The following is a 46493-nucleotide window of genomic DNA, read 5'->3' on the forward strand; positions in this document are numbered from 1 at the left end:
GGCCGTGGCGACCACGGAAGACCGGGTGGCCGAGTCCATCGCACCTTTCGGCGAGAAAGTATCGATCGCGGCGGTGAACGGGCCGTCCTCGATCGTGGTCTCCGGCACCGAGGCGGCCATCACGGAATTGGCGGCGACATTCGCCGCGGCGCAGATCAAGATGTCGCGGTTGCAGGTCAGCCACGCCTTCCATTCCGCGTTGATGGACCCGATGCTGCCGGACCTCGAAGCCGTCACCGTCGGGCTCACCTACCGCACCGCGCTGCTGCCGGTCGTATCGAACGTCTTCGGTGTCGTCGCGGGCGAGGCGCATGCCGAACCGATCTACTGGGTCGGCCACGTGCGCGATACGGTTCGTTTCGCCGAGGGCGTGCATACCCTGGTGGACTCGGGTGTTCGCCGATTCCTGGAAGTGGGCCCCGACGCCGTGCTGACGGCGATGACCGGTCAGTGCCTGCCGGCCGACATCGAAGCCAAGTCGCTGGTGGCCGCGTCGGGCCGGCGCGGCGTCGACGAGGTGACGCAGGTGCTGACTTTCCTCGCGCAGGCCGACAACGCGGGCATCGACGTCGACTGGTCGCCGCTGTTCGCCGACCGGTCTCCGGCTCGAGTGTCCTTGCCCACCTATGCTTTTCAGCACCAGCGTTACTGGCTGCAACCGAATCGCTCAGTGGTGTCCGGCAATTCGGAGCATCCGATTCTGACGGATGCGGTCCCGGTGGCGAGCAAGGACGAATGGCTCTTCACCGGAAAGCTGTCCGACGCGGCGCACCAGTGGGTCGCCGATCACCAGGTCTTCGGGACCGCGGTCGTCCCGGCGACGACGTATCTGGAATTGGCCTCGGCCATCGGGGTCCGGCTGGGCCTCGGACTCGTCGAGGAGATCTCCCTGGATATTCCGCTGGCGCTCGGCGCGGACCCGGTCGATCTGCAGATCGCAGTCGGCGAGGCCGAGCCGGAAGGGCGCAGACATTTCACGATCTTCTCCCGGACCGAGCGCACCGATCAGGTTGACGCATGGGTGCCGCATGCCCGTGGCGTGCTCGCCGACGCAGCGGGTGCACCCCCGATTTGGGATGAATCCGACTGGCCGCCTGCGGATTCCGAGCAGATCGACGAGCAGGAGCTGTATCGGCGGATCGCCGATCTCGGTCTCGAATACGGCCCGGCCTTCCTCGGCGTGCGTGCGATGTGGCGGCGCGGCGACGAGGTATTCGCGGAGGTGTCGCTGGACGAGACCGCAGCCGGGCAGGTGGCCGGGTTCGGCATTCATCCGGCGTTGTTCGACGCGTGCCTGCATCCCGCGCTCGACTTCGTGATGGACGACATTCCCGAGGGCAGGTTGCCGTTGCCGGTGTCGTTCACCGGTGTGCGGATGGCGCGGACGGGTTCGGGACCGGTCCGCGTGCGCGCCGAGCGTTCCGGCGGCTATCGGATTCGGCTGGACGTGGTCGATGTAACGGGCGAACCGGTGCTGAGCGCGGATTCCCTTGTGGTGCACCCGGTCGAACGCCGCACCGTGGCACGGGTGCGCGCCGGAGGCGCACTGCCCGTGCTCCATGGCGTCGAGTGGGTGTCCGTGCCGCCGGTGTCGTCGACACCGGTGTCGTCGATGGTGGTACTCGGTGACCAGACCGTGGCGGGTATCGACGATCACGTCGGGGGCGTAGGCGAACTCGCCGCCGCCGATGTTGTCGCGGACGCGGCTGTCTGGCTGGTCGACGCCGCCGAATCCGGCGGTGCGGATGTCGCGCAGGCGGGTCGCCGATCGGTGAAAGCGACCATCGAGTTGTTGCGCTCGTGGCTGTCGGACGCGCGGCTCGCCGAGACCAGGCTGATTGTGGTGACGCGCAACGCGATTGGCCTGCCGGATGAGTCACCCGATCCGGTGGCCGCCGCCGTGGCCGGTTTCGTGCGCAGCGCCCAGGCGGAACACCCTGGCCGGATAGTGCTGCTCGACCGCGATGGCGAGATCGACGCCGAGGTGGTGTCGGCCGTGCTGGCGACGGGGGAACCGCAGGTGGCGGTGCGATCCGGTCGCTTGTCGATGCCGCGGTTGCGGCGCGAGCCCGCATCGGATGCGGCGGCGATGTCCTTCGGCGCGGGGACAGTCCTGGTGACCGGTGGTACCAGCGGGTTGGGCGCGCTCGTGGCGCGGCACCTGGTCGCCGAACACGGCGTGCGCCGGCTGCTCCTGGTCTCGCGGCGAGGTCGTGCTGCCGAGGGGGTGGCGGAACTCGTCGCGGAGATCTCCGCGCTGGGTGCCGAGGTCGATGTGGCGGCCTGCGATGTCTCCGATCGCGCCGCTCTCGAGACAGTGTTGGCCGCGATCCCCGCGGCGTTCCCGCTCTCCGGCGTCGTCCATTCGGCAGGTGTTGTAGACGACGGAACCATCGAGACATTGACCGGAGAGCAGGTGGACCGCGTCTTCGAACCGAAGGTGGACGGGGCGTGGCTGTTGCACGACCTGACCCGCGCCGCGGAATTGTCCGCGTTCGTGGTGTTTTCCTCGGTCGCTGGGGTCGCGGGTTCCCCCGGGCAGGGTAACTACGCGGCGGCGAATGCCTTCGCGGACGCGGTGGTCCGGTTGCGGCGTCAGGCGGGCCTGCCAGGTGTGGCGGTGGCCTGGGGGCCGTGGCACGCGGGTAGCGGTATGACCGGCGAACTCGGTGCGGCCGGACTGGCGCGATTGCGGCGGTTGGGTTTTCGCCCCATCGCCGATGCCGAGGGCCTCGCGCTGTTCGACGCGGCACTCACGGCCGGCTCGGGCGTAGTGGTCGGCGCACAGTTCGATTCGGCCGGATTGGCGGCGCAGGCCGAGGCCGGTGCACTGCCGAAGATCTTGAGTCCCTTGGTCACCGCGGCAGCGCCCGCCCGCAGGCAGACCGGCACGCCGGTGGGCAGGCTGGCCTCGGCGTCGGCCGCCGAACGTGCCGAGGTGGCCCTGGCGATAGTCCGGGAACAGGCGGCGGCCGTGCTCGGTCACGCCTCCGATGCCGCGATCGATGTGGCGCTTCCGTTCACCGAGCTCGGCTTCGACTCACTGGCCGGGGTGGAGTTCCGCAATCGGCTCACCAAGGCCACGGGTCTGGCGCTGCCCTCCACCCTGGTCTTCGATTACCCCTCCGCACATGCCGTTGCGACGTTCATCGTGTCCAAATTGGATGATGCGCCCAGTACCGAACGCCGGCCGAAGCGCAGCGCCCGCCGAGCGCGGGCGGACGAGCCGATCGCCATCGTCGGGATGAGCTGCCGCTACCCAGGTGGTGTCGCATCGCCGGATCAGCTGTGGGAACTGGTGGCCTCGGGGACGGACGCGATCACGCCCTTCCCGTCCGACCGTGGCTGGGACCTCGAGCGCCTGTTCGACTCGGACCCGGACAAGCCGGGTACCACCTATGTCCGCGAAGGCGGATTCCTCACCGACGTAAGTGCTTTCGATGCGGGCTTCTTCGGCATCAGCCCGCGTGAGGCCACGGCCATGGACCCACAGCAGCGGCTGTCCCTGGAGGCGGCCTGGGAGGCCTTGGAAGACGCGGGGATCGACCCGGTGGCATTGCACGGCGGCGACACCGGAGTGTTCGTCGGCGCCACCCCGTCCGGCTATGTCGAGCGGGTGGTCGGCGAGCACGAGGGTTTCCGGATGACCGGCAACTCGGACAGCGTGATCTCGGGCCGGATCGCCTACGTGTTCGGTCTGCAGGGACCGGCCATGACGGTCGATACGGCGTGCTCGTCGTCACTGGTGGCGCTGCACCTGGCCTGTCAGGCCCTGCGCAACGGCGAAACGTCGATGGCACTGGCCGTCGGCGTCACCATCTCGGGCAGTCCGGAGCTCTACGTCGACTTCGCACGTCAGCGTGGTCTTTCCCCCGATGGGCGATGCAAGTCGTTCTCCGCCGACGCCGACGGTGTCGGTTGGTCCGAGGGGGTGGGTGTCCTGGTCGTCGAGCGTCTTTCCGACGCACGGCGAGCGGGCCACAACGTTCTCGCCGTGATCCGGGGTTCCGCGGTGAATCAGGACGGCGCCTCGAATGGTCTGACCGCACCGAATGGTCCGTCCCAGGAGCGGGTGATCGCGTCGGCCCTGGCGGCCGCCGGGTTGGAGCCCGCCGATATCGATGCCGTGGAGGCGCACGGGACCGGTACCCCGCTGGGTGACCCGATCGAGGCGCAGGCATTGATCGCGGCCTATGGCCAGGATCGAGCCGAGCCGCTGCGGATCGGCTCGCTGAAATCGAATATCGGCCACGCGGTCGCCGCATCGGGTGTCGGTGGCGTGATCAAAATCGTGCAGGCGTTGCGGCACGAGATGTTGCCGAAGACATTGCATTTGGATACGCCCTCGCCGCATGTGGACTGGTCCGCGGGCGCGGTGCGGCTGCTGGTCGAGGCGGAGCCGTGGCGCGCGGGGGAGCGGGTGCGCCGCGCGGGCGTCTCGTCCTTCGGCATCAGCGGCACCAACGCGCATGTGATCGTCGAGGAAGCCCCCGCGCTCACCCGGCATGAGGACGTATCTTCCGGGGAGCCGGTATCCCCGGACGCCGAGGTGGCGGCATGGCCGGTTTCGGCGAAATCCGAGGCCGGTTTGCGGGCCCAGGCGGAACGGCTGCGGACGTGGCTGCTCGACCATCCGGATGCCGATGCACTGAGTGTGGCGCGGTCGTTGATCGATACGCGGGCGCAGTTGGAATGGCGCGGCGTCGCCGTCGGCCGGGACCGCGAGCAACTGCTCGCCGGATTGGCGGACCTCTCGTCCGGTTCAGCGTCGGCGGTAGCCAGCGGACCCGTCGGGGGTCGGACGGCATTCGTGTTCACCGGCCAGGGGGCACAGCGGATCGGTATGGGTGCGCAGCTGTACCAGGCGTTCCCGATATTCGCCTCGGCCTTGGACGAAGTGTGCGCCGAGTTCGACCGTCTCGTGGGCGGGTCGTTGCGGGAAGTGATGTTCGCTGATCCCGAAGGCGTGCTGGATCGGACGGAGTGGACGCAGCCCGCGCTATTCGCGTTCGAGGTGGCGTTGTTCCGGTTGGTGGAGTCGTTCGGTGTGTCACCGGATGTGTTGATCGGACATTCGATCGGCGAGTTGGTCGCGGCTTATGTCGCCGGGGTGTGGTCGCTCGAGGATGCGTGCGCGTTGGTGGCGGCGCGTGGTCGGTTGATGGGTGCGTTACCCCGGGGCGGGGCGATGCTCGCGGTCGCGGTGTCCGAAGCGGAGGCGGTGCGGGTACTCGCGGACTACGGCGATCGGGTGTCGCTGGCGGCGATCAACGGCCCCGACTCGGTGGTGGTCTCCGGTGCCGCGCACGCCGTCGATGACGTCGAGCGGGTGTTCTCGAGCGCCGGTCGCACAACGACGCGACTGCGTGTGAGTCACGCGTTCCATTCGGCACTGATGGAACCCATGCTGGCCGAATTCCGTTCCGTGGCGGCGGGAGTGACCTACCGGCCGCCGTTGCTGCCGATCGTGTCGAATGTGACCGGCGCGATGGGCGAGGCATTCACCGACCCCAGCTACTGGGTCGGCCAGGTGCGCGCCGCGGTCCGGTTCGCGCCCGGCATCCGGTTGCTCGCCGACACCGGCGTACAGCGCTTCCTCGAGTTCGGCCCCGACGCCGTGCTGACAGCCATGATCCGTCAGTGTCTGGACGACGATGCCGATACTTCGGCCGCCCGACTGGTGTGCGCGGCGAGTCGCCGCAGCGCCGACGAAGTGGTCCGGTTGGTGACCTTCCTGGCCCAGGTGTACACCGCGGGCAGCGGTGTCGACTGGCGGTCACTGTTCGGTGAGCGTACGACGCGACGAATCGCCTTGCCCACCTATGCGTTCCAACATCAGCGCTATTGGCTGGCCGCTGCCCCCGACGCCGGGGACGTCCGCGGCTCCGGTCTGGACAGTGCGGCGCACCCGCTGTTGAGTGCGGCGGTATGGCTGCCGGACTCCGAAGGGGTGGCGCTGACCGGACGGCTGTCGTTGTCCAGCCACCCCTGGCTGGCCGATCACGTGATCGGTGGGACAGTGCTGCTGCCGGGCACCGGATTCATCGAACTGGCACTGCACGTCGCAGCGATGGTGGGCAGTCCGCGCTTGGCCGAACTGGTCGTCACGGCACCGCTGATCGTGCCGCCGAACGGAGCGGTGGAATTGCGGGTCATGGCGGCCGGACCGGATACCACCGGCGCGCGGGTCGTGTCGGTGTACTCGCGTCCGCAACGAGACGGCGCGCCGGAATCGGCGGAATGGGTTCGTCATGCGACCGGAACCCTGGTCGCGCAACCGGATTCGGCTCCATCCGATTCGGTGATGGCGAACTGGCCACCGGCTGGAGCGCAGCCGGTGGATATCGGCGACTTCTATCCCGATCTGGTCGAGCGCGGCTACGGGCACGGACCGTTGTTCCAAGGGCTCACCGCGCTCTGGCGCGGTGACGGTGAGGTCTTCGCCGAGGTGAACCTGCCGGAGCAGTCATCGGCCGGCCGGTTCGGAGTGCATCCGGCGCTGCTGGACGCGGCACTGCACGCCATTCGGTTCACCGGATTGACCGCAGCGGGCGCCGATGGCGAAATCGTCGTGCCGTATTCGTGGGAGAACGTGGATCTGCGTGCGGTCGGAGCCGGGTCGGTCCGGGTCCGGCTGCGCGCGGCCGATCCGGATTCCAGTGAGTCGGACAATCAGCGAATCGCGGTGACCCTCACCGATTCCCGTGGTGTGCCGGTGCTCGAGGTCGCGGCACTGACCATGCGCCCGATTCCGATCGCCGCGCTCGACGCCGCGGGCGCCGCTGCGGCAGGTCGCGGCGGGTACCAGCTTGGATGGGTCACGGCACCCGCCGCGCCGGTCGGTACCGACGAGCAATGGGCATTCACCGACGACGGCGAAACTGTGGCCGTCGCAGGCAGTTCGGTCGCCGTGATCCGGCTGCAGGAAGCGATCGAGGATGCCGACCTGCCCGAATCCGTGCACAGTCGGCTCGCCGAGGTAACGACGCGCGTCGGCACCCTGCTGATGCGATACGAGCGCGTCGTCGTGGTCACCCACAACGCGGTCGCCGTGCACGCGGACGAGCCGGTGGATCTCGGCGCCGCCGCCGTTTGGGGTCTGCTGCGCAGCGGCCAGCACGAGAGCCCCGGGCGCATCGCGATCGTGGACGTGGACCGCTGGGCGGATTACCGCATCGGCGTCGCCGCGGCGCTGGCCGACACCGATGAATCACAAGTGGCGTTGCGCCAGGGCATTTCGTATGTGCCGCGATTGAGTCGCGGCCGCACCGACACTGCGTCGGCGATCGTCTCGACGCCTCGGCCCGACGGCACGGTGTTGATCACCGGCGGCACCGGCGGATTGGCCGCCGTGGCCGCTCGGCACCTGATCGCCGAATATGGTGTGCGCAGGCTTGTGCTGGCGGGTAGGCGCGGTCCCGCCGCGCCGGGCGCGGCCGATCTGGTGGCCGAGCTGACCGCGCTGGGCGCGCAGGTGGACGTGGTCGCCTGCGATGTCGCCGACCGAACGGCGCTGGACGAATTGTTGTCGGCCATCGCGCCGGAACATCCGTTGACCGGCGTCGTCCACGCGGCGGGCGTACTGGCCGACGGTTTGCTCGCCGATTTGACCCCGCAGCGGCTGGCAACGGTGCTGCGACCCAAGGTCGATGCGGCCTGGCATCTGCATGAGGCCACCAAGGATCTGGATCTGTCGATGTTCGTGCTCTACTCCTCGTTCGCGGGGACGATCGGCAGCCCGGGCCAGGCCAACTATGCGGCGGCGAACGCGTTCCTCGACGCGCTGGCGCGGCGGCGGCACCGCGACGGCCTGCCCGCGACGGCCGTCGCGTGGGGACCATGGCGCGGCACCGACGGTATGACCGGCACCCTCTCGGCCGCCGATTTCGCCAGAATGCGCCGAGAGGGCCTGGTTCCGGTCGATAATCGGTACGGCATGGCACTGCTCGACACGGCCATGGCCGCCGGTGTCCCGGCGATCGTCGGGGTTCGTTTCGACATGTCGGCCCTCGCGACGCAGGCCGCCGCGGGTGCGTTGCCCAAAACGCTCAGCTCGCTCGTCACCGCGGCGCCTCGTCGCGCCGAGAGCGGGGAGTCGCTGGCACAGCGGCTGGCCGGGGCCCCGGAATCCGAGCGTGCCGGGGTGGTGCTCGCCGTCGTCCTGGAGCACGTCGCCGCCAGTCTCGGACACGGGTCGGGGGACATGATCGATCCGACAGCTCCGTTCACCGAGCTGGGTTTCGATTCTCTTGCGGGAGTGGAGTTCCGCAACCGGTTGACCAAGGCCACCGGGTTGGCTTTACCGTCCACGCTGGTCTTCGATCACCCGACCGCACGCGGCCTGGCCGAGTACCTCGGTTCTCGGATGACCGAAATCCTGGACACCGCTGTCGAGGCATCCGCCACAGCGGTTCGGGCCGGGGCTGCGGCTCCCCGGACATCCGGGACGCGCGGTGGGCTCACCGACCTCGTACTGGCCGCGCACCGGCGCGGGCGGGTCGGTGCGGCATTGCCGATGTTGCGAGAGAGCGCCATGCTCGTCGAAACCTTCGCCACCGCAGTCGAATTGCCCGTCCGGCCCACGCCGATACCGCTGAGCAGGGGCGCATCCGGCCCGGCGATCATCTGTGTGCCGTCGTTCGTAGTCGGTACCGGGCCGCACCAATTCGGCGGACTGGCACGCGAATTGGGCGCCGACCATACCGTCTCGGCGCTGCGTCTACCGGGCACCCGCCCGGGGGAGCTGATGCCCGCGTCCTGGAACGCATTGCTGGACAGCCTGGCCGCGACTGTCGCGGACGTCGGTGATGCGCGGCCGATCGTACTCGTCGGCTATTCGGCGGGTGGTGCGATCGCGCACGCACTGGCGCATCGGCTGGAAAGCGACGGCCGCGCGATCGCGGCGGTGATATTGCTGGACACCTATTCGCCCGCCGATCCAGAACAAAGTCGCGAAGTGCTGGTCAGCGCGATCGGCGCGGTGCTCGAACTCGACAGTGCGATCACCGAGATCAGCGATCACGGCCTGATCGCGATGGCGAAGTATGCGCAGATATTCGACGAACGGCAACCGTTGCCGATCGCCGCGCCGACGTTCGATCTGCGGGCCGCGACCCAACTGCCCGGGTTGAATCTCGCCGAACCGGTCGCCGCGTGGCTGCATACCTCTCAGAGGGTCGAGATCGACGCGGATCATTTCTCGATTATCGGCTCGGCCTCGACTGCGGCGGCGGCCGAGATACGGCGCTGGCTCGCCGAGCGAACGAGTGCTGAATCGCCATCCCTGGCATCGAATACGGCGAGATAGAGGAATCCCATGTTCGAACCTTCCCAAGAGATCGCCATTGTCGGTATGGCCTGCCGGATGCCGGGCGCTGCCGATCTCGAGCAGTTCTGGCGGTTACTGCGCGACCGCCGTGACGCCGTCGGGTCCGCTCCGGCGGACCGGCCCGGTATCGAGGAGACGGCCGGTTTCCTCTCTACCGCAACCGAATTCGATGCCGACTTCTTCGGGGTCTCGCCCAATGAGGCGCGTTCGATCGATCCGCAGCAGTTGCTGGCGTTGGAGTTGAGCTGGGAGGCGCTCGAGGACGCCGGCATGGCCGCCACGGCGCGCGATGCCCGGCGGTGTGGTGTGTTCGTCGGCAGCACCGGAACCGATTTCGCCGAAATCCTGGCCTCCCAGGGTGGGCAGGGTGTCAGCCGCCACTCGCTCTGGGGTGTCGGACGGGGCATCATCGCAAACCGCATCTCGAACTACTTCGGTTTCAGCGGCCCGAGCATCCTGGTCGACAGCGCCCAGGCATCGTCGCTGGTCGCAGTTCACCTGGCCTGTGAGAGCCTGCGCAGCGGCGAGAGCGAGGTGGCTCTGGCCGGCGGCCTGAACCTGATTCTGTCGCCGACCAGCGGTGAGCGTATCGAGCAGTTCGGCGCGCAGTCGGCGCTGGGCGCCTGCTACACCTTCGATGCGCGGGCCGACGGGTTCGTGCGCGGTGAGGGCGGCGGCATGGTGGTGTTGAAACCACTGGCGCAGGCGGTGGCCGACGGCGACCGGATTCATGCCGTGATCCGGGGCAGTGCGGTCAACACCGGCAACGAACGCCGAGTGCTGACCGCCCCGAGCCGAGATGCCCAGGCTGCGGCGATCCGCTCCGCGCTGACCGCGGCAGGGGTCGAGGCCGCGTCGGTGCAGTACGTCGAATTGCACGGCACCGGAACCCCCGCCGGTGATTCGGTGGAGGCCGCCGCGCTCGGCGAAACCTACGGCGGGAGCCGGGCGCAGGATGTGCCGCTGGCCGTCGGATCGGTCAAGACGAATATCGGGCATCTGGAAGGTGCCTCGGGTATCGCGGGCCTGATCAAGACCGTGCTCTCGTTGACCCACCGGGAACTGGTGGCCAGCTTGAACTTCGAGACACCGAATCCGCTAATTCCGCTCGCGGACTTGGGATTACGGGTGGTGACGGGCACCGAGAGCTGGCCGGTGGCCGAGGTGCGCAGGGCCGGTGTGTCGTCCTTCGGTATGGGCGGCACGAATGCCCACGTGATCGTGGAGGAGGCGCCCGCCGTCAAATCCGCCGGGGACCACGCATCCGTGGTGGACGGCGCTGGCGTGGTGGACGGCGCTGCTGTGGTGGAAGGCGTGGGCGGTGTGGTGCCGTTGGTGATGTCGGCTCGTAGTGAGGGGGGTGTGCGTGCGCAGGCGGCTCGGTTGCGGGAGTGGCTGGTGCGGTATCCGGAGCTGGATGTGGTTGATGTGGCGCATTCGCTGCTGACCACGCGAGCCCAGATGCGGTGGCGCGGAAGCGTTGTGGGGCGGCATCGAGCGGAGCTGCTGGCCGGTTTGGCAGCCCTGGCCGACCCGACCGCGCCAGCTATGGCGATCGAGCCGATAACCGGGCGGGCCGAGCAGAGGCGGGTCGCGTTCGTTTTCCCAGGCAATGGCAGCCAGTGGGAGGGCATGGCGCTGGATCTGCTGGATTCTGACGGGGCGTTTGCGGAGTCGATCGCGGAATGTGAAGCGGCGCTCGCGCCGTATGTGGACTGGTCGCTGACGGCGGTGCTGCGCCGCGAAGCAGACGCACCCGCGCTGGATCGCGTGAATGTGGTGCAGCCGGTGCTGTTCGCGGTGATGGTCTCACTGGCCCGCATGTGGTGTGCGGCCGGCGTGACGCCGGACGTGGTGATCGGCCATTCCCATGGCGAGATCGCCGCCGCCTATGTTGCGGGTGGACTTTCGCTGTCCGATGCGGCGCGCGTGGTGGCTCTGCGGTCCCGGGCACTGGCCGATGAGCTGGCCGGACACGGCGGTATGGCCTCGATCGGACTCGGCGCGGATGCGGTTGGCGCACGTCTTTCGGCGTATGGGGATCGGCTGTCGTTGGCGGCGGTAAACGGACCGGCGCAAAGTGTGATTTCCGGTGACGTTTCGGCAGTGGCGGAATTCCTCGCCGACTGCGCCCGCGATGGCGTGTGGGCCCGCCGGGTTCCGATCGATTACGCGTCGCACTCGAAGGCGATCGAGCGGATCCGGGATCGGCTGCTCGCCGAACTGGAGCCGATCCGTCCGCAATCCGGATCGGTGCCGTTCTTTTCCACGGTATTCGCCGACCGATTGGATACCGCGGAACTGAACGCCGAATACTGGTATCGGTCGGAGCGGGAACCGATCCGATTCGCCGATGCGGTTACCGCGTTGATCGCGGACGGTATCACCGGATTCGTCGAGGCCAGCCCGCATCCGGTGCTCACGTTGGGGATAGCCCTGACCGCCGAGGCGGCCGGTGCGGCCGAGGGCGTGGCTGTTGTCGGATCCTTGCGACGCGGCGAGGGGGGCCCGCAACGGTTCATGGCCTCGCTTGCGCGGGCTTACTGCGCCGGTTTGCCGGTGGATCCGGGTGCGCTGGTTCCCGGTGGGGTGCGGGTCGACCTGCCGCCGTATGCGTTCCAGCGCCGTAACTTCTTGGCCGGTGGGCCGGTAACCGGTGTAATCGATGCGGTCGTGGCAACCGACGACCGAATCCCGGAGGAACCGTTTTCCACAGGCAGGGAACAGGGCGCAGCCTGGGAAGACAGTCCACTGGCACGCACATTGCTGGCTGCCCCCGAATATCAGCGCGACACAATAGTTCTCGATATCGTTCGCGAGCATGCTGCTGCCGTACTAGGCCACGAGTCGGCTCAGTCGATTCAGCCCGACCTGCCGTTCACCGAGCTCGGCTTCGACTCCATGAGTGGGGTGGAGCTGCAGAGCCGACTGCAACGGGCCACCGGTGTTCCGCTGCCCGCGTCGCTCGTCTTCGACCACCCGACCGCGACCGCGGTTGCGAGATTGCTACAGGCCCGGGTCACCGGCATCGAGCGGGACAAGCACCGGGTATCACGGCGGACGGCTACCGACGAACCCATTGCCATCGTTGGCATCGGTGCCCGATTCCCCGGTGGTGTGCGATCCGCCGAGGACCTGTGGGACCTGATGACTGCGGGCCGAGATGTGATCGGCGAATTCCCCACCGACCGGGGTTGGGACCTGGACCGGCTATTCGACCCCGACCCCGACAAACCGGGCACGGTCTACACGCGACACGGTGGGTTCCTCAGCGACGCAGGCGATTTCGACCCCGGCTTCTTCGGCATCAGCCCACGCGAAGCATTGGCGATGGATCCGCAGCAGCGGCTGCTGCTCGAAACAGCATGGGAAGCCTTGGAGGACGCGGGTATCGACCCGATGTCGTTGCGGGGCAGCGACACCAGCGTCTTCGCCGGTGCCTGCGCATCGGGTTACTCGCGACGGGTGACCGGTGATCTCGAGGGATACCGGCTGACCGGCACTTCGCACAGTGTCATTTCGGGGCGCGTTGCGTATGTGTTCGGTCTGGAAGGTCCGGCGGTGACGGTGGATACGGCGTGCTCGTCGTCGTTGGTGGCGTTGCATCTGGCGTGCCAGGCGCTGCGCCAGGGCGATAGCTCGCTGGTGCTGGCCGGTGGTGTGACCGTCGCGGCCAGCCCGTATCTGTTCGTGGACTTCTCCCGCCAGCGCGGCCTGTCACCGGACGGTCGTTGTAAGGCGTTCTCGGCTGACGCCGACGGTGTGGGGTGGTCCGAGGGTTCGGGTATTGTTGTGCTCGAGCGACTTTCGGATGCGCGGCGGCTCGGCCACAACGTGCTGGCCGTGATTCGCGGTAGTGCGGTGAACCAGGACGGTGCGAGCAACGGGCTGACCGCTCCGAACGGTCCGTCCCAGGAGCGGGTGATCGCGCAGGCCCTGGCCAATGCGGGGATCTCGGCGGTCGATGTGGACGTGGTCGAGGCGCACGGGACCGGCACCACGCTGGGGGATCCGATCGAAGCGCAGGCGCTGATCGCTGCCTACGGACAGGATCGAGGCGATCGGGAGCCGGTGCGGATCGGTTCGCTGAAGTCGAATATCGGCCATACCGTGGCCGCTGCCGGTGTGGCCGGTGTGATCAAGCTGGTGCAGGCGATGCGGCACGAGTGGTTGCCGCGCACGCTGCACGCCGAAACGCCTTCGCCGCACGTGGATTGGGCTGCGGGCGCGGTGCGTCTGCTGACCGAAGCCGAACCGTGGCCCGCGGGCGATCGAGTGCGTCGGGCGGGTGTGTCGTCGTTCGGGATCAGCGGCACCAACGCGCATCTGATCGTCGAAGAAGCACCTGCCGCCCCGGTGGCTGCTGCCGAGGACGATATCGAAATTCCGCTGCCGCTCATCCCATTGTTGGTCTCGGGTAAGGGCGAGGCAGGTCTGCGCGCACAGGCCGCCCGGCTGCAGGCATGGCTGTCGCAGCGGTCGCAGATCGACATCGCGGATGCGGCCTATTCGCTGGCGACGTCGCGGGCGCAGCTGGATTCACGCAGTGTGGTACTCGGTCGCGATCGGGACGAGGTGCTCGAGCGGTTGGCCGATCTCGCCGAGTCGGGAACCGGCACCGGTGTGATCGCAGGTGTCGTCGGTTCCGGGCAAACGGCATTCCTGTTCACCGGTCAGGGTGCACAGCGGATCGGTATGGGCGCTGGTCTGTACGAGGCGTTCCCGGTATTCGCCGACGCACTGGACTCGGTGTGCGCACAGTTCGATCCGGTGTTGGAGCGCTCGCTCGCGGACATCATGTTCGGCGGTACCGATGCCACGGTGCTGGATCGCACCGAGTTCACCCAGCCCGCGCTGTTCGCCTTCGAGGTGGCGCTGTATCGCTTGCTGGAATCCTTCGGCGTCACCGCGGATGTGTTGATCGGCCATTCGATCGGAGAAGTCGCGGCCGCGTATCTCGCTGGCCTGTGGTCGCTCGAGGATGCCTGCCGGTTGGTGGCGGCGCGCGGCCGTCTCATGGGGGCGCTGCCCGAGGGCGGCGCGATGCTTGCCATCGCAGCGTCGGAAACCGAGGTGCTCGATGTCGTCGCTCGGTATCCCGACCGAGTGTCCGTCGCTGCGGTGAATGCGCCTGAGGCCCTGGTGATTTCGGGTGACGAGGAGGCGGTCGCCGAGATCGAGACCCTATTCGTCGGGCGTGGCCGCAAGACCTCACGGCTGCGGGTCAGCCACGCCTTCCACTCGCATCGGATGGAGCCGATGCTGGCCGAATTCGAGTCTGTCGCAAAGGAGTTGACGTATCACCGGCTGCGGCTGCCGGTGGTATCGAATGTCTCCGGTCTACTCGCCGGGGACGAGGTGCTCGAACCTGCCTACTGGGTTCGGCACGTGCGGGCCGCGGTGCGATTCGCGCCCGGTATCGAGACATTGATCGCCTCGGGTGTGCGTCGATTCCTGGAAGTAGGCCCGGACGCGGTGTTGACGGCGCTGACCCGGCATTCCCTCGAGGAGGGCACGGAGTCGGTGGTGGCCGCGGCCGCGCGCCGGGATCACGAAGAGCCCCAACAGTTCTTGACGATGCTGGCGCGCGCTCACACATCCGGCGTTCGTGTGGATTGGACGCCACTGTTCCGGCACCGGGCGATACGACGAGTTCCCCTGCCCACGTACGCCTTCCAACACCAGCGGTACTGGCTGGCCGACGTTGCGGGTACCAGAGATGTCCGGATGTCGGGTCTGGACGGTACCGAGCATCCGCTATTGGGTGCGGCGGTGTGGTTGCCGGATTCCGATGGGGTGGTGTTGACGGGTCGAGTGTCCTTGTCGAGTCATCCGTGGTTGGCCGATCACGTGATCGGTGGGTCGGTGCTGGTGCCGGGTACGGCATTCGTGGAGTTGGCGTTGCATGTCGGGGCGCTGGTCGACAGTCGACGGCTGGCTGAGCTGGTCGTGACCACTCCCTTGATTGTGCCGCCGACGGGCGCTGTCGAGCTGCGAGTGATGGTGGCCGGTCCCGATGATGTGGGTGCACGACCGGTCTCGGTGTATTCGCGTCCACAACAGGATGGCGAGTCGGATCGGGCGCAGTGGGTTCGCCATGCCACGGGAACTCTTGTGGCACATGCGCCATCGTCTCCGAACTGGCACACGCAGAGTTGGCCGCCGGTCGGGGCGCTGCCCATTACGCTCGAGGACGCCTACGCGGAGCTGGCCGAGCGCGGTTATCACTATGGACCGGCTTTCCGTGGGCTGACCGCGCTGTGGCGGCAAGACGGCGCGGTCTTCGCCGAGTTGGAGCTGCCCGAGCAGGCGCGGTCCGCGGATCACAGCTCGGGGCATGCCTCGGCAGACCGATTCGGAGTGCACCCGGCGTTGTTGGATGCGGTCCTGCACGCGATGCTGCTCGGCGGGCTGGCCGATTCCGCCGCGGCGGGTGAGATTCTGGTGCCGTATTCTTGGGAGAACATCGACATCCATGCCGTTGGAGCCACCTCGGTGCGGGTCCGGTTGGCACCGGCCGAGCCCGAGCCGGGCAATCGGCGGATCATGTTGTCGCTTACCGATTCCCATGGTGGCCCCGTTGTCGAGGTCGCCGCCGTGACCCTGCGACCGATCGCCATCGGAGCCATCGGCGCGCGGTCCGCGGAGCAGGCGGGCTTGTATCGGGTTCGTTGGGAGTCGACACGGCTGGATTCGGCGGACTCGTCCACACCGGCTATGGCTGCGCTTTCGGGCGCGACCGTGACGGGCATCGATGCGACTTTTGGCTCGGTTTCCGATGTTGCTGCGGCCGAATATGCTCCGAATACCGTTGTATGGCGGGCACCCACCCACTCCACCGATGATCCTGCGGCGGTTGAGCCGAGCATCGTGCGGGCCGGGGTGCACGCCACATTGGCAATGCTGAGATCGTGGCTTGCCGAAGAACGAGTGTCCGATGTTCGGCTGGTAGTGGTCACCAGGGGTGGGGCTGGGCTGGTCGGCGAGACCGCGCAATTGGCCGCTGCTTCGGTTTGGGGACTGGTGCGCAGTGCGCAGTCGGAGCATCCCGAGCGGTTCGTGCTGGTCGACGAGGATCCTGCTGAGCCACTGTCAGCTGAGGCGATCGCGGCGGTGTTGCGGTCGGGTGAGCCGCAGGTCGCGGTGCGCGCCGGGGAAATGCTGGTTCCCCGGCTGACGCGGGCATCCGCGTCGGCGGAAACCGTGCCGGTGGCATTGGCAGACGTGACGGTGTTGATCACCGGTGGCACGGGTGGGCTCGGTGCGTTGTTCGCCCGCCACCTCATCGCCGAACATGGCGTGCGCCGTTTGGTATTGACGTCGCGGCGGGGACTCGAAGCGCCCGGTTCCGCCGCTTTGGTCGCCGAATTGGCGCAGGCTGGCGCCGACGTCCAGGTCGTCGCGTGCGATGTCACCGACCGTGACGCGGTTCGAAACCTACTGGACAGCATTGATCCCGATGGTGGGCTCGCTGTCGTACATACCGCGGGCGTTCTGGATGACGGCACGGTGGAGTCGTTGACCGCCGAGCAGGTGGATCGCGTGCTGGCACCGAAAGTGGACGGTGCGTGGCATCTGCACGAGCTGACTCGTGACCGGGATGTGTCGGCGTTCGTGGTGTTTTCATCGATCGCGGGCGTGGTCGGCTCGGCTGGGCAGAGCAACTACGCCGCGGCGAACGGTTTTCTGGATGGGCTGGTGCAGCAGCGGCGGGCAACGGGACTGGCCGCGACATCGCTGGCGTGGGGGCCGTGGAATCAGGGCAGCGGGATGACCGGCGAACTGGACCGCAGCGCTGTGGCGCGCTGGGAGCGGATGGGACTCGGTCAACTCGACGATGCCGAGGGTGTGCGTCTGTTCGACGAGGCCCTCGCTCGCTCCGACGCGCACCACGCCCCGATCCGGTTCGACGCGAGCGTGATGCGTCGTGGCTCCGATGCCGCCGCGGTTCCCGCGGTGCTGCGTGGATTCGTGCGACGTGCGCCGCGCCCGGCACAGTCGGCGGCGAGCTCGTTGGGCGCCCGGCTGGTAGGCGTGCCCGAGGCCCGACGCGGTGAGCTGGTGCTCGCGGTCGTGCGGGAGCACGCGGCCGCGGTATTGGGGCATGCCTCGCCCGGCATGATCGATGTCGAAACGCCTTTCAACGAAATGGGTTTCGACTCGTTGGGCGGTGTCGAGTTCCGTAACAGGTTGGCCAAGGCGACGGGCGTGCGGTTGCCGTCGACCTTGGTGTTCGATTACCCGACCCCGGCGGCGGTGGCGAAGTTCGTGCAGTCGCGCGTCGAACCGAAGGCGGTGGGCGAAGCCCCCGACATGGGTCGGGGGAAGAAGCCGGTCCGCGCGGACGAGCCGATCGCCATCGTGGGTATGGCCTGCCGGTATCCGGGTGGTGTCGCATCACCGGAGCAGCTGTGGGATCTGGTCTTGTCGGGAACCGATGCGATCAGCGAGTTTCCCTCGGATCGCGGCTGGGATCTGGAGCGGTTGTTCGATCCGGATCCGGAGCGTTCGGGGACGTCCTACATCCGGGAGGGTGGATTCCTGCGCGATGCGGCCGATTTCGATGCCGGATTCTTCGGGATCGGGCCACGGGAGGCGTCCGCGATGGATCCGCAGCAGCGGCTGCTGCTCGAGGTGTCGTGGGAGGCATTGGAGCATGCGGGGATCGACCCGGTCTCGTTGCGGGGCAGCGACACCGGTGTCTACACCGGCGTGATGTACCAGGACTACGCGACGGTGACCGGCAAGGCCGGGCCCGAGGTCGAGGGGTATGCCGTAACCGGTGTCATGGGGAGTGTGGCGTCCGGGCGGGTGTCGTATGCGTTGGGGTTGGAGGGCCCCGCGGTGACGGTGGACACGGCGTGCTCGTCGTCATTGGTGGCGTTGCATACGGCGTGCCGGGCGCTGCGCCAGGGGGAGAGCTCACTGGCGCTGGTGGGTGGCGCGACGGTGATGGCGACACCGATGGTGTTCGTGGAGTTTTCGCGGCAGCGCGGTTTGGCTCGGGATGCTCGATGCAAGTCGTTTTCGGCAGCGGCCGACGGCATCACCTGGGCGGAGGGCGCGGCGATGCTGGTGGTGGAGCGGTTGTCGGACGCACAGCGCTTGGGCCACAACGTTCTTGCCGTTGTGCGGGGCTCGGCGGTGAACCAGGACGGTGCGAGCAATGGTCTGACCGCGCCGAATGGCCCATCGCAGGAGCGGGTGATCATGGCGGCATTGGCTGATGCCGGTTTGACACCGTCGGATGTGGACGCGGTGGAAGCACACGGGACAGGGACGCCGCTGGGCGATCCGATCGAGGCGAACGCGCTGCTGGCCACCTATGGGCAGGACCGGCCGCAGCCACTGCTGCTCGGGTCGTTGAAGTCGAATATCGGGCATTCGCAGGCCGCTGCGGGTGTGGGTGGGGTGATCAAGATGGTGCAGGCGTTGCGGCACGAGATGTTGCCCAAGACCTTGCATGTGGATGAGCCGAGCCCCCATGTGGATTGGTCGGTGGGTGCTGTCGAGTTGTTGACGCAGGCTCGGCCGTGGCAGCGCAATGGGCGGATTCGTCGTGCGGGGGTGTCGTCGTTCGGGATCAGCGGCACCAATGCGCATGTGATCTTGGAGGAGGCACCCGCGGTGGCCGGGGGATCGGGCTCGCGGCCCGACTCGATGCCGACCTCGACGTGGGTGTTGTCCGGGCAGAGCCAGGAGGGGTTGCGGGAGCAGGCTGTTCGGCTCGGGGTGTGGCTGGGCTCGCATATGGAGGCGAATCCGGCAGATATCGCGCACTCGTTGTTGCGACACCGAGCGCGGCTGGAGTGGCGCGGTGCGGTCGTGGGGCGGGGACTGGCGGATCTGAAGGCTGGTTTGGCGTGGTTGGCCGAATCGGCGCCGCAGTCGGTCAACGACGGCGACAGTGTGGTGTCGGGTCGTGCCGTGTCGCGCCGGGTGGCATTCGTCTTTCCTGGTCAGGGCAGCCAGTGGTTGGGGATGGGCGCTGAGTTGTTGGCCGCGGGTGGGGTATTCGCCGACGCGATCGCGGAGTGCGAGGCCGCGCTGGCGCCGTTCGTCGACTGGTCGTTGACCGCGGTGCTGCGCGGGAAGCCGGGCGCGGCGTCACTGGAACGGGTGGATGTGGTCCAGCCGGTGCTGTTCGCGATGATGGTGTCGTTGGCGCGAGTATGGCGCGCGAGCGGGGTCGAACCCGCTGCGGTGCTGGGTCATTCGCAGGGCGAGATCGCGGCGGCGGTGGTCGCGGGCGGACTGTCGCTGTCGGATGGTGCGCGGGTGGTCGCCCTTCGTTCCCAGGTCGTCGCGCAGGAACTCGCGGGTGACGGCGGCATGGCATCGGTGCGGTTGGACACCGACGCGGTTGCGCGGCGGTTGTCCGGGTTCGGGGACCGGATTTCGGTTGCGGCGGTGAATGGTCCGGGCCAGACGGTGGTATCCGGGGAGGAGTCGGCTCTGGACGAGTTCTTAACCGTGTGTGAGGCCGATGGTGTGTGGGTGCGGCGGATTCCGGTGGACTATGCGTCGCATTCGAAGGCGGTGGAGTCGATCCGGGATCGGGTGTTGGCGGAGTTGGCTGCCGTTGTGCCGGTGTCGGGTTCGGTGCCGTTCTTCTCCACGGTGTTCGCGGATTACGTGGATACTGGGATGTTGGATGCGGGGTATTGGTACCGGGGGTTGCGTGAACGGGTGCTGTTCGCGGAGTCGGTGGAGGTGCTGGCGCGGGCGGGAGTGAATGCGTTCATCGAGGTGAGTCCGCATCCAGTGTTGACGGTCGGCGTGGCGTCGACGACGGAGTCGCTCGGTTTGGCGGACCGGGTGGCTGTTTTCGGGACGTTGAAGCGTGATCGTGGTGGTCCGGAGCAGGTTGCCGCCGCGTTGGCGCAGGCTCATTGCGTGGGTGTGGAGGTGTCGCCCGCGGCGTTGGCTCCACTCGCCGCCCGGGTGGCATTGCCGACCTACGCGTTTCAGCACAGGCGCTATTGGCTGCAGCCCAGTGGCACGCCGGATGTGTCGCAGTCGGGTATGGACGAAGCCGGACATCCACTGCTCGGTGCGATGCTGCGACTGCCGGATTCGCCGGATGTGGTGTTCACGGGTCGGCTTTCGCCGACCAGTCATCCGTGGCTGGCCGACCATGCCGTCGCGGGAGTCGCTTTGCTGCCCGGCGCCGCCCTGGTGGAGCTGGCGCTGCACGTAGGAACGCTGCTGGGATACCCGCGCGTGGCGGAGTTGGTGCTCGAGGCGCCGTTGCCGGTGCCTACCGCTGGCGCGGTCGAATTGCGGGTCATGGCAGGCGGACCCGATGACACCGGCGCACGGCCGGTGTCGGTGTACTCCCGTGCGCACGGCGCCGATGAATCCGAGCAGTGGGTCCGCCATGCGGTCGGATCGGTCACCACCGAGGCGGACGCACCGCCGGTCGACCCGGGTATGACCAGCTGGCCGCCCACGGGGGCGACGGCGTTGCCGGTCGAGGGTGCCTATGTGGATCTGGCGGAGCGTGGGTACGAATACGGGCCGGTATTCCAGGGGCTTACGGCGCTTTGGCGGCGCGACGATGAGGTGTTCGCCGAGGTTGCGCTGCCGGAGCAGGCCCGCCCGCACAGTGCGGAGTTCGGTTTGCACCCGGCCCTGTTGGATGCCGCACTGCACGCGATCCTGCAGGGTGAGTTGTTTCCCGCCACGGGTCCCGGTGCGGTGGCAGTCCCGTTCTCGTGGGAAAACGTCGAGCTCTATGCGACCGGGGCAACGTCGCTGCGGGTCCGAGCGGTTCGCTCCGGGGGTGATCGGATCACGTTGACCGTCGCCGACGCCGCGGGTATGGCCGTGGCCGAGGTGGCGGCGCTGACGCTGCGGCAGCTCTCGATCGACACGCTGCTGGGTAGTGCCCGCCGCCGTAACGACGGTATCGGTTACCGGGTGGAGTGGGTGGCACTGCCCGCCCCCGAGGATGTGCTCAGCGAAGCTGATATCTGGGGTCCCGCGCTGGAAGATGCAGCCGTAACGATCGCGGGACGGCGCGCGTCGGTAGTGCGGTTCGACCCCGCCGATGGCAGCGCTTCGCGCGACGCCACCGCTGACCGCGGCGATCTCCCGGCGGCGGTGCGGGATTCGGTCACCGAGCTGACCGTGCGAATGCAGCAACTGCTGGCGCGCGACGGGTTGATCGTGGTGGTGACCCGCCAGGCGGTGGCGACGCATACCGGAGAGTCTGTGGACTTGTTCGCAGCGGCTGCGTGGGGTTTGCTGCGCACGGCGCAGAGCGAGCACGCGGATCGGATTCTGGTCGTCGATGTCGATGACTGGGCCGATTATCGGCGTGCCGTGGCCGTGGCCGTGACCATCGGCGACGAACCCCAACTGGCGGTCCGGCGCGGGGCGGTGCATGTGCCCCGGTTGAGCCGAGGTATGGGCGACATCGTGGGCGCGAGCGACCTGGTGGGGTCGCCGGCGTGGGCATTGACCCATTTCGGTAAGGGCACATTGACCGGAGACAACCTCGCTCTGGTCGAGACCCCGGATGAGTTGCGGGCGCTGGAGCCCGGTCAGGTTCGGATCGCGTTGCGTGCCGCGGGCGTGAACTTCCGTGATGTGCTGATCACCTTGGGCATGGTGTCGGATGCGACTGCCGCATCCCAATCGATCAGCGCGACCATCTGTGTCGAAGGTGCGGGCGTCGTGCTCGAGGTGGCACCGGATGTGACCGAATTCGCTCCCGGTGACCGGGTTTTCGGATTCACCTCCGGGGCCGGCTCGGTGACGGTGACCGATCGGCGACTGATTGCCCGGATGCCGCATGGCTGGTCGTTCGCCCAGGCCGCCGCGGTGCCGGTGGTCTACGCGACCGCCTACTACGGCCTCGTCGATCTGGCCGGGGCGCAACCGGGTCAGACACTGCTGCTGCACGCGGCCACCGGCGGCGTCGGCCTGGCGACAATCCAACTGGCTCGGCATTTGGGGTTGCGGCTGTTGCCGACGACGAGTCGACCCAAATGGGACGTGCTGCGCGAGTTGGGATTCGACGACTCCGAGATCGCTGACTCGCGCACCCTGGATTTCGAGCAGAAGTTCTTCGACGCCACCGACGGTCGCGGCGTGGATATCGTATTGAATTCGCTGACGCTCGAATTCGTGGACGCGTCATTGCGATTGCTACCGAACGGCGGCAAGTTCATCGAGATGGGTCACCTCGACGAGCGTGACCCGGTGCGGGTGGCCGCTGATCATCCCGGGGTGGATTACCACCACTTCATGCTGCTGGACGTGCCGCCGGATCGGCTGGGACAGATCCTGCGGACCGTTGTCGAGCTTTTCGAAGCCGAATCGTTGGCGCCTTCGCAGGTCACCGCGTGGGACCTGCGCCAGGCGCCGGAAGCGTTCCGGCATATGAGTCAGGCTCGGCATATCGGCAAGAACGTACTCACCGTGCCCACCCCGCTGCGGCCCGATGGCACCGTGCTGATCACCGGCGGCACGGGAGGATTGGGCGCCGTAGTTGCGCGGCAGCTCATCACCGAGCACGGTGTGTGCCGACTGGTCTTGGCTGGTAGGCGTGGCCCCCAGGCCCCCGGGGCGGCTGAACTGCGCGACGAGCTCGTCGCGCTGGGCGCGGAGGTGGCGGTGGTCGCCTGTGATGCGGCCGATCGAGCCGCGCTGGATGGCGTGCTGGCCGCGATACCGGCGCAGCATCCGTTGACCGGTGTTGTGCATGCGGCGGGTGTGCTGTCCGACGGCTTGCTGGCGACGATGACGCCGGAGCGGATCGCTGAGGTGATGCGTCCGAAGGTGGATGCGGCATGGAATCTGCACGAGGCGACCAAAGACCTGGATCTGTCGATGTTCGTGCTGTATTCCTCGATCGCGGGTGTGATCGGCAACCCGGGTCAGGCGAACTATGCCGCCGCCAATGTCTTCCTCGATGCGTTGGCGCAGTATCGGCACGTCAACGGTTTGCCCGCGACGTCGATGGCGTGGGGGTTGTGGGCAGAGAGCACCGGGATGACCGGTGGCCTCGGTGCGGCCGATATCGCCCGGTTGCGCCGGGATGGTTTCCCGCCGCTGGGCATCGAGGACGGTATGGCGCTGTTCGATGCGGCTGTGGCGGGTGGCCGTGCGGATGTGGCGGCGGTCCGGATCGATCGGTCCGCGCTCGCCGAGGACGGTCGCTCGATAATGCGGGGTTTGGTGCGACCCTCGCGTCGCCGCGTGGCAAGTGCGGTTGGCGAGTCTTCGACGTTGGCGGCGTTGGTGGCAGGTCGGTCGCCCGCCGAGCAGAAACGTGTTGTGCTCGAGGTGATTCGAGCTCAGGCGGCGGCGGTGTTGGGGCATGACGGTATCGCGTCGATCGCGCCGGATATACCGTTCAAGGACATCGGTTTCGATTCGCTCAGTGTCATGGAATTCCGCAATCAGTTGATCAAGGCGACCGGTCTGCGGTTGCCCGCGAGGCTGGTATTCGACTATCCCACCGCGGAAGCGCTGGCCGGCTTCGTATACGAACAGATCTCGCCCGCCGATGACCCCGCGGAACGGATTGCGGCCGAGATCGATTCGCTGACGCGCAGCTGCGCCACGGCCGAGCTGTCACCCGAGGACCGTTCGGACATGGCACGCAGGTTGACCCTGCTGTTGCGCCAGCTCGAAGACAAGGACGCCGTCGAGATCGACTCCGGCCGCACCGTCGACAGCCTCGACACCGCGGACGACCGCGAGCTTTTCGACTTCATCGACAACATCAGCTGAGCTGACGCATTTCTAGGAGCCCCACCGATGGCCGACAACGACGAGCTGCGGCAATACCTCAAGAAGACCGCGAAAGAGCTGTATGAGACCAAACAACAACTGCGCGAGCTCACCGAACGGTCGACCGAGCCCATCGCCATTGTCGGCATGTCCTGTCGCTACCCCGGCGGCGTGCGGTCACCTGAGGATTTGTGGCGCGTAACCGCGGACGGGGTGGACGCGGTCGGGGACTTTCCCACCGACCGAGGATGGGATCTGCAACGGCTGTACAACCAGGATCCGGACGTAGCGGGCACGGTTTATACCCGTGAAGGCGGATATCTCGACTCCATCGGCGACTTCGATGCCGCATTTTTCGGGATCAGCCCACGTGAAGCCGCGGCAATGGACCCGCAGCAGCGCCTGATGCTCGAGGTGTCCTGGGAAGCGTTGGAGCATGCCGGTATCGACCCGGTATCGCTGCGCGGCACCGGCACCGGCGTCTTCGCCGGTGTCATCCACCAGAACTACGGTCCCCGCATCGGCTCCCCGACGACCACCGGCGAGACGGAAGGCCACGCCTACTTCGGTGTCGCGAACAGTGTGCTGTCCGGTCGGATCGCCTACACCTTCGGCTTCAAAGGTCCAGCGATTTCGGTCGATACCGCGTGCTCGTCGTCACTGGTGGCCATGCACCTCGCGTGCCAGGCGCTGCGCAACGGCGACGCCACACTGGCCCTGGCGGGTGGCGTCACGGTGATGTCGGATCCGTCCCTGCTGATCTCGTTCGCGCGGCAGCGGGGGCTGTCCCCCGACGCACGCTGTAAGGCGTTCGCGGCGGCTGCCGACGGCACCGGCTTCTCCGAAGGTGTCGGGATGCTGGTGCTGGAGCGGTTGTCGGATGCCCGGCGGCTCGGTCACACCGTCTTGGCGGTGGTGCGCGGAAGCGCTGTGAATCAGGACGGCGCGAGCAACGGCTTGACCGCGCCGAACGGTCTGTCACAGGAACGAGTCGTCGCGCAGGCATTGGCCAATGCCGGTCTGGCCGCCTCGGATGTCGACGCGGTGGAGGCGCACGGCACAGGCACGAAGTTGGGGGATCCGATCGAAGCGTCGGCACTGATCAATGTCTACGGGGAGGGGCGGGAGAGCGGACCGTTGCGCTTGGGTTCGCTGAAGTCGAATATCGGGCACACTCAGGCCGCCGCGGGGGTGGGCGGGGTGATCAAGATGGTGCAGGCGATGCGGCACGAGATGTTGCCGAAGACGTTGCATGTGGATGCGCCGTCGCCGCATGTGGATTGGTCCGCGGGCACCGTACGGCTGCTGCAGAACAGCGAACCGTGGCCCGCGGGGAAGCGGGTGCGTCGGGCCGGTGTGTCGTCGTTCGGGGCCAGTGGCACCAATGCCCACCTCATTTTGGAGGAGGCGCCCGTCGATCCGGTCGCCGCTCAGGCGGGCGGTGATGTCGAGGGGGTGACGATTGCGGAGTCCATCGCATCCTATGTTGTTCCGTTGGTGATTTCGGCAAAGTCCGAGGATGCGCTGCGGGCGCAGGCGGGTCGGTTGCGGCAGTGGTTGATCGGTGATCCCGATGCCGATATATGGGATGTGGCGCATTCTTTGACAACATCGCGGGCGCTGTTGGACTGGCGCGGCGTGGTCGTGGGACGCGACCGCCGTGAACTATTGGCCGGTCTGGCCGAGTTGGCGGCGGGTGCGCCGAACACCATCGAGTCGAGAGCGAATTCGGGGCAGACGGCATTCTTGTTCACCGGTCAGGGCGCACAGCGGGTCGGTATGGGTGCCGACCTGTATCGCGCTTTTCCGGTATTCGCGGCGTCCTTGGACGAGGTGTGCACGGAGTTCGACCCGCTGCTGGGTCGTTCGCTGAAAGATCTGATGTTCGCCGATCCCGACGGCGTATTGGATCGGACCGAGTTCACCCAACCCGCGTTGTTCGCATTCGAGGTCGCGTTGTTCCGGTTGGTCGAATCGTTCGGTGTGACACCGGATGTGTTGATCGGGCATTCGATCGGTGAGCTGGCGGCCGCGTATGTGGCGGGGGTGTGGTCGCTCGTGGATGCATGCGTGTTGGTGGCGGCGCGTGGCCGGTTGATGGGAGCGCTGCCCGTGGGGGGCGCGATGCTCGCTGTGGCGATCGGGGAAGAGCGGGCGGTCCAGATCGTCGCTGACTTCGGTGGTCGGGTATCGGTGGCGGCGGTGAATGGTCCGTTCTCGACGGTGTTGTCGGGAAATGTGGACGCCATCGCGGAGATCGAGCGGCAGCTCGGCGCGATTGGTGTCAAGACGAATCGGTTGCGGGTCAGTCATGCGTTCCATTCGGCGTTGATGGATCCGATGTTGGCCGAGTTCCGGTCGGTGGCCGAGAGCATCAGCTACCGGTCGCCGAGTCTGCCGGTCGTGTCGAACGAGTCGGGTGTGCCTGCCGGGGATGCGGTGCGGGAACCGGAGTACTGGGTGCGGCAGGTGCGGGGGTGTGTGCGGTTCGCGCCGGGTGTGGCTGCGCTGGCGGCGGCGGGTGTGCGGCGTTTTGTGGAGGTTGGTCCGGATGCGGTGCTGGCGGCGATGACTCGCGAGTGCCTTGCCGAGGTTCCCGATGCCGAGGCCGAGTCGATGGTGATCGCGACCGCGCGCCGCGCGACCGACGAGCCGATCCAATTCGTCTCCGCGCTGGCGCAGGCCGCGGTCGCCGGGATGGAGGTGGACTGGGCGCCGTTGTTCGCGGGCCGCTCCGCCGTCCGGGTGGACCTGCCGACCTATGCGTTCCAGCATCAGCGGTATTGGTTGCGCCCGGCCGGCGGCCACGATATTCGGCAGTCCGGTCTCGATGATGCGGGTTATCCGCTGCTGGGCGCGATGGTGCGACTGCCGGATTCATCCGAGGCGGTATTCACCGGCATGTTGTCGCGAACGGAGCAGCCCTGGCTGGGTGACCACGTCATCGGCGGTGTCGCGTTGCTGCCCGGGGCCGCCCTGATGGACCTGGTGTTACATGTCGGCACGATGGTTGACTGCCCGCAGGTAGCGGAGCTGGTGCTCGAGGCCCCGCTGCCGGTGCCATCCGTGGGCGCCGTCGAGTTGCGGGTCGTGGCGAGCGGACCGGATGAGACCGGTGCGGTCACGGTGTCGGTCTACTCGCGTCCGCGCATTGATACTGCGGCACAAGAACATCCGCAACAGTGGGTGCGCCACGCCGTCGCGACGGTCGCGGCCGGATCGGATGCGCCGACGGTTGGTCCGGATCAGACGATATGGCCGCCGGCCGGTGCGACGGCCATCGCACTCGCGGACGCGTATGCGGAACTGGCGGAATCGGGCTATGAGTACGGACCGGTGTTCCGCGGCCTGACCGCGCTGTGGCGAGGTGACGGCGAGCTCTTCGCGGAAGTCGAGTTGCCCGAGCCCGCACGTTCGGAGGCCGCTGGATTCGGAGTGCATCCGGCGTTGCTGGATGCCGCCTTGCACGCGTTACTGCTGGGCGGCTCGGCTCCCGCGCAGCCGAATGCGGTTGTCGTCCCGTTCTCGTGGGAGAACGTCGCGTTGTACGCGACCGGTGCGACATCACTTCGGGTCCGCGTGACGCGACAGGATGCCGCCGCCGGTGACGAGCGGATTGCCGTGACCCTCAGCGATACCGCGGGCATGGTCGTGGCCGAAGTCGGAGCGCTGACTTTGCGCCCGGTGTCGGTCGACGCTCTCGGTGCCGCGCCGCGTCGCGGCGCGGGGCTCGGTTACGGCGTCGACTGGATTGCGCTGCCCACACCGGCGTCCGACCTGCCGACAGGCGTGTGGAGCGCTGCCGATGACGGGGAAACCGTCACGATCGCCGGACGGGTTGCCATGGTGGTGCGGCTCGACGCCGAGCCCTTCGCACATCCCGCCACTGATCTCCCGATCGCAGTACGAGATTCGGTGACGACACTGACGCAGCGGATACAGCGACTGCTGACCGCGGACGGGCCCATTGTCGTCGTCACCCGGCACGCGGTCGCGGTGCATCACGGCGAGGTCGTGGACTTGCTCGCCGCGGCGGCCTGGGGTCTGCTGCGCACCGCACAGAGTGAGCATCCGGACCGGATCTTCGTCATCGATGTCGACGACTGGTCCGACTATCGACGGTGTGCGGAAATGGTTCTGACGACCGAAGGCGAAGCACAGCTCGCCGTGCGCCGTGGCACAGCCCATACACCGCGTCTGAGCCAGGTCGGTTCGGATGTCGTCGAGGTGGCCACGACACAGCACGCTGGGGCGCTGGCTGACGGCCCGGTGTCCGACAAGTCGACCTGGACACTGACCTTGCTCGGCAAGGGCACTTTATCGGCGGACAACTTCCGCCTGACCGAGGATGCGAGCGCGTCCGAACCGCTTACGGCCGGGCAGGTCCGGGTGAGTATGCGGGCGGTCGGCGTCAACTTCCGAGACATCCTCATCGCGCTGGGTACCTATCCCGACGCGGGCGCGCGGATCGGCAATGAAGGCGCCGGAATCGTGCTCGAGGTGGCACCCGATGTGAACGAATTCGCGCCAGGGGACGCGGTTTTCGGATTCGTTCCTGGTCTCGGTTCGACGGTGGTGGCCGATCGCAGGTTGCTCGCGCCGATGCCGAGCGGCTGGTCCTTCGCCCGAGCGGCCGCCGTGCCCGCGGTGTACGCGACGGCGTATTACGGTCTGGTCGATCTGGCCAGTGCGCAGCCCGGTGAAACCCTGCTGTTGCACGCGGCCACGGGTGGTGTGGGTATGGCTGCGGTGCAGTTGGCTCGGCATCTGGGTTTGCGGTTGTTGGTCACCGCGAGTGAGCCGAAGTGGGATGTGTTGCGGGAGTTGGGTTTTGCCGATGATGAGATCGGTGATTCGCGGTCGTTGGGCTTCGAGGGGAAGTTCCTAGAGGTGACCGGGGGGCGTGGTGTGGATATCGTGCTCGATTCGTTGGCGGGTGAGTTCGTGGACGCATCGTTGCGGTTGTTGCCGCGGGGTGGACGGTTCATCGAGATGGGAATGCTCGACCGACGTGATCCCGCCGTGGTAGCCGCCGAACACCCGGGCGTGGATTACCGCAGCTTTGTGCTGCTCGACGCGGATCCGGAACGGCTTCAGCAGATCCTGCGCGCACTGGTCGAACTGTTCGATGCCGGGACGCTGGCCCCTTCACACACCACCGCATGGGATCTGCGGCAGTTGCCCGAGGCGTTCCGGTATGTCAGCCAGGCCCGCCATATCGGCAAGAACGTGCTTACCGTGCCGATTCCCCCACTTGCCGACGGCACCGTCCTGATCACGGGCGGCACCGGCGGATTGGGTGCCGTGGTCGCACGACATCTGATCACCGCGCACAGGGTGCGCCGAGTGCTGTTGGCAAGCAGGCGCGGACCGGACACACCCGGCGCGGCCGAGCTTCGCGAAGAACTCGCAGCGCTGGGTGCGCAGGTGGATGTGGTCGCCTGCGACGCGGCCGACCGCACCGCGCTGGACAGGGTGCTGGCGCAGATCCCGCCGCAGCATCCACTGACCGGTGTGATCCATGCCGCCGGCGTGCTCGCCGACGGCATGTTCGCGACCATGACATCCGAGCAGATCGCGAACGTGCTGCGCCCGAAGGTCGACGCGGCGTGGAATCTGCATGAGGCGACCAAGGATATGGATCTGTCCGCGTTCGTGCTCTATTCCTCGATCGCGGGGGTGATCGGCAGCGCCGGCCAGGCGAACTACGCGGCCGCCAATGTCTTCCTCGACGCATTGGCGCATTACCGGCAGGTCATCGGTCTGCCCGCCACCTCCGTGGCCTGGGGGCCATGGCGGCAGCGTGCTGGGATGACCAGCGCCTTCGGTGCGGCCGACTTCGCTCGGCTGCGGCGCGAGGGCTTCGCACCCCTGGACGACGAGGAGGGCATGGCGCTGTTCGACGCGGCACTGGCGGGTGGTAAAGCCGCATTCGTGGCCGCTCGGGTCGATCGGACCGCGCTCGCCGACACCGATCCCGGCGAGCTGCGCGCGGTGATGCGCGGTGTGGCGCGGCCCGGTCGGCGGCGGGCAGCAGCCGCCGCGGCGCGCGATTCGTCGGACCTGGTGTCGCAACTGTCCGGCCGCTCGACGGCCGAGCAGGACAGCGTCATCCTCGACCTGATCCGCACGCAGGCCGCGGCCGTCCTCGGTCACGACGATGTGGAGACCATCGCGCCGAATAAACCGTTCAGCGATATCGGATTCGATTCGCTCGGCGTCATGGAGTTCCGCAACCGGCTGAAAACCACTGCCGGCGTGCAGTTGTCGCCGACGGCGATGTTCGACTACCCGACACCGACGGCATTGGCCGAATTCCTCCGGCAGGATATCGCGCCGGTCGAGGACCCGGCCGAGCGGATCGTCGCCGATATCGACGCCCTGGAGCGCAGTTGCGCCGCCGCCGATCTGTCGACCGTCGACCGTTCGGACATCGCGAGCAGGTTGATGGCGATGTGGCGACGGCTGGAGGGCAAGCACACCGACGAGCCCGAGCTGAACGCCGATGCCGACAGCTTCGAAACTGCCGACGACAGTGAACTTTTCGCATTCATCGATCACCTCAGCTGAACTGGCACGAGCAGGAGTCTCCACCGATGGCCGACAACGACGAACTTCGCAGATATCTCAAGAAGGCCGCGAAGGAACTGTCCGAAACCAAACAGCAGCTGCGCGAGCTCACCGACCGGTCGAATGAGCCCATCGCCGTGATCGGTATGGCCTGCCGCTACCCGGGCGGCGTGCGCTCACCCGAGGAACTCTGGCGGATAACGGCGGACGGCGTGGACGCTGTCGGGTATTACCCGTCCGATCGTGGCTGGGACCTGGACCGGCTGTTCGATCCCGACCCGGACGTGCCGGGGACGATCTACACCCGCCAGGGCGGATTCCTCGAGTCCCCGGCCGATTTCGATGCCGCCTTCTTCGGCATCAGCCCCCGTGAGGCGGCGGCGATGGATCCACAGCAGCGGCTGATGCTGGAGGCGTCCTGGGAGGCGTTGGAACACGCGGGCATCGACCCGGCATCGCTACGCGGCAGCGACACCGGCGTGTTCGCCGGTGTCAATCATCAGAACTACGGTCCACGAGTCGGCTCGCCCGCGCTCACCGCCGAGTCCGAAGGCCATGCGTATCTCGGCGTGGCGACCGGTGCGCTGTCCGGGCGGATCTCCTACACCCTCGGCTTCAAGGGGCCGGCCATCTCGGTCGATACCGCGTGCTCGTCGTCGCTGGTGGCGCTGCACCTGGCGGGTCAGGCCCTGCGCCAAGGCGATGCCACCCTGGCGCTGGCGGGCGGTGTCACCGTGATGTCGGATCCGGCGCTGCTCATCGCCTTCGCGCGACAGCGCGCACTGTCACCGGATGGCCGCTGCAAGGCGTTCGCGGCGGCCGCCGACGGCACCGGCTTCTCCGAGGGCCTCGGCTGGTTGGTACTCGAACGGCTTTCGGATGCACAGCGATTGGGGCACAACGTACTCGCCGTGGTGCGCGGCACCGCGGTCAACCAGGACGGGGCGAGCAATGGGTTTACGGCCCCCAGCGGTCCGTCCCAGGAACGGGTCATCGCCCGGGCGCTGGCCAATGCGGGCCTGGAACCGTCCGATATCGACGCGGTGGAAGCACACGGCACGGGCACGATGCTCGGCGATCCGATTGAGGCGCGTGCGCTGATCAGCGTCTACGGCACGCGGCGTACCTCGGATCCGTTGCGCGTCGGATCGCTCAAGTCCAATATCGGCCACACCTCGGCGGCGGCGGGCGTCGGCGGCGTGATCAAGATGATCGAGGCGATGCGCCACGGCATGCTGCCGAAGACGCTGCACGTGGACGCGCCGACCCCGCACGTGGATTGGTCTGCGGGCACCGTGCGGCTGCTCCGGGAGAGCGAGCCGTGGCCCGCGGGCGAACGGATCCGGCGCGCGGGCGTGTCGTCGTTCGGGGCCAGTGGGACCAATGCCCACGTCATCCTCGAGGAGGCGCCCACCGCACCGGTTGCCGAGCAGGGCCCGACCGCCGGCGACGCCCATGAGCGGGGCGATGCCGAGCAGCCGTGCGCGTCCGAATTCGTGCCCCTGCTGGTGTCGGCGAGTTCCGAGGCGGCGCTGCGCGCACAGGCGGATCGCCTGCGGCAGTGGATGATCGGTGACAGCGAGGCGGACCCGTGGGACATCGCTCATGCGCTGGCCACCTCGCGGGCCCGGCTGGACTGGCGGGGCACCGCCATCGGACGCGATCGCACCGAACTGCTGGCGGGCCTGACGGCCCTGGCCGGTGGCGTATCCGGACCCGATGTGGTTCGCGGTGTCGTCGGCTCGGGCCGCACCGCGTTCCTGTTCACCGGCCAGGGCGCGCAGCGACCCGGCATGGGTGCGCGACTGTATGCGGCGTTCCCGGTGTTCGCCGCGGCACTGGACGAGGTGTGCGCCGAGTTCGACCCGTTGCTCGGATGTTCGTTGCGCGAGGTAATGTTCGCCGAAGACGGCGCTACCGGCGACACGACCGGGCCCGCCTCGACGCCGCTGGATCGGACGGAGTTCACCCAGCCCGCGCTGTTCGCGTTCGAGGTGGCGATGTACCGGCTCGTCGCGTCATTCGGCGTGACCGCCAATGTGCTGCTCGGCCACTCCATCGGTGAATTGGCCGCGGCGTATATCGCCGGGGTCTGGTCGCTCCCCGACGCGTGCGCGCTGGTGGCCGCGCGCGGGCGGCTGATGGGCGCGCTGCCCTCGGGCGGGGCGATGCTGGCGGCGGCCGTATCCGAAGACGAGGCCGTCGCGCTGCTGGCCGGATACCGGGACCGGCTGTCGCTGGCCGCCGTGAACGGTCCGTCCTCGGTGGTGCTGTCCGGCGACGTGGATGCCGTCGACGATATCGAGCGGATGCTCGGCGATCAGGGACGCAAGACCAACCGGTTGCGGGTAAGTCACGCGTTCCATTCGGCGCGCATGGAACCCATGCTGGCCGAATTCCGTGCGGTGGCACAGGGATTGACCTATCGGATGCCGACCATCTCGGTCATCTCGAATGTGTCCGGTGCCGTCGTCGATCGTGAACTGACCGACCCGTCGTATTGGGCGGATCAGGTACGGGCGGCCGTTCGCTTCGCCCCGGGCGTCGTGGCGTTGGCCACGACCGGCGTCCGGCGGTTCCTGGAGGTCGGCCCCGACGCCGTCCTCGCGGCGATGACCCGGCAATGTCTGGCCGAGGAACCCGATCTCGAGGCGCGGTCGGTGGTGGCCGCCGCCGGTCGGCGCGATGCCGACGAGGTGGCGCAGTTCAGCGCGTTCCTGGCCGCCGCGCACGCCGCCGGGCTTCCAGTGGATTGGCGACCCCTCTACGCGGGCCGATCGATGCGCCGAATCTCGTTGCCTACCTATGCCTTCCAACGGCAACGGTACTGGGTGCCGCCTACCGACGGTCGCGGCGACGTGGGTGGTGCCGGTCTGCTGTCGATCGACCATCCCATGCTGGGCGCGGCGGTGGCCATCGCGGGCAAGGACGAATGGCTGTTCACCGGAAGGCTTTCGACGGCATCACAGACCTGGATTGCCGATCACCTGGTGTTCGGCGCGGTGCTGCTGCCCGGCACCGGTTTCGTGGAACTGGCGTTGGCAGCCGGTGCTCGCCTCGGTGTCGAGATCGTCGAGGAGTTGGTCCTCGAAGCACCGCTGCGGATGGACGAGCACACCGAAATCGATATCCAGATCAGTGTGGAAGCCGCCGATGACGACGGACGCAGGCGCTTCGTCGTGGCGTCGAAGCTTGTCGAGGACGCCTTCGTGATCGACGGCGCGCCGGAGTCGCGGACCGGCACGAGCGCGATCACGCATGCGCGCGGCGTCTTCGCGCCCGCGCAGTCGAACGACGCGCCGCCGACCGGCCGCGACCTCGGCCCGGCGGCGCAGGACGATGTCGTCTCCGGCGAGCCGATGTACGACCGATTGGCCGCGCGTGGACTCGGTTACGGCCCCGCTTTCCAGAATGTCGCCCGCCTGTGGCGTACCGGTGACGATGTCGTGGCCGAGGTACGCCTGTCCATCGAACTCGATGCCGACGCCGGCCGCTTCGCCATCCATCCCGCGCTGCTGGATTCGGCGCTGCACGCCGCCGTCGAGGAGCTCGGCGCCGAACTGCCGCAGGACCAGGCGCCGCTGCCGTTCTTCTTCACCGGTGTGCGGGTGTATCGCCGCGGTGTGACGGCCGCGCGGGCGCGCATCCGGCGCAGCGGAGCCGACAGTGTGCGGCTCGAACTCGTCGACGAATCCGACGCTGTCGTGCTGACCATCGAGGCGCTGCAGGCCCGACCGGTGCACAGCCGGGCACTGCGCGATGATCGGACTTCGGCACGTCACGCGCTCTACGACGTGCAGTGGAGCGTCGTCGAATCCCGTACGCAGGCAGGCCAGGAGGGTCGGCGCATGGCCGTCGTCGGTGCCGCTTCGACGTCCGGATTCGACGAGAACTACCACGATATGGCCGCCCTGGCCGAGGCGGCCGGCGACAACGTCCCCGACCTCGTGGTGTGGTGCGCCGATGACCTCGAGGCGTCGATTGATTCCGGACCTGGTTCGGCGGAACTCGTACGCCGGCGCGTGCACACCGTGCTGGAGTCGATCAGATCGTGGTTGCGTCTGCCGACGGCCGAGGACGCGCGGCTGATCGTGGTGACTCGCAACGGGGCTGGTCTCGTCGGTGAGGATCCCGATCTGGCCGCGGCCGCCTCGTGGGGTGTGGTGCGCAGTGCCCAATCCGAGCATCCAGGTCGAATTGTCCTGGTAGACATAGACAATGCGGCCGTAGTCACTCCCGATCTCGTCGCGGCCGCCCTGCGGACCGAGGAGGCGCAGCTGGCGGCCCGCGCGGATGCCCTGTTCGCGCCGCGGCTGACCCGGCACGAGGTGTCCGCGACCGACACGGGCCCGGCGTTCGGCTCGGGTGCGGTGCTGATCACCGGTGGTACGAGCGGGCTCGGCGCCCTGGTCGCCCGACATCTGGCCGCCGTGCGGGGCGTACGTGAACTGGTGCTGGTCTCCCGGCGTGGCCCGCAGGCCGATGGCGTCGCCGAACTCGTGACCGAATTGGGCGAACTCGGCGCTCGGGCGCGGGTACTGGCCTGCGATGTCAGCGACCGTGCCGCCGTGGCGACGCTGCTCGACGAGATCGCCGACGGTCCCGCGCTGACAGCTGTCGTGCACGCGGCCGGTCTGCTGGCCGACGGGACCGTCGAAACCCTCACCGCCGAGCAGATCGACCGGGTACTCGCACCGAAGGTCGATGCGGCGCTGCACCTGCACGAACTCACCCTGGACCGCGACCTGTCGGCGTTCGTCATGTTCTCCTCGATCGCGGCGGTGCTCGGATCGGCGGGACAGGCCAACTACGCGGCGGCCAATTCGGTGCTGGACGCCTTGGCGCGACGGCGTGTCAACGCGGGTATGCCCGCGGTGTCGGTGGCATGGGGACCGTGGAGTCAAGACAGTGGGATGGTGGCCGAACTGGGTGCGGCCGCCGTGGAACGCCTGTCGCGCATGGGCTTTCGCCCACTCGCACCGGCCGACGGTCTCGCGCTGCTCGAGCTGGCGACCGATGCGGGCGCTCCCTTCCTCGCCGCGGTCGACTTCGACCTCGCCGCACTATCGGTCCAAGCGCGCGCCGGCATGCTGGCCTCGCCCCTGCAATCATTGGTGCCCTCCCCACGGCGCGTGCGTAGCGGAGGCGGGGACCTGACCCGGCGGCTGGCCGCGGCCGAGCCGGACAGGCACGACGCGATCGTTCTCGATTTCGTCCGAGAGCAGGTCGCCGCGGTGCTCGGGCATCCGTCGGGATCGGTGATCGACGCCGAAAAGCCTTTCAATGAACTGGGATTCGATTCGCTCGGCGCGGTGGACTTCCGCAACCGGCTGGCCAAGACCACGGGTCTGCGCCTGCCGTCGACGCTGGCCTTCGACTATCCGACAGCGAAGGCCATCACCCGATACGTGCGCGCGCAACTCGATGGTGCGGGCGCGGTGGCGAATGCCCAGCCGGCGCGCCGCCGGACGCGCGCCGACGAGCCGATCGCGATCGTCGGCATGGCCTGCCGTTATCCCGGCGGTGTCGAATCACCGGGCGGGCTGTGGAATCTCGTGTCGTCCGGCACCGACGCCATAGGTCCATTTCCCGATGACCGGGGCTGGCCATTGGAACGCCTGATCCATCCCGACCCCGACAAACCCGGCACGTCCTACACCCGCGAGGGCGGGTTCCTGGCCGACGCGGCCGGTTTCGACGCGGCCTTCTTCGGGATCGGCCCACGCGAAGCGGTCGCGATGGACCCGCAGCAGCGGCTGCTGCTCGAGGTGTCGTGGGAGGCGTTGGAGCACGCCGGAATCGATCCGACCTCGTTGCGGGGCAGCGACACCGGCGTCTACACCGGCGTGATGTACCAGGACTACGAGGTGCTCACCCGCAAGGGCGGTCCGGAGGCCGAAGGCTATATCGGGACCGGTGCCGCGGCGAGTGTGGTCTCCGGACGCGTCGCGTACGCGCTCGGTCTGGAAGGACCCGCGATGACGGTGGATACGGCGTGCTCGTCCTCGCTGGTGGCACTACACGTCGCGTGCCGGGCGCTGCGCCAGGGGGAGAGTTCACTCGCGCTGGTGGGCGGCGCGACAGTGATGTCGACGCCGATGGTGTTCGTGGAGTTCTCCCGGCAGCGTGGTCTCGCGCCGGATGGTCGGTGCAAGTCCTTCTCGGCCGCGGCCGACGGGGTGGCCTGGGCCGAGGGCGCCGCCGTGCTGGTGGTGGAACGGCTGTCGGACGCACAGCGATTGGGCCACAACGTCCTCGCCGTAGTGCGCGGCACCGCGGTCAACCAGGACGGCGCGAGCAACGGCCTGACCGCGCCCAATGGCCCCTCGCAGGAGCGCGTGATCGCCGCGGCGCTGGCCGATGCGGACCTGCGCCCGGACGAGGTGGACGTGGTGGAGGCGCACGGTACCGGGACGCCGCTCGGTGATCCGATCGAAGCGCAGGCCCTGCTTGCCACCTACGGGCAGGGACGCGCGGATCGGCCGCTGCGCCTCGGCGCGCTCAAGTCCAATATCGGTCACACCCAGGCGGCTTCCGGCGTGGGCGGCGTGATCAAGATGGTGCAGGCTTTGCGGCACGAGATGTTGCCGAAGACCCTGCACGTGGACCAGCTGTCGCCCCACGTGGATTGGTCGGCGGGCGCGGTGCGGGTGCTGACCGAGGCGGAGCCGTGGCCCGCGGGCGAGCGGACCCGCCGGGCCGGGGTGTCGTCCTTCGGGATCAGCGGCACGAACGCCCATGTGATTCTCGAGGAAGCACCGGCGCCACGCCCGATCACGACACACTCGGCAGAAGGTGAATCGCCCTCCGTCGCATCGGGTTTCGCGGCCGATTCGACCAATGCGGTGGTGCCGCTTGTGCTATCGGCGAAGACGGTGGAGGGGTTACGCGGCCAGGCCGCGCGATTGCTGGACTGGCTGGCCGACCGTCCCGAGGTGGATTCGTGGGCGGTGGCGCGGTCATTGCTCGACTCACGGGCGTTGCTGGATCGGCGCGGGATCGTCGTCGGAGGTGACCGAACCGAACTGCTGGCCGGGCTGAACGCCCTGGCCGCGGGCTCGGTGTCGCCGGGTGTGGCCGAGGGCGCCGTCGGTTCGGGGAAGACGGCATTCCTGTTCACCGGTGGCGGCGCGCAGCGAGTGGGCATGGGTGCCGGGCTGTACGCGGCGTTCCCGGTTTTCGCGGCGGCACTGGACGAGGTGTGCGCCGAGTTCGATCGGCACCTCGGCGGGTCGTTGCGGGAGGTAATGTTCACCGACTCGGCGGGTGTGTTGAACGAGATGGGCTGGATGCAGCCCGCGCTGTTCGCCTTCGAAGTGGCGGTGTTCCGATTGCTCGAATCGTTCGGCGTCGGACCCGATGTGGTCGCGGGTCATTCACTCGGCGAGCTGACCGCGGCCTACGTCGCGGGCGTGTGGTCGCTCTCGGACGCGTGCGAGCTGGTAGCGGCGCGCGGCCGGCTGATGGGGTCGGCTCCGGCCAGTGGCGCAATGCTGGCGGCGGCGGTCTCGGAGGCCGAGGCCGCCGAGCTACTGACCGGTTTCGGTGACCGAGTGTCGCTCGGCGCGGTGAACGGGCCGGAGTCGGTGCTGTTCTCCGGATACGCCGATGCCGTCGGCGAGATTCAGCGGCGGCTCGCCGACGCGGGCCGCAAGAATACGTTGCTGCGGATTTCGCATGCCTCGCATTCGGTGTTGATGGAACCCATCCTCGACGAATTCCGCTCGGTGGCCGCGCGATTGACCTATCGCGAACCGCTGCTGCCGATTGTGTCGAATGTGTCGGGGACCCAGGTGGGGGCGGAGGTTCGCGATCCGGCGTACTGGGTGGCGCAGGTGCGTAGCTGCGTGCGGTTCGCGCCCGGCATCGACAGCCTCATCGAGTCGGGCGTGCGTAGATTCGTCGAGGTCGGTCCCGACGCGGCGCTCACCGCGATGGCCCGGGAGTGTTTGGCCGAACACCCGGAGGTCGGCGCGGAGTCGATCGTGGTGGCCTCGTCCCGACGATCGACCGACGAGGCGTTCCAGTTCGTCACAGCCCTCGCGCAGGTGCATGTGGTGGGCACGCCGGTGGACTGGCCACTGCTGTTCGGCGCGCGTGGCACCGGACCGATAGAGCTGCCCACCTACGCCTTTCAACACAAGCGGTTCTGGTTGCAGCCGCAATCCGACGAGGCGGTCGGCTCGTTCGGACATCCGCTGGTCACGAATATGGTGCCGCTCGCGGGCCGGGACCAGTGGCTGTTCACCGGACGACTCTCGGTGCGGACCCATCCCTGGATCGCCGACCACGCGGTGTTCGGTTCGGTGCTGCTGCCCGGCACGGCCTTCGCGGAGTTGGCGTTGACGGCGGGTGCGCAACTGGACGTCGCTGTCATCGAGGAGTTGCTGCTGGAATCCCCTCTCGTCTTCGCCGATGGTGCGGAGGTCGATCTTCAGGTGAGTGTCGAGGAAGCCGACGACACGGGACGGCGCAGGTTCGCGATCTATTCGCGGGCCGACGCCGTCGATCGGGACGCGGCGGATCAGGATCCATGGGTCCTGCACGCCGGTGGTGTGCTGACCGCCGCCGACGGGGACGAAGTTCCCACCTGGAGCGAAGCGAACTGGCCACCCTCCGGGGCCCAGCCGTCGGAAAGCTCTCTCTATGATCGATTGGCGGACAAAGGATTCGACTACGGTCCGGTTTTCCAGGGTGTCACGGCGATGTGGACGCGTGGCGAGCAGTCCTTCGCCGAAGTCTCCCTCGACGACTCGGTGAGCGGTTCGGCAGCCGCGTTCGGCATCCATCCTGCACTGCTCGACGCCAGCCTGCACGTGGCCATCGACGGTCTGCACAACGGTCTGTCTCCAGAGCAGCTGCCATTGCCCTTCTCCTTTACCGGCGTTCGGTTGTGGCGTTCCGGCGTCGCCGCGATGCGCGCACAGGTGAGCCGGGACGCCGACGGGCAAGTGAGCATCGCCGCGGTCGATGAGACCGGGGCGCTCGTGCTGACGATCGACGCGGTTGCCGCGCGTCCCATCGATGCCGCGGCACTGCACGCGGTGGCCACGGTTCGGCGCTCATCGCTGCTGAGCTTGCGGTGGATCCCGTCGGAGCTGCCCGCACCGGCGGCGGGCGCAGTGCTCGCGACCCTGGGCGCGGTGCGGGTGCCCGGTATCGAACTGCACTACGCCGACGTCGCGGAAATGATTGCGGCAGAGTCTGTTCCGGATGTGGTCGTCTGGTCGATTACCGATCCGACCGCCGCCGGACACGGTCGGATCGACGCCGATACGGCCGCCGCGGTGCGAAGCTCGATCCACTCGGCCTTGGCCACCGTGCGATCCTGGCTCGCCGACGAGCGGCTGGCCGACACCCGCCTGGTGGTGGCGACTCGCGGCGCGGCCGGTATGCCGGGGGAGTCCGTCGACCTGGCGGCTGCCGCGGTGACGGGGCTCATCCGCACCGCACAATCGGAATATCCGGGCCGCATCGTGCTGCTCGACCACGACGGCGATCTCGGTGACGCCGTCGTGCGCGGTGTGATCGAGTCGGACCGAGCCCAGGTGGCGGTCCGCGACGGCGCGATGTGCGTGCCGCGTCTCGGCGCCATCGACGGTCTCAACGGAAGAGCCGAAACATTCGGCCGGACAGGCGCATTCGGCGACGGCACCGTTCTGATCACCGGTGGCACCAGCGGACTCGGCGCGGTGATGGCCCGACACCTGGTCCGCACCCACGGCGTCGAACACCTACTGCTGGTTTCCCGGCGTGGCGACGCGGCACACGGTGTAGCGGAGCTGGTCGACGAGCTGACCCGGCTGGGTGCCGAAACCCGGGTCGCCGCATGTGATGTCGCTGATCGGGCCGCTGTGGCGGCGGTACTCGATGCGATCGGGACCGAGCACCCGTTGACCGCGGTGATCCACTCCGCGGGCATGATCGACGACGCCACGATCGAAACATTGAGCGCGGAACAGCTCGACCGCGTGCTGGCCCCCAAGGTAGACGGTGCCCTGAACCTGCACGAGCTCACCCGCGAGCACGAGCTGGCGGCGTTCGTGCTGTTCTCCTCGGCCGCCGCGCTATTGGGCTCGGCCGGGCAGGGCAACTATACGGCGGCGAACGCGTTCCTCGACGGTCTCGCCAGTGCCCGCAGGTCCGAGGGGCTGCCCGCCTTGTCGATCGCCTGGGGTCTCTGGAACGAAGACACCGGAATGGCGGGCGCCATGGACCGAGCCACCGTGGCACGGTTGGAGCGAATGGGCATCAAGGTACTCGGCGACGACGACGGGACCGCACTGCTCGACGCCGCGGTCGCCACCGACGAAACACTGGTCGCCGGTGTCGAGTTCGATAAACCGGCGCTCGCGGCGCAGGCCAGAGCGGGGCTACTGCCCGAGGTGCTCAGTGGGTTGGTCCCCGCGCGTGCGCGGCGCACGACGAGCGCGGCGGCCGGGGGCGGTCTATTGGCGCAGCGACTCGCCGCCACCCCGGAGGACGAGCGCGATGCGCTGGTGCTCGGCTTCGTGCGCGAGCACACTGCGGCGGTTCTCGGTCACGCCTCGGCCGATGCCATCGATCCCGAAACTCCGTTCAGCGAACTGGGTTTCGACTCCCTCGGTGGTGTCGAGTTGCGTAATCGGCTCACCGAGGTGACCGGTATGAAACTGCCAACGACGCTGGTGTTCGATTACCCGACCGCCGCCGCTGTCGCGAAACTGGTGCTCTCGCGTTGGGCGGACACCTCGATCCCGTCGGCGATCGACGATCAGATCGCCGCCCTGCGCACGCTGTTGGCGACGATATCCTCCGCGGCGGACAAGGCTCGGCTGGTCGAGCGGGTCCGCTCCACGCTGGCCGAGGCACTGCCGGAACGGGAAGCCGCGGTCCCGAGCGACCGTGTCGCCGTCGAAGCGGCCAGCGCCGACGAACTCTTCGCCCTCATCGACCAGCAGATATCGACATAGTTAGGGAATGTGATGACAGGCTACGACATGGCGACGATCGAAATGTCGGGTGCGACGAGATCACTGCATCTGGAATGGGAGGATCCCGGCCTGGCCGTGCTCGCTCTGCTGCAACTGTCCCGCGACGAACTGCTGGAGCGGCTGCGCTCCGGTGACCTGCCGCAACCGCCGCTGGCCAAGTTGCTGAACATCGTGGTGATGGAAGCCGAGCCCGGTCGGATGGTGCTAAGTCTCACACCGGACGAGCGGCACGTGAACTACCTCGGTGTGGTCGGCGGCGGTGTGGTCGGCGCGGTCCTCGACGTCGCGATGTGGGGTGCGGTCCATCTGTCGATCGAAGAACCGGCCATGGTCACGACCACCAGCATGAATACGAATTTCGTGCGTCGGGTCGCCCACGGCCAGGGCACACTGCGCGCGATCGCCCACGCCGTGCACGTCGGCCGGACGACGGCGACCGCGGAAGCCCGTCTCGTCGACGCCGCGGACAAGATATACGCGACGGCGACCGCGACCTATATCAAGTTGAGCGGCTGATACAAAGGCCGGTGCTCGGGAGATCTCCTCGAGCACCGGCCCTCGTACTGTGACTCAGAGTTCGGCCGCCAGCCGCGTGCCCTGTTCGATCGCGCGTTTGGCGTCCAGTTCCTTGGCCTCCTCGGCACCGCCGATGAGATGTGCTCGCACACCGAGGGATTCGAGCCGGTCCGATAGATCGCGCACCGATTCCTGACCGGCGCACACGATCACGTTGTCGACCTCGAGTACCCGCCTGCCGTCCCGGTTCGAACCGAAGCTGATGTGCAGGCCGCGATCGTCGATCCGCTCGTAATTGACCCCGCCGATCTGCTCGACGCCCTTCGCCTCCAAGGTGGCGCGATGGATCCAGCCGGTCGACTTGCCGAGACTCAGCCCGAACGGTCCCGACTTCCGTTGCAGCAGTGTCACTTCCCGCAAAGCGGGAGTGTGCCTACGCGCGGTCAACTGTCCCGGCGCGCGATGGTCGTGGGTGACACCCCACTCGTGCCGCCACTCGTCGAGTTCCAGCGCGGCCGGACCGTCGACGGCGAGGAATTCGCTGACGTCGAAACCGATTCCACCCGCGCCGATGACGGCGATGCGCGTGCCGACGGCCCGCTCCTGCCGGATCAGCTCCGGATAGGACAGGACCATCGGGTGGTCGATCCCGGGGATATCGGGTACCCGAGGCCGCACGCCGGTCGCCACGACGACCTCGTCCCAGCCGCCGCCGGCCAACTGCTCGGCGGTGGCGGGGGTGTTCAAATGCACCGTGACAGCGGTCAATTCGAGTTTGCGGGTGAAATACCGGATCGACTCGTTGAACTCCTCCTTGCCCGGGATGCGTCGTGCGAGGTCGAACTGGCCGCCGATGGTGTCGGACGCCTCGAAGAGTTCGACGTGATGACCGCGCTCGGCGAGCCCGATCGCGGCCGACAACCCCGCCGGGCCCGCGCCGACGACGGCGACGCGTTTGGCGTGCCGGGTGGGCAGCAACTGCAGCAGTGTTTCGTGACAGGCCCGCGGATTGACCAGGCAGGACACGGTTTGGCGGGTGAAGGTGTGGTCGAGGCAGGCCTGGTTGCAGGCGATGCAGGTGTTGATATCGTCCACCCGGGACTCGGCGGCCTTGTTCACCCATTCCGGATCGGCCAGCATCGGGCGGGCCAGCGAGATGAGATCGGCCTGGCCCCGCTCCAGGATCTCCTCGGCGACCTCGGGCATGTTGATGCGGTTCGAGGCGCAGACCGGAATCGACACGTGGGTCTTGAGTTCGGCGGTATATCCCACGAACGCGGCCCGTGGCACCGAGGTGGCGATCGTCGGCACGCGCGATTCGTGCCAACCGATATCGGTGTTGATGACGTCGACCCCGGCGGCCTCCAATTCCTTGGCCAGCGCGATGATCTCCTCGAAGGTCTGCCCGTCCTCGACGAATTCGGCCATGGACAGCCGGAACATGAGCAGGAAGTCTTCGCCCATCGCGGCCCGGGTCCGCGCCGCGATCTCGACCGGGAACCGCCGCCGGTTCTCGGCGGAGCCACCCCAGCGGTCGGTGCGGTGATTGGTTCGCGGCGCGAGGAATTGATTGATCAGGAAGCCCTCGCCGCCCATCAATTCGATGCCGTCATAACCTGCTACCTTCGCCAGTCGGGCGCAGCGCACGTGGTCGGCGATCGTCGATTCGATGCCCTCCTCGGTCATGGCCTTCGGCTCGAACGCAGTGAGCGGGGATGCCACCGCCGAGGCCGAAACATTGATCGGGATATTCGAATCGCGCCCACCGTGCACGATCTGCAAAGCGATCTTGGCCCCCGCCTCGTGCACGGCATCCGTGATGACCCGGTGGCGTTGCGCGTCGCCCTCGGTGATCATCGCGCAGGCGAAGGGCCACAGCCATCCTTCGCGGTTCGGCGAATATCCGCCGGTGACGATCAGGCCGACACCGCCACGGGCCCGTTCGGCGAAGAACGCGGCCAGCCGGTCGATATGCCAATCCCGGTCCTCGAGCCCGGTATGCATCGAACCCATCACGACACGATTGCGCAGCGTGACCCGCCCTACCTGGAGTGGCGACAACAGGTGCGGAAAAGCTGAACTCATGCATGGAACCTAATGACCGCTCCGCACCCTCGCAACCGGAGTCGACCAGCCATCGGTCCGCGGGCGAGATCGGTGTGGCCGGGCGATGAGCGATCGATGCTCACGCTGGATCGGCGGGCGCGATCGAGCGCGCTCCCGGACCCGGCCGGAATGCCACGTCACGAGGGGAGTCGATGTGATGACCGGCGGCGCAGACGAGTTGAACTCCGACCTCGGCCGCACATTCTCGGTGCAGCGAGACCACCGGCGGCCCCTCTGGATCCGCCAGGTAGCGGTCACCCCATTGACGAACCGCCACCACTATCGGAAACACGTCGAATCCCATTGGGGTGAGCCGGTATTCGTGGCGCTTGCGCTCGCCGGGCTCCTGATACGGTCGGCGGACCAGCAAACCCACCTCGCAGAGCCGAGACAGGCGATTGGTCAGCACCTGTCTCGGCACGCCCGCATGCTCGCGGATCTGGTCGAAACGCCGGATGCCGTTGAAGATTTCGCGCAGTACCACCACCGTCCAGCGTTCGCCGAGGATCTCCATCGCGCGAGAGACTGTGTCGTTCTCGGTGGACCAGTCCATGGCGGATGGGTGCGGCTGCGTCATGGCAGCAGTCTAGATGCTGGATCTTATTGACAGACTCAGCTGTCACTGCGAGGCTGCATCCATGTCTCGAACTCAGGTGGATCGTCCTGGTGCGGACCCACAACGCAATCCGTGGCCCGCGCTGATCGCGATGGTCGTCGGGTTCTTCCTGACCACTGCCGACATGATGATCGTCCTGGTGATCAATCCGGTACTCCTGCGTGCACTGGATGCCAGTGTGGCGCAGGTGATCTGGGTGACCAGCGCCTATCTGCTCGCCTTCGCGGTACCGCTGCTGGCCTGCGGTCGTCTCGGTGATCGCTTCGGCCCCAAGTACATCTACCTCGCCGGACTGGCGATATTCACGCTGGCCTCGCTGTGGTGCGGGCTGTCGCAGTCCATCGGCGTGTTGATCGCCGCGCGCGTGGTGCAGGGCCTCGGCGCGGCGCTGATGACACCGCAGACCATGGCCGTGATCAGACGCACCTTCCCGGCCGAGAAGCGGGGCGCGGCGATGTCGCTGTGGGGTGCGGTGGCGGGCCTGGCCCTGCTGGTCGGACCGATCCTCGGTGGCACGCTTTCGGACGCGTTCGGGTGGCGGTGGATCTTCTTCATCAATATCCCGATCGGGGTCGTCGGTCTGGTGCTCGGTCTGCGGTTGGTGCCGTCGCTGCCGACCAACCCGCACCGCTTCGATATCACCGGCGTAGTGCTGAGCGCCGTCGGCATGTTCCTGCTGGTGTACGGCTTGCAGGAGAGCGATATCCGGAACTGGGACACCCTCATCTGGATTTTGATCGCCGCCGGGTTGGTGGTCCTGGCGATCTTCGTGGTGACCCAGCGGCGCGGTGGCGGTGAACCGCTGCTGCCGCTGACGTTGTTCCGCGACCGCAACTTCGCGCTCGGCAACATCGCGATCGTCTCCACCGGCGCCACCGCGACGGCCGCCATGGTCCCGCTTTACTTCTACCTCGAAGTGGTGCGTGGGCTGTCCCCGACACGGGCGGCGCTGGTTTTCGCGCCGATGGCCGCCATGATGCTGGTTTTCGCGCCGATGGTCGGCAAATTCGGTGACAAGGCGCATCCACGGTTGTTCCCCCTGGTGGGTTTCACGCTCTACGCGGCGACGATTGTCGCGATGTCGCTCCTCATCCCCCGAGAGGCGCCGATCGCGTGGTTCGTCGCGGCCGGGGCGGTCAGTGGCTTCGCCAACGCGTGCACCTGGGCGCCGCTGGCGGCGACGACCACCCACAACCTCCCCGAACACCAAGCCGGGGCCGGGTCCGGGGTGTACAACGCGATGCGCCAGATCGGTTCGATGATCGGCAGTGCCGCCATCGCCGCGGCGATCACCGCGCGCATGTCCGCGCACGGCCTGGGGGAAGGCAAGATCGGGAAAGGGGGCATGGGAGCCGACAGCATCCCCGACGCCGTCAAGGACCCACTCAGTTCGGCATTGAGCCAGGCCATGTATCTGCCCGTCGGATTCCTCGTGGCCGGCATCGTCGCGGCGCTGCTGTTCGAATCAGGGACATCACCTCGTCGCGATGCCGCCAAGACGGTGACGACCGAACCGTCGCGTCCCGCCGATGCGGTCGTGCACACGGCCGACGCGGGCTGACTTTTCGTGGTCGGCCGAGCCGCGGGTCCCGTGCCCGCGACTCGCGGGACAGCGAAGATGAAGCGATCGGGTCGAACT

The 46493-nt window shown here is 67.8% G+C and carries 7 protein-coding genes and 1 pseudogene; 6 read left to right on the forward strand and 2 right to left on the reverse strand.

Features of this window, described 5'->3' with window-relative positions; translation table 11 throughout:
• Positions 1 to 25 precede the first annotated feature (25 nt).
• From ON44_RS38175 to ON44_RS38195, 5 genes and pseudogenes are all read left to right on the forward strand, one after another.
• A complete protein-coding gene (locus ON44_RS38175) occupies positions 26 to 9307 on the forward strand; it encodes a type I polyketide synthase (RefSeq protein ID WP_169338146.1) in 9282 nt (3093 codons plus the stop codon).
• Positions 9308 to 9316: 9 nt separating this feature from the next.
• Positions 9317 to 24073 (forward strand): type I polyketide synthase, encoded by a 14757-nt coding sequence (locus tag ON44_RS38180; protein WP_040699565.1) that lies wholly within the window; start codon positions 9317 to 9319, stop codon positions 24071 to 24073.
• A gap of 39 nt (positions 24074 to 24112) precedes the next feature.
• Positions 24113 to 30643: pseudogene (locus tag ON44_RS38185) on the forward strand (SDR family NAD(P)-dependent oxidoreductase); the annotation flags it as partial.
• Between the two features lie 26 nt (positions 30644 to 30669).
• Entirely contained in the window at positions 30670 to 41595 is a 10926-nt protein-coding gene (locus ON44_RS52195) for a type I polyketide synthase (RefSeq protein WP_051182957.1), read from the forward strand.
• A gap of 12 nt (positions 41596 to 41607) precedes the next feature.
• Positions 41608 to 42132 (forward strand): PaaI family thioesterase, encoded by a 525-nt coding sequence (locus ON44_RS38195; protein ID WP_051182959.1) that lies wholly within the window; start codon positions 41608 to 41610, stop codon positions 42130 to 42132.
• A gap of 54 nt (positions 42133 to 42186) precedes the next feature.
• Here ON44_RS38195 and ON44_RS38200 read toward each other — a convergent pair whose 3' ends face one another.
• Positions 42187 to 44217 (reverse strand): NADPH-dependent 2,4-dienoyl-CoA reductase, encoded by a 2031-nt coding sequence (locus ON44_RS38200; protein WP_040699569.1) that lies wholly within the window; start codon positions 44215 to 44217, stop codon positions 42187 to 42189.
• A 100-nt stretch (positions 44218 to 44317) separates the two neighbouring features.
• Positions 44318 to 44815, reverse strand: coding sequence for a winged helix-turn-helix transcriptional regulator (locus ON44_RS38205; protein WP_040699572.1), 498 nt, complete (start codon positions 44813 to 44815; stop codon positions 44318 to 44320).
• A gap of 61 nt (positions 44816 to 44876) precedes the next feature.
• Here ON44_RS38205 and ON44_RS38210 point away from each other — a divergent pair, with 61 nt between their 5' ends.
• On the forward strand, positions 44877 to 46415 hold the full coding sequence (locus ON44_RS38210) for a DHA2 family efflux MFS transporter permease subunit (RefSeq protein ID WP_051182961.1): 1539 nt from the start codon (positions 44877 to 44879) through the stop codon (positions 46413 to 46415).
• Positions 46416 to 46493 lie beyond the last annotated feature (78 nt).

The sequence above is a fragment of the Nocardia vinacea NBRC 16497 genome, from assembly GCF_000308835.1.
In the GTDB taxonomy this organism is placed as follows: domain Bacteria; phylum Actinomycetota; class Actinomycetes; order Mycobacteriales; family Mycobacteriaceae; genus Nocardia; species Nocardia vinacea.

What these genes read in the sequence shown, in the direction of transcription:
- ON44_RS38195 (WP_051182959.1), top strand. Translation starts at nt 41,608, where the DNA reads ATGACAGGCTACGACATGGCGACGATCGAAATGTCGGGTGCGACGAGA.
- ON44_RS38200 (WP_040699569.1), bottom strand. Translation starts at nt 44,217, where the DNA reads ATGAGTTCAGCTTTTCCGCACCTGTTGTCGCCACTCCAGGTAGGGCGG.
- ON44_RS38205 (WP_040699572.1), bottom strand. Translation starts at nt 44,815, where the DNA reads ATGACGCAGCCGCACCCATCCGCCATGGACTGGTCCACCGAGAACGAC.
- ON44_RS38210 (WP_051182961.1), top strand. Translation starts at nt 44,877, where the DNA reads ATGTCTCGAACTCAGGTGGATCGTCCTGGTGCGGACCCACAACGCAAT.
- ON44_RS52195 (WP_051182957.1), top strand. Translation starts at nt 30,670, where the DNA reads ATGGCCGACAACGACGAACTTCGCAGATATCTCAAGAAGGCCGCGAAG.
- ON44_RS38180 (WP_040699565.1), top strand. Translation starts at nt 9,317, where the DNA reads ATGTTCGAACCTTCCCAAGAGATCGCCATTGTCGGTATGGCCTGCCGG.